Source organism: Corynebacterium propinquum DSM 44285 (genome assembly GCF_000375525.1).
In the GTDB taxonomy this organism is placed as follows: Bacteria; Actinomycetota; Actinomycetes; order Mycobacteriales; family Mycobacteriaceae; genus Corynebacterium; species Corynebacterium propinquum.
Genome location: NZ_AQXC01000005.1, coordinates 57,672 through 115,342 on the forward strand (window position 1 = coordinate 57,672; position 57,671 = coordinate 115,342).

General features: G+C 55.1%; 49 protein-coding genes (2 of these 49 cut by a window edge). 27 read left to right on the forward strand and 22 right to left on the reverse strand.

Going from position 1 to position 57,671, the window contains the following annotated elements; all coding sequences use genetic code 11:
• Positions 1-974, reverse strand: partial view of a nitrite/sulfite reductase gene (locus B142_RS0105720; RefSeq protein ID WP_018120594.1) — the 5' portion only. The gene continues 700 nt to the left of window position 1, outside the view; the window shows 974 of its 1,674 coding nt (coding positions 1-974); its start codon is at positions 972-974; the stop codon falls past the left edge of the window.
• A gap of 363 nt (positions 975-1,337) precedes the next feature.
• Between B142_RS0105720 and B142_RS0105725 the strand changes: the two genes are divergently transcribed.
• On the forward strand, positions 1,338-2,762 hold the full coding sequence (locus B142_RS0105725; protein ID WP_018120595.1) for an FAD-dependent oxidoreductase: 1,425 nt from the start codon (positions 1,338-1,340) through the stop codon (positions 2,760-2,762).
• A 187-nt stretch (positions 2,763-2,949) separates the two neighbouring features.
• Here the strand turns inward: B142_RS0105725 and B142_RS0105730 are convergent, their stop codons facing one another.
• Positions 2,950-3,303: a hypothetical protein gene (locus tag B142_RS0105730; RefSeq protein ID WP_018120596.1), complete on the reverse strand. Its 354-nt coding sequence runs from the start codon at positions 3,301-3,303 to the stop codon at positions 2,950-2,952.
• Between the two features lie 210 nt (positions 3,304-3,513).
• A complete protein-coding gene (locus B142_RS0105735; protein ID WP_152671675.1) occupies positions 3,514-4,092 on the reverse strand; it encodes a hypothetical protein in 579 nt (192 codons plus the stop codon).
• Between the two features lie 382 nt (positions 4,093-4,474).
• On the opposite strand from B142_RS0105735, the gene B142_RS0105740 reads away from it, so the two are divergent.
• Together B142_RS0105740 and B142_RS12025 are read left to right on the forward strand one after the other, a co-directional pair.
• Entirely contained in the window at positions 4,475-4,840 is a 366-nt protein-coding gene (locus B142_RS0105740) for a DoxX family protein (RefSeq protein ID WP_018120598.1), read from the forward strand.
• 50 nt (positions 4,841-4,890) lie between these two features.
• Positions 4,891-6,093 (forward strand): DUF5129 domain-containing protein, encoded by a 1,203-nt coding sequence (locus B142_RS12025; RefSeq protein WP_018120599.1) that lies wholly within the window; start codon positions 4,891-4,893, stop codon positions 6,091-6,093.
• 282 nt (positions 6,094-6,375) lie between these two features.
• Here the strand turns inward: B142_RS12025 and B142_RS13865 are convergent, their stop codons facing one another.
• From B142_RS13865 to leuS, 4 genes are all read right to left on the reverse strand, one after another.
• Positions 6,376-6,828, reverse strand: coding sequence for a hypothetical protein (locus tag B142_RS13865; protein ID WP_018120600.1), 453 nt, complete (start codon positions 6,826-6,828; stop codon positions 6,376-6,378).
• Between the two features lie 64 nt (positions 6,829-6,892).
• Positions 6,893-8,179: a Na/Pi cotransporter family protein gene (locus B142_RS0105755; protein WP_201803754.1), complete on the reverse strand. Its 1,287-nt coding sequence runs from the start codon at positions 8,177-8,179 to the stop codon at positions 6,893-6,895.
• A 203-nt stretch (positions 8,180-8,382) separates the two neighbouring features.
• Positions 8,383-9,285: a hypothetical protein gene (locus B142_RS0105760; protein WP_026167877.1), complete on the reverse strand. Its 903-nt coding sequence runs from the start codon at positions 9,283-9,285 to the stop codon at positions 8,383-8,385.
• A 38-nt stretch (positions 9,286-9,323) separates the two neighbouring features.
• Positions 9,324-12,194: a leucine--tRNA ligase gene (gene leuS, locus B142_RS0105765; RefSeq protein ID WP_018120602.1), complete on the reverse strand. Its 2,871-nt coding sequence runs from the start codon at positions 12,192-12,194 to the stop codon at positions 9,324-9,326.
• 61 nt (positions 12,195-12,255) lie between these two features.
• On the opposite strand from leuS, the gene B142_RS0105770 reads away from it, so the two are divergent.
• Positions 12,256-13,959 carry an alpha-keto acid decarboxylase family protein gene (locus tag B142_RS0105770; protein ID WP_018120603.1) on the forward strand — a complete coding sequence of 568 codons (1,704 nt, stop codon included), beginning with the start codon at positions 12,256-12,258 and terminating at the stop codon, positions 13,957-13,959.
• A 208-nt stretch (positions 13,960-14,167) separates the two neighbouring features.
• The gene (locus B142_RS0105775) at positions 14,168-15,490 is read left to right on the forward strand and encodes an ATP-binding protein (protein ID WP_018120604.1); all 1,323 of its coding nucleotides are present in this window, start codon (positions 14,168-14,170) and stop codon (positions 15,488-15,490) included.
• Here the strand turns inward: B142_RS0105775 and B142_RS0105780 are convergent.
• Positions 15,487-16,938 carry an aldehyde dehydrogenase family protein gene (locus tag B142_RS0105780; protein ID WP_018120605.1) on the reverse strand — a complete coding sequence of 484 codons (1,452 nt, stop codon included), beginning with the start codon at positions 16,936-16,938 and terminating at the stop codon, positions 15,487-15,489. The genes B142_RS0105775 and B142_RS0105780 overlap by 4 nt on opposite strands.
• Positions 16,939-17,057: 119 nt before the next feature.
• Between B142_RS0105780 and B142_RS0105785 the strand changes: the two genes are divergently transcribed.
• From B142_RS0105785 to B142_RS0105820, 7 genes are all read left to right on the forward strand, one after another.
• Complete coding sequence (locus B142_RS0105785; protein WP_018120606.1) at positions 17,058-18,056, forward strand: TAXI family TRAP transporter solute-binding subunit; 999 nt, start codon at positions 17,058-17,060, stop codon at positions 18,054-18,056.
• Complete coding sequence (locus B142_RS0105790; RefSeq protein ID WP_018120607.1) at positions 18,056-20,053, forward strand: TRAP transporter permease; 1,998 nt, start codon at positions 18,056-18,058, stop codon at positions 20,051-20,053. The genes B142_RS0105785 and B142_RS0105790 overlap by 1 nt, the downstream gene beginning before the upstream one ends.
• A 69-nt stretch (positions 20,054-20,122) precedes the next feature.
• Positions 20,123-21,154 (forward strand): LLM class flavin-dependent oxidoreductase, encoded by a 1,032-nt coding sequence (locus B142_RS0105795; RefSeq protein WP_018120608.1) that lies wholly within the window; start codon positions 20,123-20,125, stop codon positions 21,152-21,154.
• A gap of 747 nt (positions 21,155-21,901) precedes the next feature.
• On the forward strand, positions 21,902-22,015 hold the full coding sequence (locus B142_RS13755) for a lacticin 481 family lantibiotic (RefSeq protein WP_018120609.1): 114 nt from the start codon (positions 21,902-21,904) through the stop codon (positions 22,013-22,015).
• A gap of 347 nt (positions 22,016-22,362) precedes the next feature.
• Positions 22,363-23,259, forward strand: a complete 897-nt coding sequence (locus B142_RS12035) for an ATP-binding cassette domain-containing protein (RefSeq protein ID WP_018120610.1) — start codon at positions 22,363-22,365, stop codon at positions 23,257-23,259.
• The gene (locus B142_RS0105815; protein WP_018120611.1) at positions 23,249-23,995 is read left to right on the forward strand and encodes a hypothetical protein; all 747 of its coding nucleotides are present in this window, start codon (positions 23,249-23,251) and stop codon (positions 23,993-23,995) included. The genes B142_RS12035 and B142_RS0105815 overlap by 11 nt, the downstream gene beginning before the upstream one ends.
• A 3-nt stretch (positions 23,996-23,998) precedes the next feature.
• Positions 23,999-24,745, forward strand: a complete 747-nt coding sequence (locus tag B142_RS0105820; protein WP_018120612.1) for a hypothetical protein — start codon at positions 23,999-24,001, stop codon at positions 24,743-24,745.
• A 121-nt stretch (positions 24,746-24,866) separates the two neighbouring features.
• Here the strand turns inward: B142_RS0105820 and B142_RS0105825 are convergent, their stop codons facing one another.
• The gene (locus B142_RS0105825; RefSeq protein ID WP_018120613.1) at positions 24,867-25,541 is read right to left on the reverse strand and encodes a response regulator transcription factor; all 675 of its coding nucleotides are present in this window, start codon (positions 25,539-25,541) and stop codon (positions 24,867-24,869) included.
• A complete protein-coding gene (locus B142_RS0105830; protein ID WP_018120614.1) occupies positions 25,541-26,680 on the reverse strand; it encodes a sensor histidine kinase in 1,140 nt (379 codons plus the stop codon). The genes B142_RS0105825 and B142_RS0105830 overlap by 1 nt, the downstream gene beginning before the upstream one ends.
• 522 nt (positions 26,681-27,202) lie before the next feature.
• Between B142_RS0105830 and B142_RS0105835 the strand changes: the two genes are divergently transcribed.
• The 11 genes from B142_RS0105835 to B142_RS12050 all read left to right on the forward strand — a co-directional run bounded on the left by B142_RS0105835 (position 27,203) and on the right by B142_RS12050 (position 37,903).
• A complete protein-coding gene (locus B142_RS0105835) occupies positions 27,203-30,118 on the forward strand; it encodes a fibronectin type III domain-containing protein (protein ID WP_147579153.1) in 2,916 nt (971 codons plus the stop codon).
• Entirely contained in the window at positions 30,118-31,149 is a 1,032-nt protein-coding gene (locus B142_RS0105840; RefSeq protein WP_018120615.1) for a S1 family peptidase, read from the forward strand. Before B142_RS0105835 ends, B142_RS0105840 begins: the two co-directional genes overlap by 1 nt.
• Positions 31,150-31,361: 212 nt before the next feature.
• The gene (locus B142_RS13995; protein WP_236658186.1) at positions 31,362-31,658 is read left to right on the forward strand and encodes a transposase; all 297 of its coding nucleotides are present in this window, start codon (positions 31,362-31,364) and stop codon (positions 31,656-31,658) included.
• A complete protein-coding gene (locus B142_RS12040) occupies positions 31,639-32,040 on the forward strand; it encodes an IS3 family transposase (protein ID WP_126844186.1) in 402 nt (133 codons plus the stop codon). The genes B142_RS13995 and B142_RS12040 overlap by 20 nt, the downstream gene beginning before the upstream one ends.
• Before the next feature lie 46 nt (positions 32,041-32,086).
• Positions 32,087-32,209: a hypothetical protein gene (locus tag B142_RS14270; RefSeq protein ID WP_367317185.1), complete on the forward strand. Its 123-nt coding sequence runs from the start codon at positions 32,087-32,089 to the stop codon at positions 32,207-32,209.
• On the forward strand, positions 32,203-32,562 hold the full coding sequence (locus tag B142_RS0105855) for an integrase core domain-containing protein (protein ID WP_081604940.1): 360 nt from the start codon (positions 32,203-32,205) through the stop codon (positions 32,560-32,562). Before B142_RS14270 ends, B142_RS0105855 begins: the two co-directional genes overlap by 7 nt.
• A 428-nt stretch (positions 32,563-32,990) precedes the next feature.
• Positions 32,991-33,959 carry a ThiF family adenylyltransferase gene (locus B142_RS12900; protein WP_018120616.1) on the forward strand — a complete coding sequence of 323 codons (969 nt, stop codon included), beginning with the start codon at positions 32,991-32,993 and terminating at the stop codon, positions 33,957-33,959.
• Positions 33,960-34,012: 53 nt separating this feature from the next.
• Positions 34,013-35,212, forward strand: coding sequence for a hypothetical protein (locus tag B142_RS0105865; protein WP_155860944.1), 1,200 nt, complete (start codon positions 34,013-34,015; stop codon positions 35,210-35,212).
• Between the two features lie 24 nt (positions 35,213-35,236).
• Positions 35,237-36,493 carry an MFS transporter gene (locus B142_RS0105870; protein ID WP_018120618.1) on the forward strand — a complete coding sequence of 419 codons (1,257 nt, stop codon included), beginning with the start codon at positions 35,237-35,239 and terminating at the stop codon, positions 36,491-36,493.
• 329 nt (positions 36,494-36,822) lie between these two features.
• Positions 36,823-37,284, forward strand: coding sequence for a hypothetical protein (locus B142_RS13555; RefSeq protein WP_144736794.1), 462 nt, complete (start codon positions 36,823-36,825; stop codon positions 37,282-37,284).
• A 172-nt stretch (positions 37,285-37,456) separates the two neighbouring features.
• The gene (locus B142_RS12050; RefSeq protein WP_039733875.1) at positions 37,457-37,903 is read left to right on the forward strand and encodes a hypothetical protein; all 447 of its coding nucleotides are present in this window, start codon (positions 37,457-37,459) and stop codon (positions 37,901-37,903) included.
• 75 nt (positions 37,904-37,978) lie between these two features.
• On the opposite strand, the gene B142_RS0105885 is transcribed toward B142_RS12050, so the two are convergent.
• Positions 37,979-38,620 (reverse strand): methylated-DNA--[protein]-cysteine S-methyltransferase, encoded by a 642-nt coding sequence (locus B142_RS0105885; RefSeq protein ID WP_018120621.1) that lies wholly within the window; start codon positions 38,618-38,620, stop codon positions 37,979-37,981.
• A 69-nt stretch (positions 38,621-38,689) separates the two neighbouring features.
• Between B142_RS0105885 and B142_RS12905 the strand changes: the two genes are divergently transcribed.
• Both B142_RS12905 and B142_RS0105895 read left to right on the forward strand, forming a co-directional pair.
• A complete protein-coding gene (locus B142_RS12905; RefSeq protein ID WP_018120622.1) occupies positions 38,690-39,136 on the forward strand; it encodes a CrcB family protein in 447 nt (148 codons plus the stop codon).
• Entirely contained in the window at positions 39,133-39,522 is a 390-nt protein-coding gene (locus B142_RS0105895; RefSeq protein ID WP_018120623.1) for a fluoride efflux transporter FluC, read from the forward strand. The genes B142_RS12905 and B142_RS0105895 overlap by 4 nt, the downstream gene beginning before the upstream one ends.
• Positions 39,523-39,625: 103 nt before the next feature.
• On the opposite strand, the gene narI is transcribed toward B142_RS0105895, so the two are convergent.
• Genes narI through B142_RS0105920 form a run of 5 tightly spaced genes read right to left on the reverse strand, consistent with a single transcriptional unit; the run spans position 39,626 to position 47,985 of the window.
• Positions 39,626-40,405, reverse strand: a complete 780-nt coding sequence (gene narI, locus B142_RS0105900; RefSeq protein WP_018120624.1) for a respiratory nitrate reductase subunit gamma — start codon at positions 40,403-40,405, stop codon at positions 39,626-39,628.
• Between the two features lie 24 nt (positions 40,406-40,429).
• The gene (gene narJ / locus B142_RS0105905) at positions 40,430-41,263 is read right to left on the reverse strand and encodes a nitrate reductase molybdenum cofactor assembly chaperone (RefSeq protein ID WP_018120625.1); all 834 of its coding nucleotides are present in this window, start codon (positions 41,261-41,263) and stop codon (positions 40,430-40,432) included.
• A 27-nt stretch (positions 41,264-41,290) separates the two neighbouring features.
• The gene (gene narH, locus B142_RS0105910) at positions 41,291-42,883 is read right to left on the reverse strand and encodes a nitrate reductase subunit beta (protein WP_018120626.1); all 1,593 of its coding nucleotides are present in this window, start codon (positions 42,881-42,883) and stop codon (positions 41,291-41,293) included.
• Complete coding sequence (locus B142_RS0105915) at positions 42,883-46,641, reverse strand: nitrate reductase subunit alpha (protein WP_018120627.1); 3,759 nt, start codon at positions 46,639-46,641, stop codon at positions 42,883-42,885. The genes narH and B142_RS0105915 overlap by 1 nt, the downstream gene beginning before the upstream one ends.
• A gap of 18 nt (positions 46,642-46,659) precedes the next feature.
• Positions 46,660-47,985, reverse strand: coding sequence for an MFS transporter (locus B142_RS0105920; protein WP_018120628.1), 1,326 nt, complete (start codon positions 47,983-47,985; stop codon positions 46,660-46,662).
• A 229-nt stretch (positions 47,986-48,214) separates the two neighbouring features.
• On the opposite strand from B142_RS0105920, the gene B142_RS0105925 reads away from it, so the two are divergent.
• Both B142_RS0105925 and B142_RS0105930 read left to right on the forward strand, forming a co-directional pair.
• Positions 48,215-48,694, forward strand: a complete 480-nt coding sequence (locus tag B142_RS0105925) for a molybdopterin-binding protein (protein WP_018120629.1) — start codon at positions 48,215-48,217, stop codon at positions 48,692-48,694.
• 160 nt (positions 48,695-48,854) lie between these two features.
• Positions 48,855-50,747 carry an NAD(P)-binding domain-containing protein gene (locus B142_RS0105930; protein ID WP_081604945.1) on the forward strand — a complete coding sequence of 631 codons (1,893 nt, stop codon included), beginning with the start codon at positions 48,855-48,857 and terminating at the stop codon, positions 50,745-50,747.
• Positions 50,748-50,839: 92 nt separating this feature from the next.
• Here B142_RS0105930 and B142_RS0105935 read toward each other — a convergent pair whose 3' ends face one another.
• The 6 genes from B142_RS0105935 to B142_RS0105960 all read right to left on the reverse strand — a co-directional run.
• On the reverse strand, positions 50,840-52,063 hold the full coding sequence (locus B142_RS0105935) for a Fic family protein (RefSeq protein WP_018120631.1): 1,224 nt from the start codon (positions 52,061-52,063) through the stop codon (positions 50,840-50,842).
• Between the two features lie 241 nt (positions 52,064-52,304).
• Positions 52,305-53,825, reverse strand: coding sequence for a choice-of-anchor M domain-containing protein (locus B142_RS14180; protein ID WP_144736792.1), 1,521 nt, complete (start codon positions 53,823-53,825; stop codon positions 52,305-52,307).
• Between the two features lie 91 nt (positions 53,826-53,916).
• Positions 53,917-54,816: an anchored repeat-type ABC transporter permease subunit gene (locus B142_RS0105945; RefSeq protein ID WP_018120633.1), complete on the reverse strand. Its 900-nt coding sequence runs from the start codon at positions 54,814-54,816 to the stop codon at positions 53,917-53,919.
• Positions 54,816-55,544, reverse strand: coding sequence for an anchored repeat-type ABC transporter ATP-binding subunit (locus tag B142_RS0105950; RefSeq protein WP_018120634.1), 729 nt, complete (start codon positions 55,542-55,544; stop codon positions 54,816-54,818). Before B142_RS0105950 ends, B142_RS0105945 begins: the two co-directional genes overlap by 1 nt.
• 2 nt (positions 55,545-55,546) lie before the next feature.
• Positions 55,547-56,464 (reverse strand): choice-of-anchor M domain-containing protein, encoded by a 918-nt coding sequence (locus B142_RS0105955; protein WP_018120635.1) that lies wholly within the window; start codon positions 56,462-56,464, stop codon positions 55,547-55,549.
• 83 nt (positions 56,465-56,547) lie between these two features.
• A protein-coding gene (locus tag B142_RS0105960) for an anchored repeat ABC transporter, substrate-binding protein (protein WP_018120636.1) crosses the window boundary here: on the reverse strand, positions 56,548-57,671 show its 3' portion. It continues 451 nt past the right edge of the window; only the last 1,124 of its 1,575 coding nucleotides appear in the window; its start codon lies off the right edge, out of view — the gene reads right to left on this strand; the stop codon is at positions 56,548-56,550.

Sequence of the window (57,671 nt, forward strand, 5' to 3'; positions counted from 1 at the left end):
GCGTCGACAAGCGGCTCATCCAAATATTCCGTTTCCAGCACCTCACGGAATTTTTCAATCCCCCACTTGGCCACGAGGAATTTCAACCGCGCACGGTTGCGCAGGCGGCGGAAACCATAATCGCGGAAGATGCGAACCACCCCGGCCCACACCTCCGGGACGCGCTCGATGGGGATCCACGCCCCCAGCGATTGCGACAGCATCGGGTTGGTGGACAGGCCACCGCCAACGAAGCAGTCAAACCCAGGGCCGTATTCCGGGTGGTTTTTCCCAATAAACGCCACGTCCTGGATCTCGTGGGTGACATCCTGGCGGGAGTTACCCGAGATGGCAGTCTTGAATTTCCGTGGCAGGTTGTGGAACTCCGCGCGCGGCAGATAATTCTTTTTGATCTCTTCGATCGCCGGGCTGGCATCAATAATCTCATCGGCTGCCACCCCAGCTGTGGGCGAACCCAAGATCACGCGCGGCACGTCGCCGCAGCCCATCATCGTGGTCAGACCGACGGTATCTAGCCTGCGCCAAATCTCTGGGACATCCTCGATACGGATCCAATGCAGCTGAATATTCTGGCGGTCAGTGAAATCCGCGGTAGAACGTGCGAAATCCCGGGAGATCTCACCGACGACGCGCAGGCGCTCCGGAGTGGCTTGCCCGCCGTCGAAACGAACGCGCATCATGAAATATTTGTCTTGCAGCTCGTGATTTTCTAATTGCCCGGTGTATTCGCCACCGAGATTCTGTTTGCGCTGGGTATAAATGCCGAGCCACTTGAAGCGCTTGCTGATGTCATCGGCAGGGATCGAATCAAAACCCTGCTTGGAGTAAGTGTCGATCACACGCTGCTTCACCTCGAAGGCTTCTTGTTCTTGCTTCACCTCCTCTTCTTTGTTCAGCGGGCTGGTGCCATCAATATTCCACTGCCCTTCTGGCTTGGGCTTCCGCTTTGGGCGTGCGGGTGCGTTTGTAGTCATAAATTGCCTCACTAAACGGTTTCGGCGATGTGCTGGGGTTTTACTTCGGGTTAGTTGTAGATTTTGTTGTTCAACCGGAGAGTCACGATCCCGGTCGAACCGATGCGTTCAATCTAGATGAACCACTCGGTCTAACCTAATAAGACCGATCTGTCTATTTAATTCACGCGAACAATCCTACATGCGACCTGGAGTAATGTGGCCCACATCATTTGAATTTAAATCGCTAGCTAGCAAAATAGAGACAAATAGGTTCAAATAGATCTTGCTTGCTTAACGCGAACCGAATAAGCGCGTGATCACACACGCGCAGAAGAACGCACTCACACGAGAAACCAACAAAGAAAGGCGCTATATACACGAATGGCTACCTCTAATGCAGCAGCTTCCACCCAGACCGACGCAGTGACCACCAACCCCAACACCGAAGGCGATAAACCACTGAAGATCGCCGTCGTCGGTGCAGGCCCAGCGGGTATTTACGCCTCCGATATCCTGATTAAAAAGACCGGCGGCAACGTCGATATTGATTTGCTTGACCGCATGCCCACTCCTTTCGGCTTAATCCGCTACGGCGTGGCACCGGATCACCCGCGCATTAAAGGCATCATCAAGTCGCTGCACCGCGTGCTCAGCAACGAGAAGATCCGCTTTATCGGCAACGTCGAAGTTGGCCGCACCATCAGCGTCGAAGAACTCAAAGATCATTACGACGCCGTTATTTTCTCCACCGGTGCCGTCGACGACCGGGACCTGAACATCCCGGGCGCCAACCTAGAAGGTGTCTGGGGTGCTGGCGAATTCGTCGGCTTCTACGACGGCAACCCTCACTTTGAGCGCAACTGGGATTTGTCCGCCGAGCAGGTCGCGGTCATCGGCGTCGGCAATGTGGGCCTGGATGTCTCCCGCATTTTGGCGAAAACGGGTGACGAGTTGAAGGTCACCGAAATTCCGGACAACGTCTACGAATCACTGGCACAAAACCAGGCCCACACCGTGCGCGTGTTCGGACGCCGCGGCCCCGCCGAAGCAAAATTCACCCCGCAGGAACTGAAAGAGCTCGACCACTCGGACACCATCAACGTCGTTGTCGACCCAGAAGATATTGATTACGACGAATCCGGCGAGGCAGCACGCCGCGCATCGAAGTCGCAAGATCAGGTGTGCCAAATTCTGGAACAGTACGCGATGCGCGACCCGAAGGAAGCACCGCACACACTGCAGATTCATTTCTTTGAAAACCCGGTCGAGATCATCGGCAAGGATGGCAAGGTTGCAGCACTGAAGACCGAGCGCACCGAGTTGACTGGTGACGGAAATGTGAAAGGAACCGGCGAATTCACCGAATGGCCGGTACAAGCTGTCTACCGCGCGGTTGGTTACCGTTCAGTGGGCATCGAGGGCGTGCCGTTTGATGATCAGAAGCACGTCATCCCCAACGACGGCGGCCACGTGCTCACAGAACCGAATGGCGAAATTGTGCCAAGCCTGTATACCACCGGCTGGATTAAACGCGGCCCGGTTGGCCTGATTGGTAACACGAAATCCGATGCCGCCGAGACTATCGGCATGCTGTTGGAAGACATTGCGGCCGGTAAGCTGTCTGCTGCCGACAACACCGACTTGGTGGAATTGCTGGAATCCCGCGGCGTCGAAGTGACCAACTGGGAGGGCTTCCAGTTGCTGGATGCCCGCGAAGTAGCTTTGGGTGAGGCCGAAGGCCGCGAGCGGAAGAAGCTCGTAGAGTTTGAAGAAATGCTTGAAGCCTCCCGCAACCCGCAGAGCTAACGGCGAGCGCTAGCAAGTTCCACGGATCCGCGGCTCCCCGTAAAGCTATACACACCCAGATCTGGATTGTCAGATCTGGGTTTTATTATTTATTGACGGTCGCACCAGGCCGCGCGCTATTCCACGTTGGGTTTGGCTGCGCGTCCAGCTTTGACCTCCGTTAGATGCACTTAACTCCGGCCCCGCTTTAGATTGGGGAAAGATCTGTCCACACCGGGTCACCGCCAAAAAGCATGACAACGGCATTAACTACGCTTCCCAGGATCATCAGCACGACACCAAGCGCGAATCCGAGGGCAATCGCGATTATCTCTACGAAGAATAAGGCCGGAGCCAACAGTAAAAGTGCGCGACTTCGGGCATAAAGCCCACACCCAAAAACAATTACCGCTGCGAGAGCAGTAACGAGCCAATACGCGAGGTCCCGCGTAGGCTCCTCGATGACCAATAACCATGAGAGCACATAAAATCCCATGACCACCCAGCCCGCGTAGAGCGCAATATTTTGACGAGACTTCTTGCTACGAGTTGTCAAGGGCATGCTTTCTCCTTTAGGTTTCGGAGGTAGTTTCTATACTATAGTTTTATATTTTTAATTTTTTGAAAAATTGCTGATTGTCTATTACTTTAATTTAGTTAGTGGATATGAACAGCAGGCCAACACCTTTGCATCTCCACTTAATCATGACACATGAATAAGGTGTTGGCACTTAAGGGAAATATGCAATTTACTATTTCCAAAATCAGGGAACTAGCACCCCACTGGCCTACACAGCCGGGCTGCAGAAATCACCCTTATTGCAGCCTCGATATAAGCTCGATCCGCTCCAGAATATCGCCCTGCGACAGATCGCATTCCTGAAATGAATGCATTATCGCATCCAATCTTTGCCCCGCTGTTTCGCGCCCTATTTAGGCAGTGATCATGGTTCATGCAGATCCGATCAGCGCTGTTATGGGGGTTGCCACCATTTGTGCGATACTTTCCACACCATCCCCAGCGATTCGCAATGCTCTGGCGCGGGGTACCCAAACCTTTCTCTACGCGATACTCTTCAACCAACATCTCGTTATATACGCTCATTACTTCTATAACGAATGCGTCTACTTGGTCTTCCTTAGCTTGTTCCACATCGGTAAGTTCAAGCCCCTCAGGGGAAATGTACGAATACCGATCAATCGTTTCGTTGATTTGATCTCCCGTTGGAACGTGAGCATATTGAACTGCGCCCGCTTCACGAGAAACGGTCGCATTTGCCTGTCCGGCCACTGAAAGTGGAATCATTATGACCATACAGGATGCAATGAATTTCCGCATGGTTTTTCTCACTGGATCTCCTCACGCGCAAGTCGAGTTATATAACTCGAGAATGAACACCATTTTTAATTAAACGGTATCTACCATCCTACATAGTGATCGGAACAAAACAATAGTTCTTTATGTGGTATAAATCACACAATAAGCTACCGTTGCCCTACTTCATAATATATCTTATTGTTTTGCTGGCTTGTCGGGCTGTTTGTGTGGACTGCCAATTCATAGGTACGTATCGAACCGGGCAGAACTGCCACGACATCAGTATCGAAAGCACTGAAAGATCATCATGAAATGTCTAGGTTTGTTCCGTTTGAGCAGCTGGCAAAATCTTCAGACATTCTAACGCATTTAACCAATATGTGCTCTTAATAACAAGATCGGATAAAGTTAGTTTATGGACACACAGGTAAAGCGCGGGAATTATTTTCTGGCAGCAGTTCTCGCTGGGGATGCAGCCATGTCAATCAAACCTCCCAAATTCATTCGGGATTGCCTGCATGGGGTGAACTTTCCGCAAAATTGGTGGTGGTCACTGATCGTCATCAAATCGTTGGCCGCTTTAGGGCTTGTCCGCGGCACTGCGAAAAACAGTCCACAACTGACAACTGCCACATCCACCGGCGTCGTGGCTTATTTCGCGTGTGCAATCTTCGCGCATGTGAAGGCAAAGTTTTTAGGCAAAGAATTCTGGCTCAACTGTTTAGGAATGACAGCACTCAGTGCGACAGTGCTGGTGCAAAACCGCAAGCAGCATCGCTAGGCCATCTGCGGTCGCGCCGCACCCCGCACCCCACGGTGTAGGACCAAGCGATGAAGCCAACCGTCGGAAAGATTGTCGCAGCTTCGATTCTTAGCGCCGGGGTGCTTGGCGGTGGTGCAGCACTAGGTATCGCCACCACCTATGGCTCCCCGGAACGGGCGCACTACCAGATCGACGCGCCGACACACAGCAATCTCGCCCTGCGCATTCACAACCCCGACGGCGTGCTCACAGCCGACGACGAGCGAATCCTCGAACGCGATGCTGCACGCCTCGAAGTACCGGGCGTCGTCAAGCAGCTGCACTATATTGTTTTCGCGGATAACGACGACAACGTCAACGACACCGTGGAAAACTACCTGCGCGATCACCACCCGGAGCTCATCGGCGACGATAATTTTGCCGACGGAACATTGTTTGTTGGCGTGGGGCTTAATCCCCGACAAGCTTTCATTTTCGCTGGTGATGACGTCGCAGAGTTACTCGAACTGCGCGACAGCAGCCACCTGAGCGAATCACTGGATGCGATCAAACCCGGTGTCAAAGACGGCAATATCCCCGGCGGCCTGTTCCACGGCGCCTCCGTAGCAACTGACCTCGCTGCCCTCGAGCAAACGCGCTTCGATAGCGCAGAATCCGACCGCACCTCCGCCATCGTTATGGGAGGTCTCGGCGCCGCAGCCCTCGGTGGTGGTGTTGCAGCAACAACCGGAGGGTATCGGCGTAGCCGTGCAAAGAAAATCGCCCAAGCACGGGAAGACTTCGACTATATTTCCGTTGAATTCGGCACACTCGCCCAGCGTTTGGACGCCATAGATATCCGCGCACATTCACTGACCTCCGCTTTTGCGGATCAGCAGTTGCGTGACCAGTGGCGCAAGGTGCGGGACCGCTTTCTGCACATGCATGACGACGTCTCCAAGTTCAGCGAACTCAGCCCGCGAAGCGACGACAAGACATTCCTGCAGTACGCGGGCCAACTCAGTGACGCGGCCTCGACCGCAAAGAAGATGCACCATGCCGAAGACAACATCGACACGATCTTTGCTTTGGAAAATGGTGATGAACTCACCCGGCGCAGCGAGGCACAGTCATTGCGTGACGACGTCGTCGAGGCGAAAATGAAGGTGCGGAATGTTGATTCCGGTCTTTACCAGGAATTGGCTGCAATCCAGCAGCGAACCGAAGCTCTAGCCCAGGAACCTAGCGTTGAGGATTTCTTGGACAATTTCATTGTCGTGCTGCGTGACTAACAGGCGGCGTTAACGCAGCTGCGTAAGCGAGAATTTAGCGATATTGACGAATCGAAGGCGGATGCACCACAAGCCCCGGGATTGACTTCGTCCGATTACCGGCCGGGTTATGGATGGAACAACTTCGTGCCTTATTGGGCGCTGAGCAGCTGGCATGCTTCCACCGTCGAAGCGCAATCCAGTAGCTCGAACAGCGGGAGCACGAATACGTCGTTTAGTTCTGGGTTTTCTGGCGCGGGTGGCTCGTCAGGGTTTTAGTGCTAGCGCTTCAGGGTTTTAGCGCTAGCGCTGTGAGCCGTGCGCTTCGCGTGGGTTCTCGTGGCTATTGTTCTCTGCGTCATCGTGGTCATCGTGCTCGAAGCCGTGTTGATCGGTGCTGTGCAGGTCGTCGCTGTTATCTTCGTGGCCGCCATCCTGGTGTTGCCCAGAAGCAGCGCCACTATCAGTCTCCCCAGCTTCGCTAGTCCCAAGCTTGTCTTCCCGGGTCTCGCGCAGCTCCCCAATCAACTCGGAGAAGAAGTCCCGCACAACGGACCACTGCACGGTCGTGTTTTCCAAATGCTCCGGCAAACGTTCAATCTCTAGGCTTAGCTCTTTGCGACGGCGTTGCTCCGCCAGCTCACTGCGCAGCTCACTTAACGATGCCTCGGCCTCACGCAGAATCTTTTCCAACTGCTCTTCTACGGACTTACCGCGCAGGTTGTCAGCCCCTGTGTCGTGGTGCGGATCCATCATCGTTATTACTTCCTTATCTCATATCACCGGCGAGCATGTTCTACACCGGGATGAGTGGTGATTCCTAGAATACAGTGGTGAGCAGGATCAAAACGCCCGGCAGCACCAGGAACATGCCCAGCACCCACGCTGCGATATACAGCTTGTTACGTGCGCCGATATTCGCGATGCCCTGCGCCAAAAACAGCGGCACCTCGCGCACACCTGGGATGCCGTAGATCACCAGAGCAGCGAAAACGTTGAACATCAGGTGAATCAGCGCGCCTTGCAGAGCGGCCTGGCCTTCCAAGCCAGTGAATGCGAATGCGGCAATCAGTGCGGTGATCGTAGTGCCGATATTCGCACCGATGGTGAATGGGTAGACCTGACGGATTGACAAGGTGTTAGAACCAGCCAGGGGAACCACCAGCGCGGTTGTCGTCGAAGAGGACTGCACCAGCATGGTGATAACCATGCCAGCACCAATGCCGGAGATCGGACCACGGCCCAAGGACTTGTGCAGAATGTCTTTGGCCTTACCAACCATAACGACCTTCAGCAGCGCACCGATGAAGTTGACGACGCCGAGGATCAGCGCAATACCAATCAAAATCTGCGCGATGCCAGCGATGGTCTCTGGCAACCAGCTCGTCGATGCAACCAGCAGGTCTTTGCCCGGCTCGGTGATAAAGCCAATGAACGTGCCCAGGCCTTCCATGCCGGTGGCCAAGAAACCAGCTTGTTCGGATTCGGCGTTCACGCCGGAAACCAAGAAGCCGGTGACCTTTTCCAACAGGCCGAACATCAGCTCCAGCGGCAGGAAGATCAGCACCGCCAGCAGGTTAAACATGTCATGCACGGACGCTGCGGCGAAACCACGACGGAAGGAGTCTTTGTCGCGCACCATGCCCAATGAGACCAACGTCGAGGTCAGCGTGGTGCCGACGTTCGCGCCCATCAACATTGGGATGGCGATTTGGACTGGCAAACCACCGGCCATCATGCCGACCACAATCGAGGTGGTCGTCGACGAAGACTGAATCAACGCAGTGGCCAGGATACCGACCATGAGAGCGATCAGTGGGTTCTGTGCAAAAGCGAACAGCTCTTCTGCGTGATCGCCGGTGGCAGCCTTAAAGCCGTCACCGATCACGCCAACGGCGGTGATAAGCAACCACACGCTGACGGCGACAGCAACCCAGTTCACCCACTGCTTATCAGTGTCAATACCGAGGCGCTTCAGTGGATTACGCGGAGCCTTTTGCTTTTCCTGCACACCCTGTTCCAGCCGTAGTTGAGCGTCGCCAAGGGTGCGGTCATCGGATGCGGTCTGATCCGGGAACGTTTGCCCTGAGGAAGTGTGTGACATCATCTGTTTCCTGACACCTTGCTTCGCACTTGCAGCCCGCACCCCAGAAAACTTAAGAAAACTAGAGGTGCGTACTGCCACTGATTGGTTTGTTTCAGGCCCACTCGGGGCCTTACAACAAGCAATGTATCGGGCGTGCGGAAATACGAGGTTCACACAAGGTTACAAACAAGCAAACTTTTTGGATTGTGAGCAACCTAACGGGCTTAACGACGCCCCGCTTTTTCGTCGGCAGCAATGATGCGCTGCAAGTACTCCGCTATTGTTGGTGCCTCGATCCAGGCCGGAGTTGGATTCCAGAACGGAGACACAGCCTGACCTGCGATAAAGAAGGTGCCGAAGCCGTCCTCAGTAGCACCCACAAACGCGATCTCATCGGCAGATTCTGCCACCACGGAATAGCCAGCGAACGCGGTTGCCTGCGCACCCTTCAACTCTTCGGCAGAATCGTTCCGCTCCATGAACGCCTCGGCTGCCTCGGTGGTGGAGAGTTGTTCATCTGGAGTAAACATTCCGTTACGGAATACGATGCCGCGCGTCATGTCCCCATTGACATCCTTGAGCGGCTTATCAATGTTCAGCAAACACCGCAGCCCATCCTCGCCCGGCGCGACCGTTTCCGGGAGTTCACACAACGATCCGTCCGGCAGCGCAATGCGGTAGAAGCCATCTGTGATGGTCGGTTCGATGGTCTCACCGTAGCCGAGGTCAGCCGCCGGGGTTGGTTCCTTGCTGGAGCTCGATTTGCTGGAGCTAGATTTGCTGCTCGACTTGCTGGATTTACCGGTGGATGTGCCGGAAGATTTCTCGCTGGACTTGTCGGTGGACTTGCCCGCGGATTTGCTAGTCGATTCGCTTGCCGATTCCGACGCTGTAGCCGAGCCGGACTCGGATTCGCTTGTCGACGCCGAATCGCTGGACTTATCCGACGCTGTAGAATCCGTCTCCGTAGCAGCGGCATCGGCAGTGCTATCCGCAGCGCTGTCGGCAGCACTGTCTGCAGGCTGCGGATCGGGACGATTTTCTGGATTAGAACAGCCCGCCACGCCTAAAGCAATGACGGCGCTGATGCCAAGCGTGCGGGCGAGTTTCCGTGCATGAGATTTCATGCACCTAGTCTAGCCTGTTTTCCGGGTCACAATACCGGCTACTTCACCACCAGGTTGATCATGCGGCCAGGCACCACGATCTGCTTCACCACGGACTTCTCGCCGATCGCCGCGAGCACCTTGTCGTCGGCAAGCGCGGCGGCTACGGCATCATCCTGGGAGACGTCGGCAGCGACCTGCACCCGCGATTTCACCTTGCCGTTCACCTGCACTGGCAGCTCAATTTCGTCGTCCACCAGGTACTTCTCGTCGAAGCTCGGGAACTGCTCGAAGGTGATCGTGCCCTCGTGGCCCAGGCGCGTCCACAACTCCTCGGCGATGTGCGGCGCCACCGGAGCGACCATCACAGCGATCGGCTCCACGGCAGCACGCGGAGCACCGTCCGGGTAGTTCTTCGTCAAGTAGTTCACGTACTCGATGAGCTTGGCGACGACGGTGTTGACCCGCAGGTTCTCATAGTCGTCGCGCACCCCAGCGATGGTGCGGTGCAGCTGCTGCAGATCCTTTTTGCCCAGCTCCGCATCCACGACGGCCACCTCGCCGGTGTTCTCGTTGACCACCAGGCGCCACAGACGCTGCAAGAAACGCTGCGCACCGACGACGTCCTTGGTAGCCCACGGCCGAGAATCTGCCAGCGGCCCCATCGACATCTCATAAACCCGCAGGGTATCGGCGCCAAAGTTTTCGGCAATATCGTCGGGCGCGACCGCGTTCTTCAGCGATTTACCCATCTTGCCGTATTCCCGGTTCACCTTGTCGCCGTGGTAGAAGAACTCGCCGTCACGCTCTTCGACTTCTTCGGCAGGCACATAGACGCCACGGGAATCGGTGTAGGCATAGGCCTGGATATAGCCCTGGTTGTACAGGCGACGGTACGGCTCTTTCGAGCTCACATGTCCCAGGTCAAACAACACTTTGTGCCAGAAACGCGCATACAAAAGGTGCAGCACGGCGTGCTCCACGCCGCCGACGTACAGGTCCACTCCGCCCGGATCGTTCGGGCCATGGACCTCTGGGCGTGGACCGGTCCAGTAGCGTTCGTTGTCGATATCGCAGAAGGCGTCGCTATTCGTCGGATCGATGTAGCGCATCTGGTACCAGGACGAACCTGCCCACTGCGGCATGACGTTGGCATCGCGGTAGTAGGTCTTGGTGCCTTCGCCCAAGTCCATCTCTACTTCGATCCACTCGCGCGCTTTCGCCAACGGCGGCTGCGGCTCAGTGTTCTGATCGTCTGGGTCGAAGGACACCGGCTGGTAGTCATCGACTTCCGGCAGCTCCACCGGCAGCTGGTCTTCTGGGATCGCGTGTGGCCGGCCGGCCACGTCGTAGACGATCGGGAATGGCTCGCCCCAATAACGTTGGCGGGCAAACAGCCAGTCGCGCAGCTTGTATTGGATCTTCTCGACGCCGCGCTCGCGCGCTGCCAACCAGTCGATCGTGGCAGCGATGGCCTCCGCCTTGGACTTGCCGGTCAGATCCAGCCCGTCGTCGTTCGCAGAATTCACGTAGGTGCCTTCACCGGTGTGCGCTGCCGTGGAGACATCACCACCGGCGACGACCTCGGTGATCGGCAGGCCAAAGACCTGCGCGTATTCGTAGTCACGCTCGTCGTGGGCGGGCACGGCCATGATCGCGCCCGTACCGTAGCCGGTCAACACGTAGTCTGCGGTAAAAACCGGCAACTTCTTGCCGTTGACCGGGTTGGTGGCATAGGTGCCTAAGAAAACACCAGTCTTTTCCTTATTTTCTTGGCGCTCCAAATCCGATTTCGCGGCAATGTCGCTGCGGTAGGCCTCGATGGCTTCTTTCGGGTCTTCATGGCCATAGGTCCAGCGGCTATCGACGTCATCGTCGTACGGAACTGGCGAGAGCAAAGCGTCGACAAGCGGGTGCTCTGGGGCCAAAACGACGTATTCCGCGCCGAACAGCGTGTCGGGGCGGGTGGTAAACACGGTGATGTCGTGGCCTTCGCAGCGGAAATCAACCTCGGCACCGCGGGAACGGCCGATCCAGTTGCGCTGCATGGATTTCACCTTCTCCGGCCAATCCAGCAGTTCGAGGTCATCCAAGAGGCGATCAGAATACGCGGTAATGCGCATCATCCACTGCTTTAAGTTCTTGCGGAACACCGGAAAGTTGCCGCGCTCTGAGCGGCCGTCGGCAGTGACCTCTTCGTTCGCCAGCACCGTGCCCAGGCCCGGGCACCAGTTCACGGTGGAATCGCTCAGGTAGACCAGGCGGAATTCATCGACGGCCCGGGCCTTTTCTTCCTCGCTTAACGACGCATACTCGCGGCCGTCCTTGGTGGCCAGCTCGCCAGATTCCAGCAGCGGGTACAACTCGTCAATCGGGCGCGCTTTTTGCTGCTGCTCATCGAACCACGACTGGTAGATCTGCAAGAAAATCCACTGCGTCCAGCGGTAAAACTCCGGGTCGGTGGTGGCGACTGAACGGCGTTTGTCGTGCCCCAAGCCCAAGGCACCCAACTGACGACGCATATTTTTGATATTCGCCACCGTCGTCGTGCGCGGGTGGGTTCCGGTTTGGATCGCATACTGCTCAGCCGGCAAACCAAAAGCGTCATAGCCCAAGGTGTGCAGCACGTTTTTGCCCAGCAAGCGGTTAAACCGGGCGAACACATCCGTGGCGATATACCCCAGCGGGTGACCCACGTGTAGGCCCGCGCCCGACGGGTACGGGAACATGTCTTGCACGAAGAGTTTGTCTTCGGGAAGGGCGGCGCCGTCTGCCGGGGCTAAATCACCAGTGGGGTTTGGCGCATTGAACGTACCCGTCTCGTCCCAGTACTGCTGCCACCGCGACTCAATATCATTGGCGAGCTGCGGGGTATAGCGGTGTTCCGGGCCAGTACTAGTTTTTTCAGTGTTTTCACGCGCTTCGGTCATGGTTTTATAGTCTAATAGGTTTACGGGATGCACCCCGTTTTCACAGAAGGGTTAGCACAATATGCGTATGACGATCGGCGATTTTCTCATCCGTCGCCTGAAAGAAATCGGCATTACGGAAGTCATTGGCGTGCCGGGTGATTTCAACTTGAACTGGCTGGAACAAATCGAAGCTGCCGACGGCATCCGCTTTGTGGGCAGCACCAACGAGCTCAACGCTGCGTATGCTGCCGACGGCTATTCCCGCGCCCGCGGGGTCTCGTGCCTGTTGACGACCTACGGCGTCGGCGAGCTCTCCGCACTCAATGGCCTGGCCGGGGCTGCCTGCGAGCACATCCCGCTGGTCTCGATCGCCGGTGCTCCCCCGCTGTTTGCCACGGAAAAACGCTGGTTGCTGCACCATACGCTTGCCGACGGAAACTTCGGCAACATGCTCGACTCGTTGCGGCCATTCACCGCGCTCGCCGAACGCATCAGCCCCATGAACGCAGTCGACGAGATTGACCGCGCTCTGCGGACCTGTCTGCGGGAAAAACGCCCAGTGCACCTGCAACTGCCCTCCGATATTTCCCACCTGAGCATCACCGTGCCCGACGAGCCATTGGATACCTCGCTCGAACCGTCGGATCCGGTGCAGCTCGAGGCCGTACTGGAGCGATTGGTGCAGGAATTCGCGGCCGCGGAAAACCCAGTGCTGCTCGTCGACCAGGACGCGCAGCGCCACGGGTTCTTAGATTTGTTTGCCCAGCTCGTCGACAAGATCCAGCTGCCGTATGCCCAAATGGCTTCCGGCAAGGCGCTGTTGAGCGAGCAACACCCACTGTTTTTGGGCACCTATAACGGTAAGGCCTCGTGGCCGGGCGTGCGCGAGCGCGTGGAAGGCTCGGATTTCTTGCTCACCTGCACCCCGCGGTTCATTGAGGTGAACTCGGGTAGCTTCTCGCATGAGTTGCACGAAGAAAACATCGTGGATTTCGGTGACCAGCACGTCAATATTTACGGCGAGCACATCGTGGGCCTGGACACCACAGAGGTGCTGGCCGGGTTGCTGGAGCGGCTACCGGCTGCCGACGGGGCTGGCGCGGCGAACTCGGACGATCAGCCCAGCAGCGTGAACCCGGAGGCAGTATTGCCGGAGCCTTTTAAGGTCCGCGCCGGTGCCGAGCTGACGCAGGCGCGCTTGTGGCCACAGGTCCGCGAGTTCATTCGCCCTGGTGACACGGTGATTGCGGAGGCCGGAACCTCCAATATTGGTTTGGGCCCGCAGCGCATGCCGGAGAATGTTCGCTACATCAACAGTGCTATTTGGGGCTCGATTGGTTATACCCTGCCAGCTTTGCTGGGCAGCCAAATGGCCGATGCGGATACTCGCCACCTGTTGTTCATCGGGGATGGGTCTTTCCAGTTGACCGCCCAGGAATTGTCGACGATTCTGCGGGAGAAGCAAAAACCCATCATCGTGTTGTTGAACAACCGCGGCTACACCATTGAGCGCTACATCTTGGGCATGGACCGCGAGTACAACGACATCGCCGATTGGGCTTATCACAAGTTACCGGAGGTTTTTGTCCCCGGAACCGAGATGATTTCTTATACCGCACGCACTGAAGACGAGCTTGCCGACGCCTTCGCCGCTATTAATAACAGCGACAAGGGCGCGTTCCTGGAAATCCACCTGGACCCAGAAGATGCCCCCGCTGGCCTGCAGGCCTTCGGACCGATGACCGCGGAATTCGATTACGGTCCGCGTGGGCCTAGGAACTAAGAGGTCCGGAATTGCAGTTGTTGTTATTTATTGAAACAACTAACAACAACTCAAAACAACTAGCAACAACTATTCTGAGCTGGGAAAATAACCAATTTCGCTGCCCTAAAACCGCACAAGTTGTTTCCAAGTTGTTTGCTAGTTGTTTTAGAAGGAAGAAAAGCCGCACAGAAAACAACTTCCTGGGATTTTGCCTATATTCGACGCTATGGATGTCACGCCCACAAAACGTGATGGCACTAATTGCCGTGCGATGTCGGAAGAAGAACGCCGCCTGATCCGTCGTATCCGAGAGGATGATGACTATTCCAATCGTATTTCTTCCTATCCGGTAGAAGATTTGTCTCATGAAGTCCTCACTGAATTGCGGCGACTGTTACGCTCACACCGCCAACGTCGCGGCATCGACGCTGCCACCCCAACCGGTACCCAAGCACTGTTACGCGAGGTCGGGCTACTCAGCGATGATGGCAGCCTCAAACGTGCAGGTGAAATTCTGCTTACGCCTGCATCCACCATCCAAGTCACGATTCGCCATCTATGGCGAGCATTACCCGGAGCAGACCCAAAAGCCACAGAGTTTTCTGCTCCATTGCTTGAGGCACTACCAGCGTTGCGTCGGCTCATTCTAGAACGAGCTGATCAAGAAATGGTCCGGGTGCAATTCGACAGCGGGCAAGAGTCGGCAATCCCTCGTTTTCCTGCGCAGGCTATCGACGAAGCCATCACCAATGCCATCATCCATCGCGACTGGCGCACAGAGAAGCCGGTCGTCATCGACCAGTCGCCACGCATCTTGAAAGTGTGGTCACCCGGTCCACTGGTCCCTGGTGTCGACGAAAACCGTCTCCTAACAACACAATCCGTCCCCCGAAACGGACGGTTAATGGCGAGCATGCGTTCAATTGGGCTAGCCGAAGAATCATCTCGCGGTTTTGATCGTATGTGGTTGGCGATGCTGAACACTGGACGTGAGGTCCCAGAAGTAATCGCTACCGACGAATTTGTCGAAATCATTTTTGCAGCTGGAAACCCTGACGTTGCTTTTATCAAAGCAATCCACGGGCTCCAAGGACGATTCAGTGACGAAGTAATCAACAATTTGAACACGATGCTCGTGCTGTGGAAGCTCTGGCACGCACCGCTTATAACCCTCAAGCAAACTGCGCATAGCACCCAAACATCTCAGCTCGAAGCTAGTGGACTATTAAATGCACTCGAAGACTACGGCGTTGTTCAGCGCATAAACAATGCAGATGAATGGGTATTATCCGCGCAGGTGGCACAATTGTCCGGCAAGGATCTGCCCACCGCGGCTGCCAGCGTCCAAGAGCGCATTGAGGCGCAGCTCCAGGACGGCGACTCCGTTGCTGCAGCGGAATTAGCAGAACGTTTCGGCATATCGCGTGGTGAAATCACCAACGTGCTGCGCCATCTGCGCACGTTGGGTCGAGCACAAATCGATCCAGCTGGTCCACAACGCGGCTCGGGAACCCGCTGGATCGCAACAGCGCCAAACACTCCCCACTAAGCGTTAATCGCTTGCGGGTAAGCCAACCCCTTCAGGCCTTCAGTACCAAACTCCACACCATAACCGGAGGATTTAATACCACCAAACGGCACCCGCGGATCCACCGCACCATGCTTATTAATCCACACCGTGCCGGCCTGCAAACGACCAGCAACCTCGCGGGCTTTCTGCGCATCCGCCGACCACACTGATGCACCCAACCCCACGTCCAAGCTGTTGGCCCACGCAATTGCCTGATCCAGCTCGGAATACCGAATCAGCGGCACTGCCGGACCGAACTGCTCTTGCGCAACCAATGGGTTATCCGGATCAATATCAGCCACAATCGTTACCGGATAAAAATAACCCGGCGCATCATAATCCGGGTCACCACCAACGAGAACGCGCCCACCACCATCTTTAGCGGCTTTGACCAAACCATCAACAATGTCGAACTGCGCTTTATTCTGCAGCGGCCCCAGCACGTTGTTCTCATCAAGGCCTTGCCCCATCGGCATTTTCTTGGCAACAGCTACCAGCGCCTGGGCTAGTTCATCATAGATCGCATCCGGAACATAGATACGCTTGGCTGCAGCACAGGTTTGCCCGGTATTAATAAACGCACCCCAGAACAGATCTTCGGCAATTGCTTGTGGGTCAACATCATCAAGCACCACGGCAGCATCATTACCGCCAAGTTCCAGGGTTAGGCGGGTGATGTTGTTGGCAGAAGCCTCAATGATTTTCTTTCCGGTTTCAGTCGAACCGGTAAACATGATCTTGTCGACGTCTGGGTGGGTGGTCAGTGCTGCACCAACCCCACCATCACCGGTAACGATGTGGAGCACATCTTTCGGCAACACAGTATTCGCGATGGCCACCAGCGCACTGACCGATAGCGGGGTGTAGCCGGATGGCTTGACGACGACGGTGTTGCCCATGCGTAGTGCTGGGGCGATTTGCCAGATGGTGATCATCATCGGCCAGTTCCATGGACCAATCGCGCCGACAACACCCAGCGGCCGGTAGTGCACGGTAGCGGTGATGTCATCATCAACAGCAGTGTAATCCGGTGATTCAAATGAGGCGGTTGCGCGCAACCACGCGGCACATGCGCCTACCTCGAAGCGGGCGTTGGGTCCGTTGAGTGGTTTGCCTTGCTCTTGCGAAAGCAACTTGGCCAGTGGTTCTGCGGCTTGCTCGATGGCATCAGCGAATTTGTTCAGCAGCTCGCAGCGAGCTTTATCGCCTTTCGCTTCCCAGTTTGGTTGCGCAGCACGTGCGGCAGCCACAGCATCGTTGAGATCGCTTTCGTTTTGAACCTGGTAGGTGCCAACCAGCTCGCCGGTAGCGGGGTTGTGGATCTCGGCGTTGCCATCACTGCCATGACTGCCACTGTTGGTGGTGATGGCAGCCAGGATGGCGTCGTAAGTGGTCAGGGTTGATGATGCTGGCACGGTGTACTCCATCGATTTGTAAGAGAAGTTTCTATTGTGATCTGAGTGTAAGCATATACAATGTGTAACCCCGGTGATAGTGTTACGTCTCACAACAGCTTTATGACAGTTAACTCCAAGGAGAACACGGGATGCGCAGATCTACCAAGATCATCAGCAAAGTCTGGATCATCCTGCTCGCTGGAATCGTGGCATCCTGCAGCAGCACCAGCGGTAATGCCAGCGATAATCACGACAAAGCCACCCTGCAAGACTGGGATTTCATCACGGTCGCCTCCGGCGGTACGTCCGGAAACTATTATCAAATCGGCTCCACCATGGAGACTATTCTTGGCGACGAGCTTGAAGTCGGCACCTCAGTACAGCCCAGCACCGGCTCGATTGAAAATATTGAGTTGTTACGCCAGCGCCGCGCAGAAATCGCCTTCGTGATGGGCGATGCCGTCTACCAGGCGCAAAAAGGAATCGGCCCCTACGCAGGCAAAACCGATACCCCGGAACTGGCTGCCATTACCGCAATGTATCCCAACTGGCTACACCTGGTCACCTTGGAAGGCTCGGGCATTAAAACCGTCGATGATCTGCATGGCAAGCGCGTCGGCGTGGGTTCACCGAACTCTGGTGTGGAAGCCAACGCCAAGATCCTACTCAATGCCTTTGGCCTGACTTACGACGATTTCGACGTCGATTTCCTGTCCTATTCCGACTCCGCCGACCAACTACAAAACGGACAGATCGACGCCGCCTTCACTTCCTCCGGCATCCCAAATTCCGCGATCATGGATCTGTCCACTCAGCAAGACGTGCGCATCGTGCCCATCGAGGGTGCAGGTTTAGATAATTTGCTGTCGGAATACCCCATCATCAACACCGGGGAAATTCCCGCTGGCACCTACGACAACACCGAAGACGTGCCGGTCATCGCCATGATGAACCAACTCGTGGTGCGCAAGGATGCCGCAGAAGAAGACGTCTACCTGGCCACCAAAGCGTTATTTGAAAATTTGGATGAGCTGCATGCCTCTGCAAAAGCTGCCCAACAGATCACGTTCGATAGCGTCGAAGACGGGCTGGTACTAGACCTGCACCCCGGCGCGCGACGCTACTTTGAGGAAGTAGGTGCACTGTAATGAACACTAGAACCAGACCGACAGCGTCGACAGGGGCGTCGACAAGCCAGTCGGATTCCCCGGACGTCGACAAGAAACTCGAGCAGTTTGACCGCGAATCACGCACCCGCGAATTCACCTCTCCGGTAACGCACTGGATTTTCATCGCTTTCGCCGTGCTGGTGTCGCTGTACCACATGTACATTGCCTATTTCGGCGCGCCGCCAGCGTTGTTGCACCGTTCGCTGCACGTTGGCGCGATTTTGATGCTGTGTTTCGCGTTGTACCCCGCACACAAGAAGGCCTCGCGCGGATCCATCGCGATCTACGATTACCTGCTCATTATCGCTTCGGCCGCAACATTTGTGTATATCTGGCTGAATTATCAGGACATCCTGGACCGCATCGTCAGTCCTAATACCGCAGACGTGGTCTTCGCCGCTGTGCTGGTGGTGCTGGTTATCGAGGCTTCCCGGCGCGTCACCGGCTGGGCCCTACCCATTTTGTCGCTAGTGTTTCTGGCTTTTGCTCTGTTTGGCCAATACGGGCCGTTGCGCTTCCGGCACCGCGGCTACGAGGTCGACGACATCCTGGACTTTTTGTACCTGACCAACGAGGGAATCTTCTCCACTGCCGTAGCCGTCGCCGCTTCTTATATCTTCTTGTTCGTGCTGTTCGGAGCTGTGCTGCAGAAATCTGGCCTGGGACAATTCTTCAACGACATCGCGTTGGCGCTGGCTGGCCGTTCCCGTGGCGGACCAGCGAAAGTCGCGGTCATTTCGTCCGGTTTCTTGGGCTCGATCAATGGTTCGGCAATCGCAAACGTGGTGACGACCGGTGCTTTTACCATTCCGCTGATGAAGAAAGTTGGTTTTAAACCGTATTTCGCCGGCGGTGTGGAGGCTTCCGCTTCGGTCGGTGGGCAGATTTTGCCGCCGATCATGGGTGCGTCGGCATTCATCATGGCAGAAACGTTGGGCATGCAGTACACGGAGGTCGCCATCGCGGCGCTGATACCTGCGGTGTTGTACTACATCGGTGTGATCATGCAGGTGCATTTCCGCGCGGTCAAAGACGGTCTGAGCGGTATTTCTAGTGAGAACCTGCCGGCAGTGAAAGAGGTGCTCAAAGAACGCGGGCACTTGTTGGTTCCGCTGGTGATTCTGGTTTACATGCTGTTCTTTTCCGGGCAGACCATTCTGTTTTCCGCCCTGCTGACGATCCTGGCAACCATCGCCATCGCCCAGCTGCGCGGAAATACGCGCATGTCTGTCAAAGACATCATTTACGCGCTTGCGGACGGCGCAAAAACCTCCGTGGCGGTGTCAATTGCCTGTGCCTGTGTCGGCATTATCGTCGGCGTCGTCACGCTAACCGGATTTGGTGTGAAACTGGCGAACGCCATCGTGATTCTGGGTGAAGGCAACCTGTTGCTCTCGCTGGTACTCACGATGATTGCCTGCATCATTCTGGGCATGGGGCTGCCCTCGATCCCGGCGTATATCATCACCTCCACGATGGCGGCACCGGCATTAGCGGAGCTCGGCGTCGAGGCGCTGGTGGCACACCTGTTTGTGTTCTATTTTGGTTTGTTCGCGAATATCACCCCGCCGGTGGCTTTGGCGGGATTTGCCGCAGCTGGTTTGGCGGGCGATGATCCGATGAAAACCAGCGTGCAGGCGATGCGCCTGGCGATTGCTGGTTATTTCATTCCCTTCATGTTCGTCTACAACCCGGGCTTGCTGCTGCAAGATGTCACCTGGGCCAGCGGCGCGTCGGTCGTCGGCACTGCCATCGTTGGTGTGTGCATGCTCTCTGCTGCGGTCGAAGGCTACGCGCGCACGCGTTTGCCGCTGGTAGTGCGCGTGTTAGTCGGCATCGGTGGTTTGGCGCTGTTGTTGCCAGGGTTGCTTTCCGACGCAGTGGGCGTAGGTATTCTCGTGATTGGTCTGGCGCAGCAATTGCTGGCAAAACGAAGCGAATCCGCCAACGAAACCACGGAGAAATCCGCACGCTGAACTGCAAACTGATGCATCCGCCATCGTCCCATCTCGAACCTTGTTGACACATCAACTACACTGGGTGACATGAAGAAATTCGGATTCCTCAGCTTCGGCCATTACAAGTTCCCCGGCCAGCGTGGGCCTAATGCTCAGCAGACCCTCAAGCAGGGGCTGGAGCTTGCCGTGGAGGCAGACAAGATTGGCGTGAATGGCGCGTATTTCCGCGTGCACCATTTTGCCCCACAGGGGGCGGCGCCGATGCCGTTGCTTTCTGCGATTGCCGCGCGCACAAAGCACATTGAGGTCGGTACCGGCGTGATCGATATGCGCTACGAAAACCCGTTGTACTTGGCAGAAGAGGCCGCCGCACTGGATTTGCTTGCCGACGGCCGGGTCGCGTTGGGGGTTTCACGGGGATCACCGGAGCCTGCGCACCGTGGTTGGGAGGCTTTCGGCTATACCGGTTCCGACGATCCGCGCGGGGCAGATCTTGCCCGGGAGAAGTTCGCGAAGTTTATGCAGGGCGTGCGTGGTGAGGCCGTCGTCAAGTCTGCACAGGATCCGTATCCACCGATTTACCAGCCAGGTACTCCGCTACCAGTGATGCCGCATTCGCCTGGTTTGCAGCGCAATATCTGGTGGGGTGCTGGAACGAAGAAAACTGCCGAGTGGGCCGCTGAGCAGGGCGTGAACCTGATGAGTTCCACGTTGTTGACGGAGGTCACTGGTGAGGCTTTTGGTGAGTTGCAGGCGGCGCAGTTGCAGGCTTTTCACGAGGCGTGGCGGCAGGCTGGGCATGATTGGACGCCGCGGACGTCGGTGAGTCGTAGCGTGTTCCCGATTGTCAGCGACCGGGATCGTGCGTTATTTGGCATGAGTGGCGGGAATGATCAAATCGGCATTATTGATGGTTATGAGTCCACATTTGGCCGCACTTATGCCGGCGAGCCGGAGCAATTGATCGAGCAGCTCAAAGACGACGCCGCCGTGATGGAGGCGGATACTTTGATGCTGACGATCCCGAACCAGCTGGGTGTGGATCTGAACCTGCGGCTTCTGCAGAATTTCGCCGAGCATGTGGCCCCTGCTTTGGGCTGGGAGCCGGCGAACCGTTAGTTCTGTGCTTCTTTTATAGGGCGACGACCAGGCAGTCAGCCCAACACTATGCCGAGGTAACCGGTAAACCCCTAGACAACCAGCAGGGCGTATACCAGCAATCTTTACCTCTAAGAATCCCATTCCATCGTTGATGCTGGCGCCCATTCCGGAGCATTCACCCTGCGGTAGTGAAACGGTATGGTGCGAGCCTCCCACGCCCACCAAGAAACCTTAAGCTCAAACACGAAGACGATTCCTGCGTGTCACACGTCGGCGGTTGACTAAACCGCCGCCTCTTGCAGCGAGCGCTACGTACCCCTCTATCAGTACCCCCGCTCTGCGCACAAAATTACCCACACAACCGGATCCGAGAGTTTATGAACTTTCGACCCCTCTCGACAAACAGCCAGACAAACGAGATAAAATGGGCTAGTCACAGCTAGAGCATCGTCAGGCCTATTTAGCAGTGCAGTTAACACAAGCAATAGAAGTCCTTTTGCCAGCAGGCGACAGAAAAAGCGAATTTTACCGTAACTTGTTAGTACCTCACGGGAACTTAAGAACACCATTCTGAAAAAACTCACTGCAAATATTGCTTAGCAGTCATTTTTTAACTTCCCAGTATCCCGAATGCTCCGTAACGTTTGTCTTGTCGAAGCCAGTTGGCAGAGACAAAGACATCATCCCCCTGGGGACCCAAATCCAATACCTAGTTGCTTGAAGGAGCACAACCATGGAAAAGAAGACCGTCTTTGCATCACTCCAATGACCGACGCGGAACTCGATGATGTTCTCGGCGCCCGCAAGGAAGGTTGGGGCGTCACCTTAACCAAGGACTGCCACACCAATACCAAAACTCGTTGGCTCGGCTGCTGCTAAAACATACCCCCTTACGGAAGCTGTATACACCAAACGGTGTATACAGCGGATCCTGCAGTTGACTAAACTCTTCAAATTTTTTTAAAAGAGAGCTCCGACCATGTCTTCAGAACAAATTCAGGATCTCCGTGCAGAACTTCTTGTGTACCGAAAGCAACTAGCTATCGCTACTGCTTCATTCCGAAAAGAACTTGCACAGCAGATTATAACTACCGGTGCGCTCAACGCAACCGGAATGTCGCAACATTCCAAGGGACTCCTGGTCGGTTCAACCGGCATCCTCTGCGCACTAGAGCCCAACAATTCCGTCGGCATAGTAACTCCCGAGTGGTAAAGGAAAATTCTACATGGCATATCAACTTAACGTGACAGGTGTAAGCAAGTCGTTCGGTGCCCACCGCGTCCTCAAAAATATCGACATGACTGTACCGTCGCACGCAATATACGCGCTGCTAGGCGTCAACGGTTCAGGAAAGAGTACTCTCATGAAAGGGTTAGTCGGCATACAGCCATTCAACAATGGTGCCTTTGCATTTTCCTCCAACGATGGTCTGCCTGGCAAGCCCACAAACATTGGCTCGCTTATCGAAAGCCCGAAGTTTTACCCATCGTTGAGTGCACTCGAAAATCTCTGCTACTTGGCACGACTGTTTGGAGTAGATGCTTCTAACACTCGTGACCTTCTGGATACTGTAGGGCTTGATCCATCGTTGACAAGACCGATGAAAAATTATTCCCTTGGTATGAAACAGCGCTTTGGTATTGCACTCGCATTGCTGGGGAAGCCAGAATTTCTTATTCTCGACGAGCCAACTAATGGGCTCGACCCAAATGGTGTCGTTGAAATTCGCAAGCTTATACAACAGCTCCCCACAACCCGAGATATCACGATTATGGTGTCCAGTCACATTTTGTCAGAAATGCAAAACGTTGCGACACATGTAGGTATCCTTGACCAAGGCACCATCCGTTACTCGGGTCGCATTGCAGATCTGCTTGCCGACGAAAAGACGCTATTAGAATCTCCCGCTCCCGAAGTACTCCGTAGCTGGTTGCTGGATCATAACCTGAACTTCACTTCAGAAGACAACGGCGGCTTTTCACTCCAATCGGAAGTGGACATGCCGAGCCTTATCGCCGCAGCCAGTGCCGCTGGAGTTCCCCTGCAGTCAGCCTGTGTGAAAGCACCGTCGCTGGAAGAAAAATTCTTCGAAATGACCCTAGGGACGGCTCATGTTGGATAAACAATCGCTCCTCCTGAGAAAAGCATCCATCACTACCGTGCTCGGCGTCGTCGCCACTGTGGTCTGGATGATGGTTGCCAACGTCGGTCTACGCGGCGGCGAGAATGCCGCAGTAGACAGCGCGGCGGGCATGATAAGTCAAGCAGTTGCAGTCGCACTGTTCACAATGCCACTAGTAGTGTTCGCCATAGTTCACCTATACGTATCAGAAGAGCAAGAAAACGGGATTTGGGGTGTCACCCGAGCGCGGAATGGAAAAATTGGGCACCTTTTGGCTTTCCGTCTCAGCTCAGCGCTCCTATTCCTCATCGTGTGGGCGCTAGGCTATGTCGGCACGCTAGGAGCACTCGTCGCCTTTCATTACTCAGCCGCTGATGCCTTTGACGTTATTCCCATGTTTTTTGGCTTGTTGATTTCCGTAATCAGCACCGTATTCACCGTCGCCAGCGTGCACTTGAGATTAGGAGGATTGGTTCCTGCTGCTACTGCTGCTCTCGCATTATCTGTGGTTGGTGTTTCTCTCATCGGTAAACCCCCCCTGGCATTGGCTGCATTGCCAATGGGAGGATTAGTCTCAGGCAACCCGTTCAAAGATGTAGATGTGACACAACCACTCTTGGGTTATGAGCCCAACCCCGATTCCACATTTGGGCTCGGCCTCTCACTCGTCGCCGCAATTCTAGTCGCACTTAGTCTCTTTGGATACCTGAAGAACCAGCTTGGAAAAGAGAAGTAAAACATGAATTTTTACTGGTTAGAACTCAAAAAGGCTAAACCTCTATGGGGCTATCTCGCAGGATCAGCGCTCATTACGTGCGTGGCAACCATTACATCCATGTCTTTTATCAGAACAAACGGTGACGTTATACACCCGGAGCAGCTAGCCGAAAGTGCCTGGGCCTCCGCAGCAACACAGCTTTATGCCTTATTCATTGGTCCCGTCATCGTCGCGATCTTGACCGGCACTCTTATCAAAGCAGAGTTCCATAGCCAGATGGTCGACATGCTTCGATCACGCGGCCAACACGCGGGCTACAAGATCGCTGCGCTCATCGTCTCCCTCGCCGCGTTGGGTGTCATACTCTCTGCGGCGTTAGTTGCAGGCTGGCTTATTGCCACAACGCTTAGCGATGTAGCTCCACAATTCGCCGCCCCCACCATCGCGGTATTGGCGCTGCGCAACATTATCGCGGTAGTCGCATGGGGATTAATCTGCGCTGCGATCTACATAAGGGTCGGCGATTTCAGCCTCGGTTTTGCTGCCTGTCTGGCACTTACCATACTCAGCGCTGTCATGCTGGTTAAGTTTGCTCGGTTGGCAACCTACAACCCGCTCGGCGCTATCACTTCCGCGGTCGGCTACCCCTTCCTCGACCTATCTGTAGGTTCGTGGCTGGTCTTGGCTGTCAGCCTTGCCCTTGGGGCGGTTAGCACGATCTCCATGTGGCGCAAGACCCTAACTCTGGCGCAAAATGAGGTGTCATAGATGCTGCCCAAACCTAGAACTGCCTATCAGCAGACCGAGACTGATTGCCTATTGGCCGGGCCTGCCCCCGGAAAGTGGACACGTCGGGGGTCAAGCCCACTCCCTCGCTTTCATCGGACTATTATTCATCTGGATTGAGCAAAGCCACGACCAAATCAAGTCGAGAGCTAGCACCAAACTGATGAATGAGCTTAGATACTCGTTTTTTCGTTGCAGATTCTGAGTAGTGCATTTCTTGCGCGATCTCTATATTAGATTTACCTCGACAAAGCAACCTGAGAGTTTCTTGGTCTGCCGGGGGAAGCTGCGAGGATGGAGACGTCAGTTTTTCTAGCAAAGTCATAGGACGTGTAGTTTCAGATTGTGCGCTAGGAATTTTACTGATGAGATGTTGCATCGCGTTGGGAGAAACCACTAAACCTCCAGAAACCGCGTCACGAACGGATTGGATAACGGAATCTGGGGTCTGGCTTTTGAGGATGTATCCCGATCCTCCGTTACCTAGAACCTTCATAAGTGTCTCGTCGTTGTCGAGTGCAGTAATGGCAATAAACACTGGTGGACTTGGCAGAGCCATTATTTCATCGAGTAAAGCCAAACCATTCATATTGGGCATATGGATGTCTGCCAACACAACATTGACAGGCCCCTGGCGAAGCTCCGCGAGTGCTTGCTCGCCGCTGGAGACTGTTGCTACGACGACGAAGTCTTCTGCATTTGAGAAATAACGCGAAAGCGCTTGAAGGGCAAGTTGGTCGTCATCAACGATGAGTAGCCGGTACGGAGAGTGAGGCATTATAGACGATACTTTCTTTCTGACTTATGTGCACCACGACTTTTTCCTTTTCGGGGAATAGTCCAATGCGAGAACCATACGCTTCCTTGAGAGCCCCAAGTAAATTCGCCGTCGTGAAGTTTCATTTCTTTTTGAATTTCTTTCAGCCCTAAGCCAGTGCTGAGATAAGTTGGGGATTGCGCTGCGCCAATCGTGCTACGAACTTCAACAAAAAGACTTTTTTCGGACACGGTGATGTCGACATACACCCTACTACCTGAGACACCGTACTTGATGATGTTTGCAGCCAGTTCCCTCATGACGGGCATTGTCAGCACCGGAACAGAGGCGATTACCTCCCGACTGAGCTCACCATTGGCCGTTTCAACTTTGAAATTATGACTGCGTAATAGAGTCTCGAATTCGTTGAGTTGCTCCTCAAAAGTGGTGTCCACCTGAAGGCTAGGGTACTCCATATTTTCTGAGTGAAGAACTTGGATAAGTTCGCGGATTTGGGTGATTGCTTTGCGGTTTTCTTGAGAGATGAGTTGAATGTTCTCTTTAATACTGGAGCTGATATCGGGTTCGAGAGCGANACTTTCAGCTCGCAAAATTGACGACGTGAGAGTACTTGCTACTGAGTCATGCAAAGAATGAATAGTTGCCCGGCGGTGACGTTCCAACGCTGCTTCGAAGCGAACGCGTTCAGCTTCGTGATTACGTTCTCTGGCGCCATGAATGTACCCGCCTATCAGTGGGGCGAAAAGAAATATAGCTAACAAAGCGCTACCCATGAGGGCTTCAAAAACGATTTTCTTGTTCTCGAGGTCTATAGTTGCGAATATTAGGATCACTAGTGCATACACGATACCCCAGCGGGGGTACCCTTTGTAGCCGAGTACACCCGCGACAATTCCGATGCTCACTGGCGTAATAATGCTTCCGAGGTCGTTGAACAACGAGATTGCGACGGTAATAAAAACCATGGTCAACGCTGATATGGCTGGAGTACGGGGCACAGCGATTACAGCACAAAGGCTTGCTAGCACAATTGCGATTTCGGCTAGTGAGCTGTCGGCGGCAGCACTCACGAAAACCGTTAAAGTCAAGATAGCGAGCGTGAAATACCACGCCGTCACCGGAATTACATTATAGCGCATAGCTAAAAGAGTTCGACCTTCCGCATAAAGCAGCCTTTTACAGAATTGGTTTGGGACTACTTACCGTATGTTCAGAATCTTGCCCACATTCTCATTCACTTGACAGCGCTGGGATACCTCGAGTTAGTAGGCTTTGGTGATCATAATTATCACCAAGAAATATACCTGACCGACTGAAATTGTCCTCGCTTAGCAACACGTAGTTTGCCATAGTTCAATTCGCTTAGGAAGAGAACAAACCGAAGCGCATCCGAACTACCCCTCCGCAATAAGAACGGCCATGCCAGGGAATATTGCTGCTGAATTCAGGTTCGATATCACCCGACACGTGATTTACAGATGAAACTGACTGCCATCACAGTGCCCCTACGCCCAGCTATTCACCATCAGACATCTAGTGCACAGAGTGTTCAACATCACCAAGGTTGGCCTGGCTTAAGTTCACAAACTAAGGCTAACCTTTAACTGATTTTCAATAGAGTTTCACTCTATTCCCACTTCCTTGAAAGGATTGCTCTTACTGTGAACAATAATCGGCGCCTCTGGATGCAGGTAACGGTGGCAGGTTTAACCTCTCTGTCGCTTGGTTTCGGCACACTCACTCCCGCACACGCACAAGAGTTTTCTGCTCCTCCTGCTGCTCAGGAGCCACAAGCCTCGACCGAGGACCAAGATACTTCCCGCGCAGAAGGTCCGAAGCTGACCGGAGTGCTCGCCGAAGCACGCTTGATCACTGCTGAATGGTCTCATGCGCCTGCAGATTTTGGCACTGAGTATTACCAAGTCCAACTTTTGGAAGTAAAAAATGGGCAGCCGCAAACAATTCGGCCTATCAAAGATGAATTTGTCTCTAATCATTCGACTCGTCACCAGTTCGCCGGTGTAGCGCCAGGTGATTACGTTGTCCGAGTTTTCGCCGTCCGTAAAGCTGTTAACTCCCAGTTCAGCCAATCACACGTCGTATCCATCAGTGACAAGTCGCAAGTTCCTGAAGCTCCCCATAAGCCATATCTGCAGGTAAAAAAGAATAAAACTGCCCGCGTCGAGTGGGACCGTCGATCTTCCGGCACTACTAGAATTCACACCTACGTTGTAAAACTGCGTCCAGACGACGGTTCCGCAGTGTTGGAGCAAAAAGTCACCGGCACCAGCACCTATCCAGACAACTTTGCAGAATTCCCGAACCTCAAAGCCGGAGTCTCCTACACCGCTACCGTAGAAGCACAGAGCGCGTCCGGAAATTCTCGACCTTCCGAAACCAGTTTGCCCCTCACCATTTCAGAAGATCCTGCCCCGCAATTCACGCTTGACACTGACACCATCGACCTCGCAAAAGGCGGAGAATTCACTGTATCTGGCTCTGGATACACTGGTCCAGCAGCAAAAGAGGGCGTCTACATCGTATTCTGGGCAGCCTCCAAATGGACCCCAGGAGAACTGCCTCGCGACATCGAGAAGAAAGGTGTCTCAGTTCTCGTCAAACCTGATGAAATCAAAGACGGTGCTTTCACCAAGAAGATTCAGATCAAACCAGGTGAAATTAACCTTGCCCAAGGTGATTCCTACCAGGTCGGCACCTTGGCAGGCGGAAACATGTTGCCAATTGACCGTCGCCTAGATCTTGCGGAGCGAGTGAATTTGGTTTCGCAGTCTTTGTCGGAGGTCAACGCGACTGCCGAGAATCAGACGGTTAAAGCCGAGTGGAAATTAGCTGAAAATGACAAGCGTGGCTCTAGTATCCGAATCACGCTGTATCGCGAGGATGGTGACCAATACAAGTATGTCAACCACCTTGACCAGGGACCTCAGGTCTCTAGTGCTCAGTTCGTTGGACGAGAACCAGGCGTCTACCGAGTAGGCGTGAAAGCAAACTTGAGCACTGATTTCTTCGGTCCCGATCAATGGACCGAAGAAAAATTCAGCGATTCCGTCACCGTGGTCGACCCTGACGCTCCGCAGCCACCAGCTGCGAAGCCTGCACCTGCTCCTTCCAAACCCGAAAAGCCAGCCACCCCGCCCAAACCATCGAAGCCATCCAAGCCCTCCACCTCTGAGAAGCCGGCAACTTCCACACTGAAAACCCCTGATGCCCCGCGCATCAGCCCGGCATCGGCGAAGGACTATTCCAAGGCCGGTTTGTTCTACTCGCTAGCTGGCTACGAGGACATCACGAAAGTTGAAGCTCGCCTGGTGCCTGTCGACGACAAAGGCAACCAGGAAAGCGACGACTTCATCACCCCAAGTGAAATCGCCAACGGCTACGCCGAGTTCACCGGACTGAAGAAAGGTCAGCGCTACCGCGGTCAGATCAAGGTCATCACCGAAAAAGGCGAAACCGAGTGGTCTGCATATTCCGGAATCTTCCTGTCAGAAACCCCAGAACAAGGCATCGACCCTGACTTGACCCTGTTCCCAGAGACGCCGCTGGATAGCCGCAAAACAAACACGATCACCGTCAACGGCACCGGCTACTTGAACGGCAAAGAGATGAATCTCTATGTCCTGGAAAGCACCGATGTCCCTGACGACGGTAGGTTCACCGCCGACACCGCCAAGAAAGCCCTGGCTTCTACGACGGCTAAGGTCACCAATGGTAAGTTCTCGCAGAACCTGGAAATCCCAGCTAACACGCTGAACCCGAAGAAAAAATACTTCGTGGCAAGCGTCGACAAGCACGGCAACCACGAATACGACTCCGCCGTTCTACTCAAAGTCAAAGACGGGGCAGTTGCCACTCCGACACTGGATGTTTCCACAACGACGGTGAATGCTGCCACGGGTGGTGACATTACTGTCCGCGGTGCGGGGTTCGTCGGCGAAGGCGCCTCGCAGGGTGTCTATGTTGCGGTGTATAAGAAATCGCAGTGGAACGTCGGCAAGTCTGCACCGGTGGGCCGTCCAGTTGCCGCCGAATGGGTGCAGATGCGCGAGCTGAACAACGGCAGCTTCGTCAAGACAATCAACATTCCGGGCAACGCTTTGGATCCGAATGAGCAGTATGTGATCGGCACGCTGGCTGCACATGCGTTGTCGCAAACTAACCGCGAGCTCGATACAGCCCAGGATCTCGTCGTCACCAACGGGCCGGTAGCTCCAGCGGCTCCGGGAACTCCAGGTGTTCCAGAAGCACCAACCAACCCAGGCGCACCAGGCGAAACCCCAGGCCAGGCTCCGGAGATGACTCCACCAAGCAACACCCCGGAAACACAGCCAGAGACGAAACCAGAAACCACACCAGAGCCGACACCAAGCATCCCGCCAACCCAAAAGTCGACCAACAATTGGCTCACCGCAATCGCTGCTATCGGCGGAATCGGTTTGGTATTCGCAGGCATCGGTGCCGCGCTGCAGGGATTGCGTCATAACGTCCCGGTTGTCAATGAATTCCTGACCAGCGCGGAACGCTTCTTCCAGAACCTCTTCGGAGGGCGCCGCTAATGCTCACGCACACACCAACTGCGGCACCTGCTCGCAGTCAGAAGCGAGCCGGACGCCTGCTGCTCACGGCCTGTCTGGCCGCCGGGGTGCTCAGCGGAACTTTCCACCTCGGTGGTGAGAGTATCGCCGCTGCGCAATCTAGCTTTGGATCCAGCAATGCCCCGTGGCAATCCTTCCGTCCTGCTCCCGCGCCGAAGCCTGCACCACAACCACAGCCGGCACCTGCGCCGAAAGATCCGGCTCCACAGCCGCTGCCAAAACTGCCGCAGATGCCGCCGGTGCAAGACCCTGCCCAGCCCGAACAGCAACCGAAGGTTGTCGAAAAGATCACTAAGGTTCCGATCTTCAGCCGTGAGCAAAACATCGATTGGCATGAGGTCGGCGGGCAAAAGATCTACGCCGAAGGTGAAGCTTTTCAATTCCTCGAGAATCCCGGAAAGATCACCCCAGGTGCGCGCATCACGAATACCCGGCTGGGATCGTATTGTTCGGTGGGATGGATCGTCGAAAAGAATGGCGAGCAGTTCATCCTGACCGCCGGGCATTGTGGCCGGGAAGGCGATGTCTTCAGCATGGAAGATCCTGAGGGCAGGCAGCACGTGGTGGGAACGATGACGTATTCAGAGTTTCAAAACCACGGCGACATCGGGCGCTACGACAAAGGGCTGATCAAAATCGACAATCCCGCGATGGTGGATGCCCGGGTGCAGCTGTTTTGGAAAAACCAGCAGATGACCACCGCTACGGTGCAGAACACCAACTGGACGGAAGAGCACAAGCCACGGCTGTGCCGAATGGGCGCGCGAACTGGTCTTTCGTGCGGGCCATACTATGGCCTCGGCGCTGACGGGCAGTTGATTTACAACGCGATTTCTCTGCCCGGCGACTCCGGCGGACCGGTTTTTGCCACCCACAACGGCAACGTCTTCCCGGTGGGTATCGTCTCGGGTGGTTTGAAAGAAGATGCTATCCATCAGGTTGCGCAACCGATTGCGCAATTCCTTAACGACGGCGGCTACAGGCTGCTGTAGCTCAGCGCAGAAGCTTTCGGGTTGTAATTAAAATTGGGGTAGATCCTTCCCGGCCCCACCCCGATTCCAGTACCAGCCATGCCATGATGCCGGGTGGCAACTAAAACAACCACCCGGCCTCCTCTGAAGCGTCCCCGGGTTTTGTTCCGTTTAAGTAGATGGGAAAATCTGGAACATGCCAAGGAAAATTTGACCAGGATGCAAAGGACCGAGTGGTCCGTCTCGTGGAAGACCGCATCTTGGCGGAAAATATGTCGATGCAATCCGCGTGCCAGGCAGTAGCCCCAAAGCTGGGGGTTTCATGGCACACAGCAAAACAATGGACGCAAGCCGTTCGACGCGAAGGACGTGTTGTCGAACGCATGCCAGAGGATATGCAAGCCGAAATCTCCAGGCTGCGACGTAAAAACCACAAGCTACGAGATACCAACGAACTGTTGACGGCTGCTTCAGCTTTTTCGCATCGGAACCAGACCCAAAACGTCGGAAATGATCCGGTTCATCGATGAATACCGGAATCGTTTCACAGTCGAGTTCATCTGCACGACGTTGAAGAACAATCGCGAAGGTGGCTTCATTACCTCGCGTGGTGATCGCCAATCCAAAGCTCGTGGGCTTAGTGCTCGTCGCCTTCGCGATGGCGTGCTGGTTGAACGCATTAGTGCTGTTCATCAAGCTAATTACGGTGTCTACGGTGTGCGAAAAATGTGGCATGCTCTTCGCCGTGAAGGAATTGATATCGGCCGTGAGCACACCGCCCGGCTGATGCGTTTGGTTGGTGTTTCTGGCAAAGGCAAAGGCCGGTCACCGGTGACCACTCGTAGGTCAAAGACGGTGGATACGCGCCCGGATTTGGTCGAGCGTGAATTTAAAGGTCAGGGCCTAAAATAAGTTGTGGGTGGCCGATATTACTTACGTGCGCACGAAGAAAGGTTTTGTGTACACCGCGTTTGTCACCGATGTGTTCTCCCGAAGGATTGTCGGTTGGGCGTTATCAGACTCGATGCGCACTTCAAGCACTGCCGCTGCAAGCTCTCAACCAGGCAATAGTGTGTGCTGAAGAAACGACAGGTTTGGTGCACCATTGAAGATCACGGGTCGCAGTATGTCAGCGTGGTCTACAACGAGCAACTTGCCCAGCACGGGATTGCCGCTTCCACCGGGACTTTTGGTGACTGGTATGACAATGCTCTAGCTGAAAACGTGAACGGCTCCTACAAGAACGAGCTGATTCATACCCGCAGGTGGGATGATGTTGTCGAGGTAGAAATCGCGACATTCGAGTGGGTGTCATGGTGGAACGAGACTAGGCTCCATCAAAGCTTGGGGTACCGAACCCCGGTTGAGGTTGAGGACGCGTTTTGGGAACAAGATGGGTCCCGGGAAATAATGGAAAACAAGGTAGATGCCTAGGAACAAAACCCGGGGCACTTCACCAGCTGCCGACCAGGCTACGCACCCATAAAATAACTCTCCCACACGCGTATCTGGACCCAACCCCCGCCCAAATAGACCAAAAATCCAAGCCCGTTTGGATCACCTCAACTTGACAAAGCACACAGCTCAATTCATGTTTTATCCTCTCCGACCAGAGGAACATAAGAAGAAATAATCAACTCAATCTGAGATTTAAAACCAAATCACCACCTAGTGTGAGACAAATCATGTATGCTGGTCATCAGTCAAGCTAAACAAGGAGGTGTAGTCCATGATTATCAACATTGAAGAAAAGGATGTTGAGCTAGTTGAAGCTCTTGTTCACCGCTGCTAAAGCAGTAAACAATACTTAAGGCTGGGTGTCGGCTACTACAGGCGGTCGACACCCTTTTAGAAAGGATGTAATGGCCGAAGTTCAATATATACTGTCGCCACGATGGACAGTATCGGCAAGCGGAAAGCAACTGAAACTACAGTCTGAGAGTAAACAACTCAAACTGGAGTTAACTGAAAGCGCTGAACCAATTAGAGAATTACTCACTAAGAAAAGCCTGAATTTAAACGAATTTGACAAGAATTTAATTGAATTACTAGTGTCACACTCAGTTATTGTACGGAAGCTCACACATAGTTGTCCAGCAACAGAACGCCAGTTCATCTACTGGTCTGCTTTTTCCACTCTGGACTGCAGGCAGGAGAAATTACATAATCTTAGTGATATGCACGTGACTATAATCGGATTAGGTGGTATAGGCACTGTAGTGGCCAGGCTTTTAGCTGGTGGAGGGATAAAGCGGTTTACTTTTATCGATGGAGATTCTGTTGAGGAAAGCAACTTAAATCGTCAAATATTATTCAATAATAAAGATATAGGAGCCTCTAAGGTTGACAGTGCCCGGAGAAACCTTATTAGCACATTCCCTGAGCTAAATATAGAAACAAATGTAACAGATTATTTAGGCCAAAAACCAAACTCTATTTTCAATACCGAAACTGATTTTGTACTTGTGGCTTTCGACGGGCCAACACTGACCACCCCTCTTATGCTATTAGACGAGCTTTGGGAATCAAAAATAGACTGCGCTTTCGCCTTTACTGGATTCGATAAAACATATGCTTCACCTATCTACAGCCGACAATTTTCGTCCTGGTCACCTAAAGAGTCGTTTGATGTGCGTAATGATATATCCGGTCGTAGTCCCATTCAAGCCTCTTCATCGACCAATAATGCTTATGTGTCAGCACTTCTAGCAGAGCAAATGCTATTTCACTTGACCGGACTATACGAAGAGGTTGAATACGATAAGGTGCTAGTTTCCACTCGGCGACAAGGCTACCCATCTTTTGCACTAACGGAACAGATTTACTTATGAAGAACCGATTACGATTAGAGGTTGATGCAACCAGCCATCTCAAACTACCCTTAGTGGAATTCCACGATTATTTCCTAAGCACCCAGTTAGAGTTACCTTTGATTATGGAGGATTTGGATGGAAATCTAGTGCCAACGCTGCTAACTTATGGAAAGCGGATTGACAGATACCGTTGGTGTTATTCTACCGGTCCGGACTGGCCCAACAACATTGACATCGACACCGGGTTGTGCTGCATTGCAAAACACATTGCTAAAATATGCAATGCAACCAGAAGCAACTGGGTAAGTTTATTATTAGATGAAATCGCAATAGTTAACCAGCAGTTAGTGCTTAAAACAAGGCTTCCGATAGCAGACTTAGACACATTTATGTGCTGGCAAGGTTTTGCGATAGATAGCCTATGTAAACAACACATTGGACCATATCAACTTGAGAGACTTGATAAGCACACTGCATTATTGAAACCTGTAAATGTAGATGCGTGTGCTTTTGAGCTTATACATACAAAAAACAGAGCTGAAGGTAGGTGCTTATACGACAAAGGACACCTAGATATTGGTTGGGGAATAGGGGTTCCAACGGAATTTTTTCGTAAAGACGATTCCGGGCCTTTTTCTCCTAACCATAACCAGTCACCGTTTGTTTACACATTACAGGCTGGGGTGAACGTTCCACCAAATGAATACAAGCACATATTTAATATAATAAAGAATGCTGATACAAGCTTACCAGGAGTTTCTTCCGTTCACTCTCGTGTAATACAAGAAAATTTCACCAATCAAAATTCCCGTATTAGTGATCTTGCGGACATAGGTAATGTGAAAAGGCCCTTGTACTATACAAACTATTCGCCAAACAATGAAATGGCAGATACGATTATTGACGCTTGCGACCTCAAGTTGTCTAAAAAATTGATTAGGTATTTAGATTTGGTCCAAGGGCAAGTGGATACATCTGATGGATACACACTATGTTTAGAGTATCCAATGTTTCCAGGGATATGGGGGAGGATTCCAAATTCAATACGCTATCTTAGTAAACAAATGGCACCGTCTAGAACACACGCCTTAGCAACAAGCCTGATTGCGCAACCAAAGGCAGATTTGGCACATGTAGTAGAGCTTGAAACCCAGATAGATGAAGAGGAACGTAAAATTGTTCTCGGCCGTTTGGAACTCAGGTTTCGCTCGAAGTATATGATGCCAATAAGCCCTAGTGGACGCTTCCCACTATCAAATATTACTGAGTAAAATCTTCGACTCTAAGGAATCAATATGGCAGAAAATAAACTTTGGTCGAGAACATTTTCGAGGTTGTGGGCTTGCGAAGGTGTATCAGTGCTATCAGCTCAAATGCTTATTTTTGCACTTCCCATAGTAGCAGTCTCTACATTCCAAGCTACTGATGCACAAATTGGGCTAATCAATACCTTCGTCGGTTTGGGTTTACTTACCTTTTTAATCCTCGGGGCAAGTCTTACTGATCTACGACGCCAAGACAAACTCCTTGGCGCTTTATCCCTAACACGTGCCATGATATGTGGCTTCGCTGCTTTTGCCGCAGCCACCGATGCACTCGCGTTATGGCATTTACTCATCATAGGGTTTGCAATCAGCGGAATGACCGCCTTATACGATAGTGCATTTTCAGCTGTCGTCCCACAAGTTGTCCATACTCATCATTTAGGCAAAGCAAATAGTTGGATTGCCGCCTTACGCTCTGCAGCAGATATTGGCGCAGGTTCATTAGCAGGAATACTACTGTCCTATACAGGATCGGCGACTTTATTTTGTTTACTCATGGTTTTCTACGCAATAGCCAGCATCGGACCTTTTAGTCTGCGCCCCATATTTAAAAGAAAACCTAAACTCAACTCATCGAATCAACATGTTTTCTCACAAATCATGGGAGCTCGAGAAGGGATTCGTTTCCTGCTCGCTGATCCCATACAAAGACCAATCACCCTAGCCATAGCCCATTTCAACCTGTTCACCAGTGCTATACAAGCCCTATATGTTGTATTTGCTCTACGATACGCAAACCTGTCTGCAGCCGAGATTGGCGTAGCAGCAAGTATCGCTGGGGTTGTTGGCTTATGTGGTGTCTTTATCTCTGACTGGTCAATCAAGAAAATCCGCCCAGTTGTATTGCTGTCTGTGACATTAGCGCTACCAGTACTATCCGGGGCAGGTATCCTTATCCTGCCCCTTCTTGATCAATTCGCTTCTATGTTGGTACTGAGCGCTTCCCTCGGGCTCTGGGCCTGCGCTGTCCTGGTTAATGTTGCAGCAAGCGAAACACTCAAGCAGCAACTAGTCCCTGAAGCTATCCTCGGCCGTGTCTCAGCTGCGATTCGACTACTTACCTGGGGAGTCGACCCAATTGGTGCAGCCCTTGCCACGCTAGCAGTGCTCTATCTTCCTATTCACAGCGTGCTCATGATCAGTATTATTGGAATAGGTGCTTCCGTTTCCTGGCTGCTTACTTCCTCCCAGCTGCGCAAGCTCTCTCCTACACCAACCAGTAATTGATGACACTTTTGCTGAGGCGTTCACCCCACCCCGATTCCAGTACCAGCCATGCCATGATGCCGGGTGGCAACTAAAACAACCACCCGGCCTCCGCCGCGCTTGGCTCTTCATGCTGCAACACGCGCAGGCGGCACTCCTGGTGCAATCTTGTGGCTCCTGATGTTTTTGAAGCCGAGACTTCAGCTACACTAGCTAAAGTCACATAGTTGACCCCCCGACGTGCCCACTTTCCGGGGGGGCAGTCCCCTCACTCAAGCTGATTACTATTACTCAGCGGTCAAACTAAAGAATCCATAATTAAGCTTATGGCAATGTAAAGAGGTTTAGCATTGAGTAACGATGGCCGTTCTTCATCGCTTTGGGATTGGCCGCGATGGGCGCTTCCGTTCCCTGAAATTTTGCTGATCGCCGTATTGCAACTAACGAGTTGGGCACACTGCTCACTGAATGACTGTGCAGAAGGCCCCACCGATTTCACCACCGGCGGCAGCAACCTATGGTGGTGGCAACTCATGAGTGTGGCGGCCATCGTGATCAGCACTATTTTCGCCGCGTTCCCACTACGCAGTCGTCTGCCAGAAATCGGCTTATTACTCTGGTCCGGATTTACTTGGTCGCTACAATTTTGGGCCTTTAACCAAGACCTAGTCGATAACTACGACTTACAATTACTCTTATACCCAATCTCGGAATCCTGGAGGGCCGGTATCATCGTCGCCACGAGTTTATTCCTCCGAAAGAGCCTGCTCAAACGACGGTTAAACCAAACTCCAACTGCCCTAAACAACTAAAACAGAACAAAACCCGGGGCACTTCAGTACAGGCTGTCATGAAGATATGATGAGGAAGGGAGAAGTGCTCATCGCTTTCCCTCGCGGCAACTTCGTTACGTTCAGAGATTCTTCAGGCAAACCTGGCTCAGCTTTTTCCCAACGGAATCCAATGTGAAAGAAGGTCTGACTGGTGAAAAACCCCTATCGGATAGCTTTGCTCCTCGCTTCTGGTGCATTCCTCATTGCAGGATGTTCCCAAGCTCAGGAAGGAGCTGATTCTTCTCCTGTCAGTCTCCCCGGTAGCAATGTCTCAAAGATTCCAGTTCGCAACCCGACAGATCCTATCCTTGGAGACGTCTCACTAGATGGAAAATGTGATGAGTCAGTGATTGGTATTGACCACGAACGACCTACAGCACATATCACGTACAAGGGACAACCTGGAGACAAAATTAGGGCTGAGATTATCTTTATGGATGATTCTAAAGAATCAAAGACTCAATCTTTTGAGATGGGAAGCATGCAAGCTGAAATGCAGTTACCAACCAACATTCCAAATTATTTAATATCGAATATTAAAGTAAATGCGGAAGGTCGCGTGGGGACTCCTGGTGAGTGCACGATAGATGTTAAGTAAATTTTTAGCGAGTTGATTCCTCCGAAAGGGCCTGCTCAAACGACGGTTAAACCACACTCCAACTGCCCTAAGCAACTAAAACAACCGCCCGGCCTCCGCCGCGCTCGGCTCTTCATGCTGCAACAACCAGCGCTTTCGGTCCAAGCCACCGGCATAACCGGTCAAGCTACCATCAGCACCGAGCACCCGGTGACACGGCACAATCACACTCCACGGATTCCGCCCCACTACCTGCCCAACCCGCTGTGATAGTCCCACATTGCCCATCTCACGCGCCAACGCACCATACGTCGTGGTCGAACCATACGCAATCCCCTGCAGCAGCCGCCAGACCCGCACCGAATACTCGCTTGCCGACGCCGCCACGTGTGCCCAATCCAAAGGCACCGTGAAATCCTGACGCTTGCCGACGAAATACTCCTCTAGCTGATTCCGAGCCTGGCACAGTATCCGGCGGATGCTCTCATCGCTGTTGTCACCGCCGTCCGCTGCGCTTTCCAATTCACACCGTGGCCCGCACTCCGCAATATCTGGCACATGCTTACCGCCACTGAAATACACCCCGACTAGCCCGTCGGCAGTAGCAACCGCCATTACCTCACCAACCGGGTTCTTTCCCGGCGCGGAAAAACTCGTGTGTTGCACGCCGCCGTGCGTCTTTCCAGCAGACGAATTTTTACTGTGCGCATCCCGCATCTGCGGCTGGGAATCGTTCATAAACCCATTCTAGGGCGATCTGCTGGCAGCATTTCCGCCCGGCGCGGCGTCGTCGGTAGGATCGGCGCTGTGTTTCGCGAGGCCTTGATGATCGGGATCGGCGCCGCCATTGGTGCGCTCATCCGGTTCGTTACCCTCGCGATTTTCGGCGAAGAGCTGTTTCCCGTCGCCGTACTAGACATGATCGCCTGTTTCCTGATGGGCTATCTCGCGCCCGGCCCGTTTGGCGGTGCTGGCATGCTGGGCGGCTTTTCGACGTACTCGGCGTTTGTGGGGCTCGCCTTTACAGAATTGGGCAGCCACCAGGTGTTTTATGTCATCGGTATCGTGCTGGCCTGCATGTTCTGTTGGCTGGGTGGCGATCAGTTGCGCAACGTGTTGGATCTGCGCGAGAAGATGGCCCACTTTGTACTCACCCATGGGCCCTGGGCGCACCCGGAGACGAACCCGCGCGTACACCCGGAGTTCCCTGCCGCTGAAGGCGCTGCGGGTGGCAAGGACGGTGAGAGCGAATGAACCTCGATATCAGCCTCGCCGAAGCACTCTTGTCGACGGCTTCCGTCGCCGCAGGTGCCTTTGCCGGAGGGCTAGTGCGCGGCTTGTTAAGCAAGCTGCGCGGCCGGTACACCGGAACCGCGAGTTCTAATATGCTGGCGTGTTTCGCACTCGGGATCATGTTGGCGCGCGTCGACTTGGGCGCGCTCGTGCACCTGCCCTATTGGGAAATCGCTTTTGGTACAGGTTTTTGTGGTGCGCTTTCAACCCTGGCAACCCTGGCCCGCGAACTGGGGAATCTGACCTACGAACGGGCGTGGATCCGTTTGGGTGCTTATATCCTTTTCACGGTGCTCGGCGGGCTGGGCGCAGTCTGGCTGGGATGGTTGCTGGGCATCGCGGTCTGACCAACGCAAAACCGCCAGCCCTGATGCTCACAATGAGCACCGGACTGGCGGCGGTCGCTGCCGTAGCAGCGTATTGCATCAAATGGCTAGACCCGCGGGAAACCTAAGCACCGTGGCTTGGGGTTTCACCTTCCAACTGCTCGCGGTGCGAACGGATCGGCTCCCACGCGGTATTGGAACGCATCGGGGTGGTGCGCTCGTCGCGGGAACGGTACAGCACGTACGGGCGGGTGGTGTACCCCACCGGCGCGGAGAACGCGTGCACCAGGCGGGTAAACGGCCACACGGCAATCAGCGTGAAACCAGCAATGACGTGCACCTTGAACTGCCACGGAGCATTAGCCATCAAATCCGGCTCGATATTGAAAATCAATAGCTGACGCAACCACGGCGAGATGGTTTCGCGGTAGTCGTATCCGCCGGTACCGGCCAGATCAAACAACTGCAGCGTAAACGTCGCGAAAGAACCGGAGATCAGCGCCGCACCTAACAAAATGTACATGACTTTGTCGGAGGCAGACGTCGACAAGAACACCGAGCGGTTCTTCAAACGACGGTAGAGCAACCCGGCGAATCCCAGCAACACCGCCAACGCGGCAATGGAACCCGGGATGGTCGCGATCAGGTGGTAGGCGTGATCGTCGATACCGACGGCGCGAGTCCAGGACTTCGGAAAGGCCAGACCCATCAGGTGGCCGATGATCACGAAGACCATGCCCCAGTGGAACAGCGGCGACGACAAGCGCAGCAGCTTGGATTCATAAATCTGTGAGGAGTGGGTGGTCCAGCCGAATTGGTCCGAGCGCCAACGCCAGAAGATACCGACGACAAACGCCACAATCGCTAACCACGGGAACGCGCCCCAGAGGAAGTTATCAAACATGGTGTGGTCCTTAATTAATTTTATTTATACAACGCCCGGCTGCGTGGTCGGGAACGGCAAATCCGCGATGCCGACCATCTCTGCGGGCGGCCCGGTACGGATCAAATCGACGTATTTCTGCGCAGTCTTTGCATCGACCTGCGGCAGCGCCTTGCACAACGCGACGATCAGCGCGACATACGGCGAGCTCACCTGGTTCAGCGCCGCCCGCAGCACCTCAATGCCCTCGCGGTGGCTGGCCACCATTTCCACGGCGCGTTCGTGCTCTTCGCCTTCGGTCATCGCCATGGCTTCTAGTACCACGCACAGATGATCCGGCAACTCGTCGTCCGAAATCTGGAACCCCAAGGCCTCCAGCTGCTCACGGAACGACAAAATCGCCATGCCCCGCTGGCGGGTATCGCCAACGGCGTAATAAGACAAGAACAACGCGCAGCGACGACGCTGGTCGAAGGTTTCCACGTAGTGTTCTTCCAGCGCGCGTGGGCCCACGCTGCGGGCCCATTCCGCGAAGTTCACGAAGTCCGTGGCAATCGCCAACGGCAGCTGATCTACCTGCTCTTCAACAGCGGCGAGCTTATCGATGATGTCCTCGCCCGGGTAGTTCAGCAACACAGACACCGCCATCGCGGTGATGCGTCGCTGCTCTTCGGTGACCTCCACCGGGGCAATGAACTCGGTGGGCACTTTACCGGTGTGGGCACGCAGGGTTCGCTCGACGTCCTTGGCGCCACCCATAGTGCCGATACCCGCCGGGGTGCCGTAGCCGGCGACGGCGTCGTCGGCAGAAGCAGCGGCGAATTTCGGCTTCGTCGACGGAGTCGTCGGGCGTTTGCGCAGCTTGTCGAAGATACTCAAGGGTTGCTCCTACTTCTTCCCTATTCCCTATTTTTTCGGAGGGAACATCGAATCGGGCCGGTCGCCACTCCAGGACAGCAGCGAGACTTTGCCGCCTTGGGCAGCACTGCTGGTGCAGGCTTCCGGTGCGCCCATGCCCAGGTCGTGGAATACGTCCTCGGAGGCCTTTGCTGGGTCCACATTGCCGAATGGGTCCAGGTTGGAAATGCCACGTGGGGTTTCCGGAGAAGCGGTCGGGATGACGTAGCGGTCGTCGTACTTCGCGATGGACAGCAGACGGTACATTTCTTCGATCTGCTTGCCGGTCATGCCGACGGCCTGCGCAATTTCTTCCTTCGGCTCGTTGCCCAGGTTGATATCGCGCATGTAGGAACGCATAGCCACCAGGCGGCGCAGGGATTTCTCCACCGGCACGGTATCGCCCGCGGTGAACAAACCAGCCAGGTAATCCAGCGGGATGCGCATATTCGACAAAGCCGAGAACAAGATCTTGTGATCCTCGCCGTCGTTGCCGGAAGCAGTCACGCTGTCGACGATTGGGGACAGCGGCGGGATGTACCAGACCATAGGCAAGGTGCGGTACTCCGGGTGCAGCGGCAAAGCAACACCGTACTTGAAGATCAGATCATAGATCGGCGACTGCTGAGCAGCATCAATCCAGGAGTGCGGGATACCCTCTGCTTGCGCGGCGCGCACCACCTCTGGGTCGTGCGGATCCAGCATGATCGACTTCTGTGCCTCAAACAGATCCTGCTCGTTTTCGGTGGCAGCGGCTTCGGCGACGCGGTCGGCGTCGTAAAGAATCACGCCCAGGTAGCGCAGACGGCCCACGCAGGTCTCAGAGCAGACTGTCGGCTGCCCGACCTCTAAGCGCGGGTAGCACAAGGTACATTTTTCGGCTTTACCAGTCTTGTGGTTGAAATAAACCTTCTTGTACGGGCAGCCGGACACGCACATGCGCCAACCACGGCAACGGTCTTGGTCCACCAGAACAATGCCGTCCTCGGTGCGCTTGTACATCGCGCCCGACGGGCACGAGGAAACACAGGTTGGGTTCATGCAGTGCTCGCAGATACGCGGCAAGTAGAACATGAACGAATCCTCGATTTCCTTTTTCACCTCGAGGTTCATGTTGTGCAGCACCGGGTCATCGTCCATGGTGGTCGTCGAACCACCCAGGTTATCGTCCCAGTTGGACGACCATTCAATCTTGCTGATGTCGCGCCCGTCGATCTGCGATACCGGCTTCGCGGTAGGCTGCGTTTTCTGCCCAGCCTTCGCGCCCATCAGATCTTCGTACTGGTAAGTCCACGGCTCGTAGTAGTCCTTGAGCTCCGGCAAGTTCGGGTTGTGGAACAGCGTCGCCAATTTCTTGATGCGTCCACCGGCTTTCGGCTTCAGCTTGCCAGAGCTGGTGCGTTCCCAGCCGCCTTTCCACTTCTCCTGGTCCTCCCACGTGCGTGGGTAGCCCAGACCCGGGCGGGTCTCGACGTTGTTGAACCAAATGTACTCGGTGCCTTCACGGTTGGTCCATGCCTGCTTACAGGTCACCGAACAAGTGTGGCAGCCAATGCACTTGTCCAGGTTCATGATCATGGAAATTTGGGCCATGACTTTCATTAGTAGGAAACCTCCTGTGAACGGCGACGGACGCGAGTAACCTCATCGCGGTTGTTGCCAGTCGGGCCGATGTAGTTGAAGTGGTAGGTCAGCTGGCCGTAACCGCCAGCGATGTGTACCGGTTTGATAGAGATGCGGGTCAGCGAGTTGTGCGTGCCGCCGCGGCGGCCGGTGTGCTCGTTGATCGGCGTGCCGACGGTGCGTTCCTGGGCGTGGTTACAGATCATCGTGCCCTCCGGGATGCGGTGGGAAACGATGGCACGCGCAGAAACCACACCGTTGCGGTTATAAACCTCGACCCAGTCGTTATCGGTAACCCCGATCTTCTCGGCGTCCTTGTTGGACATCCACACGACCTGTCCACCACGCGAGATGGACAAAACGTGCAGGTTATCGAAGTACTGCGAGTGGATCGACCACTTGTTGTGCGTCGTCAAGTAACGCAGCGTGACTTCGGCTTCGCCACGGTCGTTGGTCAGTTCCGTGCCCGGCGCGAATTCGCCGTGCATGTGCACGTGGTCCAGCGGTGGGCGGAAAATCGGCAGGGTTTCGCCGTAGTCGATGTACCAGTCGTGGTCGATGTAATACTGCATGCGGCCCGTGACGGTGTGCCATGGTTTGTCGAATTCCACGTTGATGGAAAACGCGGTGTAGCGACGCTTATTGCGCTTGTCGGCGGTCCATTCCGGCGAGGTGATGACCTCTTTCGGGCGTTCCTTAATGTCGTCCCAGGTGATGCGCACATCTTCGTCGGCCGCACCCAGTGGGGTGAGGTCCTTGCCGGTGCGCGAGGAGAGGAACTCGAAGCCCTGCTTCGCCAGCTCACCGTTGGAAACACCAGACAGGTGCAAAATCGCGTCGATGACCTTGGTGTCTTTGGACAGATCAACCAGCTCACCCATGGAAGTTTCCGAGGTACCGCAGATCAGCTCAAGCTCTTTGGCCTGCTTTTCGACGTTGAACTTGGTGCCGTGCACGCCAGTTCCGGCCTTTGCTGGCAGCGGGCCGAGGTGGGTCCACTTCTCGTAGATCTTGGTGTAATCACGCTCGACGACGTGCAGCTTCGGCATGGTCACGCCCGGGATCAGTCCCTGCTCTTCGACGTTCGGCACCACACCGTTTGGCATGCCCAGCTCGTCGGGGCTGTCGTGGTGGCTTGGCTGCGTGACGACGTCGCGCTGCTTGCCCAGCCAGGTGGTGGCCTTGTCAGACAGATCGGCGGCGAGATCGCGGAAGATCTCGAAGTCGGTGCGTGCCTCCCATGGTGGGTTGATCGCGGCGTTGAACGAGTGCAGGTACGGGTGCATATCCGTCGAGGACATGTCGTGCTTTTCGTACCAGGTCGCCGCCGGGAACACCAGGTCAGAGACCAGGGTGGTCGAGGTATTGCGGAAATCGGCGGTCATCATCAGATCGAGCTTGCCGACGGGCACGTCATCGGTCCATTTGATGGTGCGCGGGCGATCTTCTTCTGCCAGTTCCGGCGCGTTGGCATCGGAATCGATGCCCAGCAGGTGGCGCAAGAAGAACTCGGTGCCTTTCGCGGAAGAGCCCAGCAGGTTGGTACGCCAGTTGATGAGGATGCGTGGCCAGTTCTCTTCTGCCGATGGGTTGTCGTAGGAGAACTCCAGGTCGCCTTTTTCTAGCTGCTGGACGACGTAATCGTTGACTTCCATGCCGGCTTCGTCGGCTTCGTCGGCCAAGAACAGCGAGTTGCGGTTGAACTGCGGGTACGCCGGCATCCAGCCACGACGCATGGCTTCTGCCATGGTGTCGGAGACCATCTTGTCGCCGATGGCGTCGTTGTTAGCCAGTGGCGAGCCCAGGTGGGATGCCCGCGAGTTGTCGTAGCGGTATTGCTCGGTGGCGAAGTAGTAGAAGCCAGTGGTGATCATGTGGCGCGGTGGGCGCTGCCAGTCGGCAGACATCGCCCACTGGGTCCAGCCGTTCATCGGGCGCAGTTTTTCCTGGCCCACGTAGTGTGCCCAGCCGCCACCATTGACGCCCTGGGTGCCGCACATCGAGGTCAGTGCCAAGAAGGTGCGGTAGATGTTGTCGGCGTGGAAGTAGTGGTTCACACCCGCGCCCATGATGATCTGCGAGCGGCCCTGTGAATCGGCAGCATTCTGCGCGAATTCGCGGCCAATGCGGATCGCGGTTTCGGCTGCGACACCAGTCAGGCCTTCTTGCCAGGCTGGGGTGCCGACTTCGCTGGCGTCATGGAAGTCCTTCGGCCAGGAGCCAGGCAGGTTCAGTTCTTCACGGTTGACGCCGTAGTGCGCGAGCATAACGTCGTAGACGGTGGTGACGAGCTTGCCGTCAACCTCACGTACCGGAACGCCGCGGTGTACGACACCAGCGCCGATTGGTTTGCCGGTTCCGACGTCTTCTGGGTTGGCATCCAAGTCAAAACGTGGGAACAGCACCTCTGCGGTGTCGAATTGGTCGGTCTCGGCGATGGACATGACCGGGTCGGCATGATCCAGCGCCAGGTTCCACTTCGACGATTCCATATCCCAGCGGTCAGCAACCGTGCCGCCTGGGTCGACGACGCGGCCGTCTTCTTCCATGACCAAGCCACGGTGGGTGGCGTTCGGTGATTCCTTCAGGGTGTCATCGCTAACCTGCGAGGCAGTCAAGAACTTGCCTGGGGTGTAGGTTCCGTCGTCACGCTTGTCCAGAGCCACCAAGAATGGCGAGTCGGTGTATTTCCGCATGTAGTTCAGGAAATACGGCTCCTGGCGGTCCACGTGGAAGGTTTTCAGGATGACGTGGCCCATGGAGAATGCCAGCGCCGCGTCGGTTCCTGGTTGGATGCGGGCCCATTCGTCGGCGAACTTCGTGTTATCCGCGAAGTCCGGCGAGACCACAACGACCTTGGTGCCCTTGTAGCGGGCCTCGACCATGAAGTGGGCGTCCGGGGTACGGGTCACCGGAATGTTCGAGCCCCACATCATCAGGTAGGACGAGTTGTACCAGTCACCAGATTCCGGGACGTCGGTTTGGTCGCCGAAAGTCTGCGGCGATGCTGGTGGCAGGTCGGCGTACCAGTCGTAGAAGGACAGGGCGACGCCGCCGATGGACTGCAAGAAGCGCATGCCGGCGCCGTAGGATACCTGCGACATCGCTGGAATAACGGTGAAGCCGTTGATGCGGTCTGGGCCGTATTTCCGGATGGTGTAGACGTGTGCCGCCGACGCAATGTCGATCGCTTCTTCGTAGGAAATGCGGATCAAGCCGCCCTTACCGCGCTGCGAGATATAAGCGCGGCGCTTTTCTGGGTCTTCCTGGATTGCACGCCATGCCAGCACGGAATCGCCGTGCTTTTTCTTTTCCTCGCGGAACATGTCGACGAGCACGCCGCGGGCGTAAGGGTAGCGCACACGCGTCGGCGAATAGGTGTACCAGGAGAACGACGCGCCACGTGGGCAGCCGCGAGGTTCGTATTCCGGCATGTCATTACCGGTGGTGGGGTAATCCACGGCCTGGGATTCCCAGGTGATTACGCCGTCTTTGACGTAGACCTTCCACGAGCAAGAACCAGTGCAGTTCACGCCGTGAGTGGAACGGACCATCTTGTCGAAGGCCCAGCGGTTGCGGTAGAAAACGTCGGCCTGGCGGCCACCCTTCAGAAACAGCTGCTGGCCGGAATCGGTGGCCTCACCCTTGCGCAGGTAGGCACCTAGTTTGAACAGCGGGTTGGTTTTGGGACCGTTAGAGTTGCTGGATGCTGAGGAGTCAGTTGTAGAAGTAGTCATGGGGAAATTCGCTCCTATTTATCCTGGGTACGGTGCATTCGGGCGGGCGTAGAAGATCCACACCAGCACCGTGGTGATCGCGAAGTAGACGACGCAGCCGATGAAGAAGACGGTTGGCGCCAACATGGAAAGCAGGACACCGACGATGAACGGGCCGAACGCTGCGGTAGCGCCCGTCCAACCAATCACGCCGCCGGCTTGGCGCTTCGGCAGAATCATCGGCATTTGTTTGAAGGTGCCGGCGTTAGCCAGACCCGTGAAGAAGAAGACGACGAGCATCGAACCGAGGAACCACCACATTTGGTCTGGGTGGGATGGCGTCAGGAAGAACGTGGCGACGATGGTGAAAATAGTCATGCCGACACAGCCGATGAACGTCCAGATGGCTCCGCCGAACTTGTCGCACAGCGGACCCCACAGTGCGCGAACCAGCGCACCAATGAGTGGGCCCAGGAAGGCGTAGGTGGCACCGTTGGGCAGGTTTTCGAATTGCCCAGCGAATTGCGAGCCAGCGCCGAAGGTTTGGTTGATCAGCAGAGGCAGCTGGGCTGCGAAGCCAGCGAATCCACCGAAGGTCATCATATAGACGGCGGTGAGAATCCAGGTGTTCTTGTTACCGAAGATGTCGATCTGTTGGCGGAAGTTTGCCTCGATCGGGACGTCTTTCAGCAGCGTGAAGGCCAGGATGGCGCCGACGATTGCCCATGGGACCAGGAAGATCGCTGGGTTGTGCACGAAGATGTGGCCGTCGTCAGTACGCTGCGGTGCCACGAACCCAACGCCGAGCAAGGTGAATCCCATCAGCCATGGGGCAACCAGCTGGATGAATGAGATACCGAAGTTACCAATGCCGGCCTGCAGACCAAGCGCGGTGCCGGACAGGCGCTTCGGGAAGAAGTAGCCGGTGGATGGCATGAATCCGGAGAACACGCCACCGCCAACACCGGACATGAATGCCAACGTCAGCAACCACCAGTAGGAGGTGGAGGTGTCTTGGACGGCAAAGAACCATCCCAGCATCGGGATGATGAACAGGAGGGATGAAACCCAGACCAGCTTGCGGGTACCCATGATGGGTGGCATGAACATGAAGAACAGGCGGAACAAACCACAAGCCAAGCCTGGAATGGAGGTCAGCCAATAAAGCTGAGCGGTGGTCAGGTCGAATCCGATTGCATTCAGCTGTGGTGCAATTGCGGAGACCAGGTACCACGTGGCGAAGCCAATGATGAGAACGAAAGTGGAAATCCACAGTGTCCGCCAGGCGATTTTGGAGTCCCAGTGATCAGATTTTTCTGGATCCCATCCCTGGATGACTTTGCCTGAGGTATCGAGAGTAGTCATTGTATCCTCATTAGTCGTAGGGCTTATGTCCCCCAATTTAGTGGCAAATGAATCAATCAAGGAAACCCAAAACGGCTAAATTTTTATTAAATTACGACACACAAATCTTGCATAATTCGCATAGCGAACAATCCTGCAGGTAGGGTACTTAAGGTAGCCCTAAGCTGGGGAAACAATACTCCCCTATGACTTTTATCACCGCCCATTTTCAAGAAATTGGAGGCGAAATATGGGTACAAAACTAGCTGCCATCATCGTCAGTTCCGACCGGATTTTAACAAAAGGTAACACAAATAAATCCGGTGAGATTGCGCAAGATTTTATTAAAAATTACGGATTGCAATTGCACGTTTCCACAGTTATCGCAGAAGGTTACACCCCCGTCGATGGCGCCGTACAATCAGCCCTTGCCGACGGCTGCGAAATCATTATCGTCATCGGCGGAACCGGCATTGGATCCACCAACTTCACACCAGAAGTAACGGAAAAATACCTCAGCGCCCGGTTGCACGGCCTGGAAACGCAAGTACTGCTGCGCGGTTTGCAATCCTCGCCCAAAGCTGGTCTATCTCGCGGGATCATTGGTATGACCGAGCACGGCGGCGGAAGCCTAATCATCAACTGCGCGTCGTCGTCAGGCGCGGTCACCGACACGCTGTCCGTGGTATTTCCACTCCTGCCGGATATTTTTCGGGACTGCACAAACTAATAGGGTCGTAGCCGGAGACTACTTCACTAGTTTTGTAAAACCATTGTTTTGCGATCCTGCTCACACTATCATTATGTGAACGACACCACACGGCAGTGTGTTGGCCCCAGAGCAGAAAGGCATTCCCATGACGGTTACTAACGTGCAAACCCGCGCAACCATGACCGGCACGGCTAATTCGGCTACTGCGGATTCGGCCGTGAAGACCGCACCGCACGCAACAGACTTACGCGCTACTGCGCTCAACTGGCTGACCAACCTAGAACAAGCCACCAATGCCACCACCGCCGCCGATGCAGGGCGCGCCGTCGCCACGCTTTTTGAAACAGACGGATTCTGGCGCGATCTCACAACTTTTACCTGGAACCTACATACCGCCGAAGGCACCGAGGCCATCGCAGACATGATTGCCTCCACCCACCCGGCATCTGCCTTGCACAATATTGAAATCACAGATATCGAAGATGAAGGCCCGGATGAAGTCACCGATAACGTCACTCGCGTGCACTTCACATTCGACAGTGCCGCCATGCACGGCAAAGGTATCGCGCGTCTACGCAACGGCTTGGCATGGACGATGCTCACATCCGCCCGCGAGCTCAAAGATTTCCCCGAACCCACACGTCGACGCCGGGTCCTAGGCGCCCAGCACGGGCCCAAGCTAGATCCAGAAAATTGGGCCGACAAACGCGAAAAGCGGCGCGCAGAACTCGGCTATTCCACCCAACCATACGTGCTCATCATCGGCGGCGGCCAAGGTGGTATCGCGCTGGCAGCCCGGCTGAAACGGCAAGGTGTGCCGACGTTGGTCGTCGACAAGGCACAACGCCCAGGTGATCAATGGCGCGGGCGTTATCATTCGCTCTCGCTGCACGATCCCGTGTGGTATGACCACCTACCCTACCTGCCTTTCCCGGAGGACTGGCCGGTGTTCACCCCGAAAGACAAGATGGGTGATTGGCTGGAACATTACGTCGGCATCATGGATCTGGACTATTGGACAAATGCCGAAACCACCAGCGCCGCGTACGACGAGGAAACCGGAACCTGGTCAGTGCACGTGAAACGCAGCAACCCAGACAGCGGCGAAACAGAAGACGTCGTCCTGCACCCCACCCAGTTGGTTTTGGCAACAGGCATGTCGGGTGTGCCGAATAAGCCGCATCTGAAGGGCCAGGAGAATTTTGTCGGCGAGATACGCCATTCCAGTGAGCACCCGGGCGGGGCGGGAGATGCCGGGAAGAACGTGATCATCCTGGGTGCGAATAATTCCGCGCACGATATTGCTGCCGATCTGCACCACAATGGCGGACACCCGGTGATGATCCAGCGTTCGTCGACTCATATCGTGCAGTCCGATTCTTTGATGCGCGAGGTCTTCGGACCGTTGTATTCCGAAGACGCCATTGATGCCGGGCTGGATACCGATTCGGCCGACCTGCTGTTTGCGTCCTGGCCATACAAAGTTTTGCCGGATGTGCAGCGCCCGGTCTTTGACAAAATCAAACGAGACGACGCCGAGTTTTATGAGCGGCTGCGCGAAAAGGGGTTCCTGCTCGATTTCGGCGACGACGGCTCCGGGTTATTCCTGAAATACCTGCGCCGCGGGTCGGGCTATTACATCAACGTGGGTGCCTCGGAGCTGGTGGCTGATGGTTCGATTCCCGTGCATTCGGGAACTACCATCGCGGAGGTCGGTACGGATTCGGTTACGCTTGACGACGGCACCGTGCTGCCAGCAGACGTCATCGTGTTGGCCACCGGCTATGGCTCGATGAACGGTTGGGCGAAAATGCTGATTTCCAAGGAAGTCGCGGACAAAGTTGGTAAATGTTGGGGCCTGGGTTCGGACACGACAAAGGATCCGGGGCCATGGGAAGGCGAGCTGCGCAATATGTGGAAGCCGACCCAGCAGGATAACCTCTGGTTCCATGGTGGCAATCTGCACCAGTCACGGCATTATTCGCGCTACCTCGCACTGCAACTGAAGGCACGTTACGAGGGCATGGATACGCCAGTTTATCGACTAGCCCCAGTGCACCACACTGGTTAACGCCCTCCTGAACTAGCTTTTAGCTAGCGGTGCTTTGCGTGTGACAAGGCGTTGTTTCACGTGAAACATCACCGTCACATATCACCGACACATTAGGCTGCATCTAATCCAAGGATCGCGATCGCCTTGTCTGTTAATTCAAAAGACAAGGGTTTCTTGGACACTTCCCGGATGCAACCCTGAGTAACAAGTTCATCTGCAACTGGGCGCACAGTATTCCAATGTTTCGCCATGTATTGCGTAATTTCGTGCAAAGACACCGGTTCATGGGGACCAAAGAGGAAGGCCTGTCCGAGAATCGACAAAATCGCTTTCTGATAATCCGAGAGTTCAGCATCTTCGAGCCGATCTTCCAAGTTAAGAAATTGCACGCGCTTCTCGTCGAGGGACTCTTCGAGCTCTACCTGAGCGTCACCAATGAGGTCGGCGATCGCCTTAACGAAGAAGGTCACTTCCCCACGGTTCAGTGAATGCTCGGCCTGGTGGAAAGCGGAATAGTATTTCGCTCGTTGTACAGAGAATTGGTGCGACAACGACATTGCAGTCGGCGCCGGCAGTACATCCAATAACCGGAACGCCAACAAGAACCGCCCCAACCTGCCGTTGCCGTCATAAAACGGATGGGTGTATTCGAACATAAAATGCCCCACTAAAGCGTGGACCAGAGAATTTTCAGCGCTTAGTTGGGTGCGCAAAAAAGTATCCATCCTATGCTCGATATCTTCTTCCGTACCTGGCGCCCGATGAAGTGTTGTCGTTCCATCGAAAATCGTCACTTCGTGCCGACGAAAATGCTTCCCGTCTGGTGCGTCGTCGGCAGCAATTTCATGAGCAAGCAGATCATCATAAAGCCCCCGCAATTGCTGCACAGTTGCCGGGAATTCCATGCGGTCGGAATCTGGCACGAGCAATGATCGGTACAGCCCAGCCATTTCCCGAAACCGTTTGTGGGCGGTAGTAGAGGGCCGCTCCAAAGCAGACGCGATTTCTTTCCGCGTAGAAAAAATCCCTTCGATGGCATTCGTCGCCCGAATTTCAGAGATTAAGATTCCCAGCAAATAGTGCTGCCGCCCAATGCCCGGAAGTGCTGCCCATTTATCAGAGATTCGCAGTTCAGTATGCCAGATTTTTTCCAATTGCGCGGCAAGCTCGACGGTCATCACCAGAAATAGCGGATACCCCGCGACATCGAACTCCCATTGTAGAGTCGCTGGTGAGTCGAGTCTGCGCGCGTATTCTTTCTCCAGCGCCGAATGACCGTGCCGACTCGCGTGAAAGACCGTCTTTAATGGCTTATAACCAGATGTGTTTGCCATGAGTCGAGCCTTCTTCGGGTCGGTGTTGCTGTTTCAGATCGGTGTCGCTGTTTTAGATCAGCGTTGTAAGTCTGCAGACAATAATAACGCGCTATTTTACAAAAATCGCGGTTTTTGTAAAATAGCGCGCCGCAGTGTGGGTCTAATTTACACCTCTGATGTAGATCCCTGGTTTAGGCCGGAGTGTTTGCGCTCCCACCGGTTACTTCCGAGTCCAGCAAGCTAATCGCCTCCCAACAACTTATTTGTTGCGGGAACGCTGCCACATCACAACATAAATACCGATGCCCAATGCAAAGGCGAATACGCCCAAGCCGAGGATCAAGCCGGAGAAGAAACTCATCGACGACGAGGTCGGCTTGTAGTTCGCGCTCGTGGCACCACGCTGTGCGGCACCATCTGCGCTGGCGAATGCATTGCCCTGACCATCGACGGCTTCCAGGTTTTCTCCGTCAGCGCCTTCCAGCGGAGCTGCTTCCAATCCCGGGGCCGAACCTGTGCCCGAACCACCGCCTGGTGCGGGAGCTGGAGCCGGTGCTGGCGCAGGTGCTTTAGCGGGCACTAGCGATCCGCTGGCTCCACCACCGCTTGGTGCTGGTGCTGGTGCTGCCCCGCCGCTTTTCGGTGCGACAGGAGCGGGCTTCGGGCCTCCACCAGCCGGAGCAGGCTTGTTGGTATCCGAGTTTCCACCACCAGGCTGGCCCGGTTTCGCAGGCGCTGGCTTATTACCGGAATTGGACGCACCCGGTGCACCCGGCGCGCCTGGTTTTCCTGCAGCATTTGGCTTAGCCGCGTTCTTATCGTCTTTCTTGGTGAATGGAGATACCAATTTGCGGACGGAATTTTCAATACCGGAGATCGCCTTTTCCGTTTGCGTGATTTCCTTTTCCATCGCGGTCAGGTGATCACCGAAGGTTTTAGGCTTATTGTTATTGCCCTTGCTCTTCGAACCAGAATTAGCGCCGGTCCTCGTTGATCCGCGATCAGCGCAGTCGTAGTCGCCAACCAGGAACATGATGTCCAAGGTCTGAGTTCCGCCGCGTGGCAGCCCGAATTCAAAGCCCACCTCGTACACACCGGCTTTTTCAAACACGAATCCGGTGTGCACGTGCGTGTTATATGGGATAGGCCACGCATCATTGGAATCTTCTGAATCCAGCACAATTTTGTTGTTGCCGAAATCTTCCGGAAGCCAACCAATCATCCGGCCAGGGCCCTGCTTCAGGTTCAGGTTCATCGACACTGACTCCCCTTCCACCAGGTGGTCGCCCAGATACATCGTGGAAAAACCAAGCCACGGAACGTTGGGCAATTGCGTTTGCGGCAGATACCATCCTTCGTCGGGCAGCCCCTCGATTCCCAACTTCCCAAGCTTCACGTGCTGGTCATTGGAGACCTCAACTACGCTGCGCCCAGACCCATAAGACAGGGATTCACCAGAAGAATCATCGATCAGTGCGGGTTCTAATCCGTTCTCCGAAAGAACCGTCATGTCCTGGTGGCCGTGCGTAATCTTATGATCTGGGGTCCACCCCTCGGATGCAGTGCAGATTTCGTGGATTTGGGCGCTTGCCGACGGCGCGAGCACGCCTGCCCCCAGGCCAGCCGTCGCCAAGCCCAACGACAGACCCAGACTCACAGCGGTTTTCGAGAAACGGCGTGGGCTGAGTGGGCTAAGTGGGCTAAGTGAGCTAAGCGACCTGCGCACACCGTGCAGGCTGCGCACACGACCATGGCGGTGCGAGTGGTTCGTGGATTTCATGGTTCCTCCCAAAAGAAACGTGACCAGGTAGTTGCTGGTTTTCGTGGCGATAAATTGTGCGGTATGAAGTTTGTCTGAGATTGATCGGGCTTTATGTGGTTTCGGCGGCTGGCTGTCTGCTCGCCCGCGCGGCCCTGGTGGTCTGCAGAGTTCTGATCGACGGCATCAGCGCCCAGACCACCAGGAACCAGACCGAGAGCAACAACACGATGCTGGCGCCCGCCGGAAGATCAAATGCCCAGGCGATATACAACCCGAAGAAGCTCCCCAACGCGCCGAAGGTCGCGGAAAGCACCATCATCGTCGTCAAGTTTGAGGTAATCAGGCGGGCGGTGGCCGGTGGTGCAATCAGCAGGGCGAGCACCAAAATATTGCCGACGGTGCCCACCGAGATCACCACGGCTGCGGTGACAGCCAGGTACAGCACGATGTCCATCAGCAACACCGGGATGTTCATCGCGCGGGCGGTTTCGCGGTCCAGGCACGTGACGTTGAGCTGGGGGCCGATGACGACGATCGTCGCCAAGACCAGCACGGACACAGCCAAGGCCAACCACACATCCGTGCTGGAGACGCCGGTGAGCGATCCGAAGAGGAAGCTGCTCAACGAGGCGGTATACCCCTCGGTGCGGGAGATGATCACCATGCCTATCGCGAAGGAAGCAGCGAAAAAGATGCCGATCACGGAATCTTCCCGGACGTTTTGCCGCTGCGAGAACAACGCGATCAGGATCGCAACCACCGCCCCGGCCACAGCGCCGCCCAACAGAACGGAAACCTGCAGGGCGAATGCAATGGTCAGGCCCGGAAATACCGCGTGCGAGACCGCATCACCAATGAAGGCCATGCCGCGCAACACCACATAACAACCGACGACGGCGCAGGTGATCGCGGCGATCACGGAAATCGCGACCGCGCGCGCCAGGAAATCCAGCTGTGGGTTCGCGAGATCCATCAGGAACTCCGGAAAGGAAATCACAGAATTAGGCATTAGACACCCACCCCAATCGCAGAGAGCAGTGGCGAGCTCGGGGCGACGGAGAAGGTCTGCGACCAGATCTGCGGATTCGCGCGGATCTCGCCGGCAGGCCCGTCGGCCACAATCCCCTTGTTAAACAACACCACGCGATGACAGGTATGCACCGCTTCAGCCAAGTTATGGCTGGACATGACGATGCTCGTGCCCTGCCCACTCAACTGCTCAAACAACTCCAACAGGCCCTCCGTATTCGGCGCATCCAGTCCGGTAAACGGCTCATCCAAAAACAACACCTCCGGCTGAGTAGCCAAAGCGCGCGCCAACAACACACGCTGACGCTGCCCACCCGAAAGCTCCGCGATGGGCCGGTCCGCGAGATCCGCCAGATTCGTCAACTGCAGCGCGGCATCGACGGCCTGGTGATCGTGCCGACGCGGACGCCGGAACCACCCGATGATTCCAGTCCGGCCAGACAGCACCGTCTTGCGCACGCTCCAGGGAAACTCCCAGGCGACATCGTGGCGTTGCGGCACATAACCAATCGAGGCATCCACGGTGATCGCGCCACTTTTCACCGGCACCAACCCGAGGATCGAACGCATAAACGTCGTCTTGCCCGCACCATTGGGGCCAAGCAGTCCAATGAACTCACCGTGGCCGATCTCTATGCAGGCATCGGTGATCACCTTCCGCCCGCCCAGGAAAACCTGCAGCTTATCGACGGTAATCAGCGGTTGCATGCTTATTTCTTCTTTCCGCGGCTAGCCACGCCGACGCCGACCAACACGACGACAAGCACTATTCCGCCGACCAGCAACCAAGACACCTGGAACCCAGACGAGCCCGTCGAGGCATTGTCCCAGTCAAAAACGGCGTTATGGGCTTCGGCGGGGTCAGTGCCCTCGCCTACCGCGAAAGTTACTGCCTCCCGCGCGGAAAGTTCCTGCCCGTCATGGGTGGTGGCAGAAATCTGCAAGCCCACCTGGTGCACGCCCGGATCCGTAAACGTCCAGTTCGCGTGGGTGTGGGTGTGCAGCTCGACGAAGAAGTCATCATCCTTGCCTTCTGCCGTCGACCACAGCACGTCCGGGGCTTCGAAGCCGCCGTTTTGTAGGAACAGCGCGAACTCACCTGGGCCGCTATGGCCGACAAAGTCCATGTTCACACCGTTTTGTACGTTCTCTGTCAACGCTGGTGCTTGGGTGTTCCAACCCAGCCACGGAACGTCGACGATTTCCGTCTGCGGCACCACGTAGGCCGGCTCATTCGCGCCAGCGCCCACGAAAGAGAAGTCATCGTTGTCCGGTAGTGTTTGCACCGAGTTTTCCCGCAGCTGGAACACCATATCGTCCAGATGGCGCCACACTGGCGGCTGGCTGCGGTCATCGCGGGCCAAGATCTGGAGTTCCCCGTCGATTACCATCGCACCAATATCAATGTGTCCGGCTTCGACGACCACCTTCTCGCCTTCCGGGGCGATCGCTTCATCGCCGGTAACCACCTGGGATAGGTCGCTTCCCTGCGCGGTCGCAGCTGGCTGTGCTGCCGGGAAAAATCCTGCGCTCAACCCAGTTGCAGCCGCTAGTGCCAGGCCTGCGGCGCGGGTGCGCAGGGTGGTTGTGCGAGGTGTGGTTGTGCGAGGTGTGTTGTGAGTATTCATGGGAGTTCCTTTTCGTTATTTCTGTGGTTATTTCTGCAGTCATCGCAGTGTTGCCCCGGCGCGGCCGCACCGGATCTGCAGACTTAGGGGCTTAAACATCGGTTGATCTCATTCGCATTAAACCGCATCAGATCCAGGTACGTCGGCACGTGTTCGTCCAGGCTGTCGCCGTAAATCGTGCACACCTCTGCCCCGGCCCGGCGCGCGGTTTCTTCCAACGTGGAGGTGGAAGCAGCAGCATTCGGTTCGACGAACACCGCCGGGATATCCAGGTTTTCCAAGGTGCGCTGCAGTGCGATCACATCGCGCGGGGATGGCTCGATCGAGGCATTCGGGGTAACAAAACCGGCGATATTAATCCCGTATCCCTGCTCCAAATAGGTGTAGCCGTGGTGGGTGGTGACCAAGTGTCGGCGGTGTTCCGGAATCGCGTCGTACGCAGCGTGCAGTTCGTCGTCGACAAGCTGTACCTGCTGGTTATATTCGGCGGCGCGCTGCTGGTAGCGGTGGCCATTGGACGGGTCGGCTTTGGCCATCTGCTCGGCAATGACCTCCACGTACGCCCGCGCATTGCGGGTGTTGTGCCACAGGTGCGGGTCGATCTCCCCGTGCAAGTGCTTGCCCAACACCGCTTGCGGCAACAGATAGGTCTCCTGGCCGGGGCGCCCCAAAAAGCGGTAGGCCGGGTCCGGTGGGATGGGCTGCAGGGTCGACGACGGGATCGCGAGCACGGTGGTATTTGGGTCGAAGCTCGCGTCGTGGTCGCGCAGCGCGATGGTGCCGTCGGCAAGATCTGCGGTGATATCCACGTGGCCGGAGTCGATGACGTGCGCGCCTTCCTCTGGGTTCACGCCGACGGCGACGGTGATGGTTTGTTCCTCGGTGGCCTCTTCGCCCGGCTGTCCGGCAGCGGCGAAGGTGAGCTTATAGATGCCAGGTTCGCTAAACGCCCAGGACACGTGCGTGTGGGCGTTGGCAGGCAAATCAATGCCGGAATCAGACGGGAAAATGGGTTCCGGGGTGCCGAAGGTGGAAACGATATACGCCGAGACATCACCCGGGCCTTGGGCATCAGTCATGGTGAACTTCACCGAGTTCGCCTCCTGCGCCCCTTGCACGCGCAAGCCCAGCCACACGGCATCAAGAGCGATATTTTCCACCAACGGGATCAGCTCTGCCCCATACGATGGCGCAAGATCTGCGACGT

Coding starts and splice junctions, on each gene's coding strand:
- B142_RS0105725 (WP_018120595.1), top strand. CDS start 1,338: ATGGCTACCTCTAATGCAGCAGCTTCCACCCAGACCGACGCAGTGACC.
- B142_RS0105775 (WP_018120604.1), top strand. CDS start 14,168: ATGGATGTCACGCCCACAAAACGTGATGGCACTAATTGCCGTGCGATG.
- B142_RS0105795 (WP_018120608.1), top strand. CDS start 20,123: ATGAAGAAATTCGGATTCCTCAGCTTCGGCCATTACAAGTTCCCCGGC.
- B142_RS0105825 (WP_018120613.1), bottom strand. CDS start 25,541: ATGCCTCACTCTCCGTACCGGCTACTCATCGTTGATGACGACCAACTT.
- B142_RS0105755 (WP_201803754.1), bottom strand. CDS start 8,179: ATGATGTCACACACTTCCTCAGGGCAAACGTTCCCGGATCAGACCGCA.
- B142_RS0105730 (WP_018120596.1), bottom strand. CDS start 3,303: ATGCCCTTGACAACTCGTAGCAAGAAGTCTCGTCAAAATATTGCGCTC.
- B142_RS12900 (WP_018120616.1), top strand. CDS start 32,991: ATGGCCGAAGTTCAATATATACTGTCGCCACGATGGACAGTATCGGCA.
- B142_RS13755 (WP_018120609.1), top strand. CDS start 21,902: ATGACCGACGCGGAACTCGATGATGTTCTCGGCGCCCGCAAGGAAGGT.
- B142_RS0105870 (WP_018120618.1), top strand. CDS start 35,237: ATGGCAGAAAATAAACTTTGGTCGAGAACATTTTCGAGGTTGTGGGCT.
- B142_RS0105760 (WP_026167877.1), bottom strand. CDS start 9,285: ATGAAATCTCATGCACGGAAACTCGCCCGCACGCTTGGCATCAGCGCC.
- narH (WP_018120626.1), bottom strand. CDS start 42,883: ATGAAAGTCATGGCCCAAATTTCCATGATCATGAACCTGGACAAGTGC.
- B142_RS12040 (WP_126844186.1), top strand. CDS start 31,639: ATGATCCGGTTCATCGATGAATACCGGAATCGTTTCACAGTCGAGTTC.
- B142_RS12025 (WP_018120599.1), top strand. CDS start 4,891: ATGAAGCCAACCGTCGGAAAGATTGTCGCAGCTTCGATTCTTAGCGCC.
- leuS (WP_018120602.1), bottom strand. CDS start 12,194: ATGACCGAAGCGCGTGAAAACACTGAAAAAACTAGTACTGGCCCGGAA.
- B142_RS0105945 (WP_018120633.1), bottom strand. CDS start 54,816: ATGCCTAATTCTGTGATTTCCTTTCCGGAGTTCCTGATGGATCTCGCG.
- B142_RS0105785 (WP_018120606.1), top strand. CDS start 17,058: ATGCGCAGATCTACCAAGATCATCAGCAAAGTCTGGATCATCCTGCTC.
- B142_RS0105920 (WP_018120628.1), bottom strand. CDS start 47,985: ATGACTACTCTCGATACCTCAGGCAAAGTCATCCAGGGATGGGATCCA.
- B142_RS0105790 (WP_018120607.1), top strand. CDS start 18,056: ATGAACACTAGAACCAGACCGACAGCGTCGACAGGGGCGTCGACAAGC.
- B142_RS0105840 (WP_018120615.1), top strand. CDS start 30,118: ATGCTCACGCACACACCAACTGCGGCACCTGCTCGCAGTCAGAAGCGA.
- B142_RS0105895 (WP_018120623.1), top strand. CDS start 39,133: ATGAACCTCGATATCAGCCTCGCCGAAGCACTCTTGTCGACGGCTTCC.
- B142_RS0105820 (WP_018120612.1), top strand. CDS start 23,999: ATGAATTTTTACTGGTTAGAACTCAAAAAGGCTAAACCTCTATGGGGC.
- B142_RS12035 (WP_018120610.1), top strand. CDS start 22,363: ATGGCATATCAACTTAACGTGACAGGTGTAAGCAAGTCGTTCGGTGCC.
- B142_RS0105955 (WP_018120635.1), bottom strand. CDS start 56,464: ATGAATACTCACAACACACCTCGCACAACCACACCTCGCACAACCACC.
- B142_RS0105885 (WP_018120621.1), bottom strand. CDS start 38,620: ATGAACGATTCCCAGCCGCAGATGCGGGATGCGCACAGTAAAAATTCG.
- B142_RS0105915 (WP_018120627.1), bottom strand. CDS start 46,641: ATGACTACTTCTACAACTGACTCCTCAGCATCCAGCAACTCTAACGGT.
- narI (WP_018120624.1), bottom strand. CDS start 40,405: ATGTTTGATAACTTCCTCTGGGGCGCGTTCCCGTGGTTAGCGATTGTG.
- B142_RS0105815 (WP_018120611.1), top strand. CDS start 23,249: ATGTTGGATAAACAATCGCTCCTCCTGAGAAAAGCATCCATCACTACC.
- B142_RS13865 (WP_018120600.1), bottom strand. CDS start 6,828: ATGATGGATCCGCACCACGACACAGGGGCTGACAACCTGCGCGGTAAG.
- B142_RS0105780 (WP_018120605.1), bottom strand. CDS start 16,938: ATGGAGTACACCGTGCCAGCATCATCAACCCTGACCACTTACGACGCC.
- B142_RS0105740 (WP_018120598.1), top strand. CDS start 4,475: ATGGACACACAGGTAAAGCGCGGGAATTATTTTCTGGCAGCAGTTCTC.
- B142_RS0105935 (WP_018120631.1), bottom strand. CDS start 52,063: ATGGCAAACACATCTGGTTATAAGCCATTAAAGACGGTCTTTCACGCG.
- B142_RS0105930 (WP_081604945.1), top strand. CDS start 48,855: ATGACCGGCACGGCTAATTCGGCTACTGCGGATTCGGCCGTGAAGACC.
- B142_RS0105950 (WP_018120634.1), bottom strand. CDS start 55,544: ATGCAACCGCTGATTACCGTCGATAAGCTGCAGGTTTTCCTGGGCGGG.
- B142_RS0105925 (WP_018120629.1), top strand. CDS start 48,215: ATGGGTACAAAACTAGCTGCCATCATCGTCAGTTCCGACCGGATTTTA.
- B142_RS14180 (WP_144736792.1), bottom strand. CDS start 53,825: ATGAAATCCACGAACCACTCGCACCGCCATGGTCGTGTGCGCAGCCTG.
- B142_RS0105770 (WP_018120603.1), top strand. CDS start 12,256: ATGCGTATGACGATCGGCGATTTTCTCATCCGTCGCCTGAAAGAAATC.